Raw genomic sequence first — 52,584 nt, forward strand, 5'->3', positions numbered from 1 at the left:
CGGTCGGCTGCGCAGGGCGGTTCGGCGGCGCGCCGTCAGGCGTGGTCGCGCAGGTGCTCGGCCTGCGCGGTCAGCCAGGCCGGGCGGACCATCTCCACGTTGCTGCCGGCCCCCTGCGCCGCACGCTCCAGGGCATCGGCCGCCTTGCGCGCGGCGGGCATCATCCTGGCGCGGGCCGCTTCGCCGAGCGCCTGCGCGGCCGCGGCCTCGGCGGCCCCGGCGAGCTGCAGGGAGGCGGCCGACCGCTCGGCCGCCTCGGCCGCCCGCCCGTACCGGCCCAGGGTCCACTGCGCCCAGGCGGAGTTGTAGAGGCAGACGCCCTCGGTCCGCGGGTTCTCCATGGCCGACGCCGCGCGCAGCGCCTCCTCCAGGCAGGCCAGGGCCTCCTCGGGGCGGCCGAGGGCGAGCAGGGCCACGCCCTTGGCGTTCAGCGCGTAGTCCGTCGCCTCCTGGACGCCCGCGGCCGCGTAGGCGTCTACTGCCTGCTCGGCCGCCGCGATGGTCTCCTCCCAGCGGCCCAGGGTCAGCAGGGCCGTGAAGCGGGCGTTCAAGGAGCGGGCTTCGGTGAGCCGGTCCCCCGAGGCCGCGGCGAGTTCGCCCAGCCGGTCGGCGCCCGCCAGGGCCGCTTCCCCGTCGCCGAGGGTGCTGTGGGCGAGGCTGAGACTGAGGAGGGCGTGGGCCTCGGCTTCGGCATCGCCGTTCTCCCGTGCCAGCGTGCCGGCCCGGGCCAGCGGGCTCGTCGCGTCCTCCAGACGGCCCAGCTGCCGGTGCGCGTCACCGAGACCGAACATGGCTTCTTGGAGCGCGCGACGGTCTTCGACGCGCTCGGCCACCTCCGCGGCCTCGGTGAACAGCTCGACAGCGTGCGGCAGCGGGCCACCGCTCAGCCGGGCGTGGCCGAAGCCGATGAGGTGGGCGAGTCGTGCCCGGTCGTCGGTCAATTGTTCCTCCAGTGTCAGGTGCATAGATATCGCGGCGACCACGGAGCCGTGCCACACCATCCATTGCCCGATGGCGCCCAGGACCAGCGCTGCCTCGTCCATGTCTGCAGCCCGTACCCGGTGGTCGAACGCGCGCCGGTACGCCTGTACGTCGTCCAGCGTGCGCCAGTCCCGGCGGGGCGGGGCGGTGCGACGCTCGCGTACCACTCGGCCGCGCGTCGCTCCAACGCGGGGCGCCCGAGCGGGCCTTCGGCCGGCAGGGAACCGTACGCCAAGTCGGCGTCCATCGGGTGCAGGGCGTACGTACGCGTTCCCCGGTCCACCGTCAGCATGCGCATCCGCAGCAGGCCGGACAGGGCGGCGGTGACGTCGAGGCCGGGATCGAGGCCGCCGACGATCCACTCGACCGCCTCACGGGGCGCGGGGGTGCGCAGCACGGCCAGCACGTCCAGCACGCAGCGGCTGCCGGCGTGCAGGCGCTGGTAGCGGTCCTGTGCCAGGCCTGCGACCACGTCGCCGCGCAGGGTGAAGTCCTCCAGGACGTCCTCCAGTGTCGGCAGCGACAGGGTGTCGTCGGCCATGGCGCCCACCAGCAGCTCCAGTGCGCGCGGCACGCCGTGGACGCGGACCGCCGCCTGGAGCAACTCCGCATCCGAGAGCTGCGCGACACCAAGAGTGCCGTCCTGGTCGAGCTCGCGCAGCAGCGCGATGGATTCGGCGGGCGGCAGACCGTCGGACAGCTCGACCTCGGCGGCGAACCGGCGCAGCTCGGGCGGCAGGCGCAGCGGCAGCTGCGAGGTGACCAGCAGCCTCGGGGTGCCGCGAGCCCGGAAGAGGCAGTCGAAGAAGGTGTCGAGTTCCTCGTCGTCGAGCCGGCCGTCATCCAGGAGCCGGTCCTCCAGGTTGTCGACCAGGATGACGAAGAGTCGGTCGCCCATCGCGGTGAACAGTTCGTCGATCTTGTCCGGCACGGGTCGGTTGGCGGCCCAGACCTCCAGCAGGCGTGCTTCGTGCGCGGGGCCGAGGGCGCGGGCGCAGTCGAAGTAGAGGCGTTCGAGGGAGACCCCGGAGGTGCGGGTGCTCAGGTTGATCAAGCCCGCCGGCAGCGGCGCCTGGGCGTGGCCGGGCCACTCGCCGCGTTCCAGCAGCTCCATGACCTTCGCGGCGACCGCGCTCTTGCCGATGCCCCGGCGTCCGGTGACGGTGACCATACGGATGCCCGGGTCGGCGAGGTGGCGCCCGATCAGGTCCCGGGCCTCGGAACGGTCCTTGAACAGCTCCAGGCCGTGCGCGACGGGCAGCCCGATGACCTTGGCCGAGAGCGGCGGGGCCGGGGCGTCCGGTTCGACGCCCACGTCCGGCAGTGCCGTGTGACCGGGGATGCCCAGCAGCACAGCCAGTTCCGCCCGGGGGCCGTCGGCGACCCGCTGAAGGGTGCGGTCGATACGGACGGCAGTGAGCCGGCCGAGACCTTCTCCGCGATGGTGCTCGGCGACCACTCCGACGAGGAACGCCCCGGCCCACACGGCAGCCCCGGACATCCCCGACCACGGCGATACCGCGGGGTCGGGGTCGGCGGCCGCCGCCGGGACCGTGATCTCCAGGGTTCCGGTGCGCAGGTTGGACAGGGCGGCGACGGTTCCGTCAGCCTGGTGCAGTTCCCGGAACTGCCTGCCGTCGGCGCCGCGCCGGCGCTTCCACAAGGGGAAGCCCGCCGCGTGGACGTCGATGACGGCGTGGCGGTCGTCGCCGATGCGCCCGAACCGCGCCGGCGGGACGGGCGCCGTGCCCGGCGGGGCGGTGAAGGTCAGCACCGCGACGTCCGTCCCGGGATCCGACCAGGCGAGCGCCGCCGTCGCGACCCACTGGCCCGGCCGGTCGGCGTCGAAGCGCACCTGCACCGCTGCCGCCCCCGCCACCACGTGGAAGGCGGTCAGTATCGCCGTGTCGCCGACCCGGTATCCCGAGCCCCGCCGGCCGCCTCCGGCGGCGCTGGTGACGATGACTTCGGCGATGCGGTGCGGGTCGAGTCCGCCCCGCCCGGGGGTCGCCTCAGCGTTCACCGAGCAGCTCGTCACCGGAGATCAGGGCCACCTGCTCAGGTGCGTTCGCCTGTACGGGCTGGAGCGTGAGGGTCAGCTTCTGCGTGACGGTCGCCGAGCGCTTCGCCGAGGCGCCGGCGTCGAACACCCAGAACCGCACCTTCACACCCGGTTCGCTGGTCCGCTCCACTCCCACGGTCAGTTCCAGTTCCACGCGCTCCGCCTTGAACCTCAGATCGGAGTCCTCGCCGGCGGACATCGCCCGGCTCAGCTCCTGGCGCAGCTGTCCGATCATGTCCGCCAGTTCGACCGCATCATTCACAGGAGACCCCCCAGGCCGTATCCGCACGTCAACTACCCACGATAGTAGGCAACATCATCATGCACGGCGTGCGACGGCGACGCTCCCGCGACCCCTGCGCCCGCCGGTCGACCACACCCCCGCCTGCGCCGCGTCGGAGCGAGGGTTTTCGGCCTGGCGCCCGCTATATTCCGATCCGAACTTCCGACATGCGGAGATGGCATGCGCAAGATGGCTGAACTCGCCGGGGAGGCGGGGACGACCGCCGCAGTCGCTGCGCCGTCCGAGGGCGTCTCCTCTCGGGGGCCGATCCCCGGCTGGATGTACCTGTGGTGCATGGCGATGGCCGTCTGCGGTGTCGTCATCCTGGTCGGCGTGGGGTGGTTGGACGCGTCGGCGGTGCAGGCCTGGCGGACCGTCTGCCTCGCCGTGACGGTCCAGGCCCTGCCGTTCCTGCTGCTCGGCACGGCGCTGTCCGGTGCCATCAACGCGTTCGTGCCCGAACGCATGTTCAGCCGGGCGCTGCCGAAGCGGCCGGTGCTCGCCGTCCCGGTTGCCGGCCTCGCCGGAATGGTGCTGCCCGGCTGCGAATGCGCTTCGGTCCCGGTCGCCAACAGCCTGATCGGCCGTGGGGTCACCCCCGCCGCGGCGTTCGCCTTCCTGTTGTCCGCGCCCGCCGTCAACCCCGTCGTACTGACCGCCACGGCCATCGCCTTCCCCGGTAGTCCCGCCATGGTCCTGGCCAGGCTCCTCGCCTCGCTCGCCACTGCCGCGGCGATGGGATGGCTCTGGCTCTGGCTGGGCCGCGAGGAGTGGCTGCGTCCCGCGGTGCGGTACACCGGTCATCGGACGGGGCACAGCCGCTGGAACGAGTTCCGGCTCGGCTTCCAGCATGACTTCCTCCACGCCGGGGGATTCCTGGTCCTCGGAGCGATGGCGGCGGCCACCTTCAACGTGGCGGTCCCGCGCTCGGTCCTCGACGTCTTCTCCGGCTCCCCCTGGCTGTCCGTGCTCTTCCTGGCGGGGCTCGCCGTCGTCCTCGCGGTGTGTTCCGAGGCCGATGCCTTCGTGGCGGCCTCGCTCACCGGCTTCTCGCCCCTGGCGCGACTGGCGTTCATGGTGGTCGGTCCGATGGTCGACCTGAAACTCATCGCCCTGCAGGCGGGAACGTTCGGCCGCCCCTTCGCGATCCGCTTCTCCACCGCCACGACGGTCGTGGCGGTGCTGTGCAGCGCTCTGATCGGAGGAGCACTGCTGTGAAGCGGCCGACGCAGGCGTTCCTGCTCCTCCTCAGCGGCTCAGGCCTGCTGCACATCTCGCTGTTCACCGACCTGTGCCTGAGGTACGTCAAGCCGGGCATGAGGCCCCTGCTGATCGCCTCCGGTGTCCTGCTGCTCGTGCTGGCGGTGGCGGAAACGTGGTCCTCCATCAGGACCAACGCCCGGCGGGGGGCCGTGACGACCCACGGTCACGCGGACCGCACCGGCGACGGCGAACCGAACGAGACGGACGGCCTCCGGCATGCGCACGGGCAGGGGCACGAGCACAGGCACGTGCACGCGCATGGCCACGACCACTCCGGTGTGCCCAGGGTGGCGTGGCTGCTGTTCCTGCCCGCCCTGAGCCTCATCGTCTACGCCCCACCGGCCCTCGGCTCGTACACCGCCTCCCGCGACACCGCGAAGGTCGTCACCGAGCAGCGGCACTTCGAGGCGCTGCCCGCCACCTCACCGCTGCCCATGACCCTCACCCAGTTCACGCGGCGGGTGCAGCAGGACCGAACCCAGGCCATCAAGGGGCGAACGGTGCAGATGAGCGGCCTGGTCACGCTCGACGAAGGAGGCGACGGCTGGTACCTCACCCGGATCGTCATCTCGTGTTGCGCCGCCGACGCGCAGTCCGTCAAGGTCCGCGTCCACGGCGCGCCCTCCCTGCCCGCCGACACCTGGGTCTCGGTCACCGGCACCTGGCACCCCGGCGGAACGCTCGGCACGCAGTCCGCCCCGGCCGAGCTGGACGTCCGCACGGTCGAGGAGGTCGACCGGCCGGTGAACGGGTACAGCGACAGTCTGCCGCTCGTTCCCTCTCGTTGACAGGTGAAGGGTGGTCGTCACGGCGATCGGGGCACGGGCCGCCGGCTCTCGGCCCTTTTGGCCGCTCAGGGGCGGGGGTTCGGTGCAGGGCCCCGCGTGGTCACCGCCAGGTCTGCTGGCACAGGGCGGCGACGGCGGGACTGGTGACACCGCGCGCCGCCTGACACAGCCGCGCCATCTCCCCAGCGCGGGCTCCCGCTCCGGTGGCGGGACGCGCGGGGCGGTGCGGTGCGGGGGTGCGGGTGCTGGGCCGTCGCTTCGCCGTGAGCCCCGGGCGCGGAGCCCGCTCGGGGATGACCGTCCGGCGGGGCGCCGAGCCCGGATCCCGGCCCGCGCCGGTCTCGCGCACCGACGTCACGGGCCGGGCGGCAGAGCCCGGCGGGAGGTCCGGCTCCGCGGGCTCGGCCGGGGTGCCGGGGGTGGTCTCGGGCAACGGCGACAGGGGCAGCGCCGCTGCGGCACCGAGTCGGCCGGGCCGGGATTCGTCCGCGGGCTCGGGGTCCGCGAGCGCCGCAGCGGGGGAGTGGACGTGGGCGGCCGGGGTCGGAGCACGGTGGACGGTGACGCATCCGGAGGCCGCGAGCAGGGCGGCGAGGAGCAGAGGCAGAGACGAGCGACGCATACCGTCACCGTGCCGTACCCGCACTCGGGCGGACCCCCGACGGGCCGCCGCACCCCTCGGATGGGTGATCGCAGCCCGTCGTCCGCCGGTCCGGTCCGGGCGCCTTGTGGCCAGGGGGACTTGGAGACGGGGCGACTTCTCGGTCCGGTCCGCGGCGGTCTCGCGTGGCGCGGCTCTCGGCAGCTCGGCTGCGCTGAACGGGCCCGCCGCGCTCTGGTCCGGGTACCGGTACGCCGGGGCCGGGCCCGTGGGGCCCGGGGCCGGGACGGACGGACGGACACCATCCGCCTACACCCGAGGCGGACGAGGCACCCGAGGCACCCGAGGCGGACGACGCGTCGCCGATGTGACACGCGTCCGCACCAGGGCCTCGGGACCGGCGCGCCGAGCACAACCCGGAATCCACGGACGCCGCGTTCCGCGCCTTCCTTGTCCGGCGACCGGACGGTAACTTGTCGCCGCAGCCGCCCGGGAACGGGGCGGCCACGTCCGGCGGGAGCCGACATGAAGAGCCTCGTACGGGTGGTGCTGAGCGTGCTGCTCCTGGCTGGCGCCGCCTCACCGGCCACCACGGCCGCCGCCTCCGCCACCGCGGCCGCGTCGTCCCCGGCGCCGGCCGCCGCTCCGGTGGACGCGCCCTGGACACCCCCGCTCTCCACCCGGGGACGTTACGTCGTCGACGCCCAGGGCAACCGCTTCCGCCTGCGCTCCGGCAACTGGGACGGGGCACAGGGCTCCTGGAACGGCTCCGGCGACCAAGGCGACCCCGCCAACCACCACGCGGGCCAGGACTCCCACGGCATCCCCCTGGGCCTGGACCGGGCCTCCCTGCCCGCCCTGCTCGCCGACTTCCGGGCCCTGGGCCTCAACAGCATCCGGTTGCCCTTCTCCAACGAGATGCTCCACTCGACCACCCCCGTCCCCGACGCCGCGGTCGCCGCGAACCCGGACATGCGGGGCCGCACCCCGCTCCAGGTCTACGACGCCGTCGTACGCGCCCTGACCGACGCAGGGTTCGCCGTCATCCTGAACAACCACACCGGCACCACCCGCTGGTGCTGCGGCCTCGACGGCAACGAACGCTGGAACAGCAGCCGTTCCACCGCACAGTGGGCGGACGACTGGGTCTTCCTCGCCCGCCGCTACCGCGACAACCCGCGCGTGGTCGGCGCCGACCTCTACAACGAGGTCCGCCGCGACACCTGGGACGACCCCAACTGGGGCCTGGGCGACGCCCACGACTGGCAAGCCGCCGCCCAGGAGGCCGCCGACCGAATCCTCACCGAGGCCAACCCCGAGCTGCTCATCGTCATCGAGGGCATCAACTGGACCGGCATCCCCCTCGACGGCCTGCCCCACGGCCGGCCCGCCCTCACCCCCGTGCGCACCCTCTCCCACACCCTCGTCGTCTCGAACAAGCTGGTGTATTCGGCCCACTTCTACGGGTACACCGGCCCCCACCACAGCGGCGCGACGGGCCTCGGCGAGACCCATGACGCCCGCTACCAGGACATGACACCCGCCGAGCTCCGCCAGACGCTCTACGACCAGGCCTTCTTCGTCTCCGCCGAAACGGGGACGCACTTCACCGCCCCCGTCTGGATCAGCGAATTCGGCATCGGCGCCGACGAGAACGGGGCCGCGCCGCGCGCCTGGTTCCAGAACCTCACCGGTGATCTCGCGGCCTCGGACGCCGACTTCGCCTACTGGCCGCTCGTCGGCTGGAGCACCACCGCGCAGGGCGCCCCGGCCGGCGACACCTGGGCCCTCCTCCGCTACGACGCCACCGGCCGCCGCAGCGGCATCCTCGACCCCGCCGACTGGCGCACCGGCACCTGGACGACCCTCACCGCCGCCCCCGGCCGCACCGGGCCCGTCCCCGCCACCGTCGCCTGGTACCAGCTGAGTACCGACCACCGGGACCACAACGCCTCGCTGCGCACCCGAGCCACAGGGGACTGGGACTCCGGCGCCCGCAAAGCGGTCTGCCCCGACGGCGCCCGCCTGGCGGGTCTCAGCCACACCGGGGGCCGGGGCCTGTGCTCCACCTCCGACCTGCGGTCCGCGGCCGCCGGCCAGACGGTGGTCCGCGACGAGACGTACGTCCCGCCGGGCGGCGACTGGGCCGGCGGCTACACCAAACTCCAGTGTCCGCAAGGGCAGTTCCTCATCGGGTACAGCGTCCGCGGCGAGCGGGTCTCGGCGGCCCTGTGTGCCCCGGCGCGCACCGCGCTGCCCACGGGCGGCGGCCGTACGGTCTGGTTCGACCGGGGCGACAACCGCCCGGCGGACGCCGGGGGCGGCGATTTCGCCTCCGGCCACTACAAGGGCCAGTGCCTGCCGGCCGAGTACGCGGCCGGCATCGCCTTCACCACCCGCGTCGCCGCCCGTCCGACCCCGGCGGCGCTCCTGTGTCGGCCCCTGCCGGCCGGCTGAGACGACCGGCCCCGGAGTGGTGGGTGAGAAGGTGTCACGCAACATATTGCCTATCACGAAGATGAGTTATAGCCTCTCACCATCGCTTGATCCTCTGCCGCTCGGTACGTCCGTGCCGCGCGAAGCCGAAGGAGAATCCCATGACCGGCATCCGCCGCACCGGCATCCGCGCCGCCCTGTTCACCGTCCCGCTCGTCGTCGGCGTCCTCGGCGCCGCCGCGCTACCCGCCGGCGCCGCCGCGTTACCCGCCGGCGCCGCCGCGTCCCACCGCCCCGCCAAGTCCCTCACCTGCCGCGGCGCGGGCGTCGACCCGGACGCCGCCGTCCGGTACCGGGACGAGATCCTCATCGACGCACCGCTGAGCACGGTCTGGGAGTTACAGACCGACATCGGGCGCTGGCCGTCCTGGCAGGCCCCCGTGACCACCGCGGAACGCCTCGATCCCGGCCCGCTCCGCCGGGGTTCGGCCTTCCGGTGGACGACTCCGGTGCCCCCCAACCCGACTCCGGCCACCAGCCTGCAGATCACCTCGACGGTCGAACAGCTCGCGCACCACTCCTGCATCCGCTGGACGGGTCCGGCGATCGGCGACGGACTGCACATCGGCGGCGTCCACGTATGGAACTTCACCCGGACCCGGGGCGGCGTCAGGGTGAGCACGGAGGAGACCCATACCGGCCCTCAGGTCGACGCCGACGTCCCCACCGCGACCGCTCTCCTGCGCCGGGGACTCGAAGCATGGCTGAACGACCTGAAGGCCACCGCCGAGGCCCGGGCACACCACCGGCCGGAGTGACGCGGGCACACGAGAACGGTGCGCGGCCCCACCGCCTCCGCCTCCTCGAATTCGCATGCGTGCCGCTGGTTCGCGTTCGTATGCTCGTGCGAGTCCAAGGAGAGGGAGGTGGGGACAGTGAAGCTTGCCGAGGCACTGGCGGAACGCGCGGAGGCGACGCGCCGTGTGGAACAGCTGCGGGCGCGCGTCGTCGACAGTGCGCGGTACCAGGAAGGGGACGCACCGGCCGAGGACGCGGCTCAGCTGCTGGCCGAGGCCGGTGAGGTGCTGGACGCCCTGGAGACGTTGATCCGGCGGATCAACCGGACCAACGCCACCGTGGAGACGGGTGCGGACGGCACGCTCACCGATGCCCTCGCACGCCGGGACGTCCTGCGGTTGCGCCACTCCGTGGTCACCGCGGCGGCGGACGCGGCCGCCGGCAAGGGCGAGCGGGGATACGGCCGGCAGCTCCGGTCCGAGCTGCTGATGCTTTCCGCGCTTCCGGTAGCGGAACTGCGCGGTCAGGCCGATGCGCTCGCCCGGGAGATCCGCGAGGTCGACGTGCGGATCCAGCGGACGAACTGGGAGGTCGATCTGCTGGACTGAGCACTCCAGCGGGACGATGTGGAGCAGGTAGCAGTCTCGGAGGCGTGCACACACCGAGCGCCGGCGGTCTTCCGGCCCCCTCCTGGCGCGTGAAGGGCAACGCGGGGTTCGATTCCCCATCGACAGCGCAGCCCAGCACCGCGTACAGGTGAAGGTGCACCTCGCACAGCACATCACCACGTGCAGATCCGACGCTGCGAGGGCGGGTTCGGGGCTTTCCACATCGCAGCACCAGCTACAACGGCGATTCCCGGAGGACGCTCGGTCGGGTTACGCACGCCGATCCTGACCGGGGCCGGCGGGCGCGCACGCGGCGAGCGCCCGCTCGGCCGGCCCGGTCAGCGGTTTGACGGCCAGCACCTGAGGCATCGCCTCGGTGCCGCGCAGCAACTTCGCCTCGTCCGCGCTGATCCCGTACTCCATCGTCCGCAGGCCGGGTTCGGCGCAGGCGTACGCGATGGGGAGGTGGTAGCCGACCACCGCGTACATGGGAAGGCCCGCGCCCACCTCGTAGTCGAAGCCGGCGTGGAAGCCGTACAGCCGCTCCTCGTGCCGCAGCCACATCGACATGGCGAACAGCCGGCCGTCCAGCGCCGCGGTGAACACGGTCGCGTCCGTGTGGGCCGCGATGGCCGTGAACCACTCCGTCAACTGCTCCTGCGAACACAGCTGTTCGTACTTCTGCTCCAGGCTGTGGGCCAGGGCCGCGATCCGCTCCACGTTGGACCCGTCGAGCGGTGAGTGCGCCGTGACCACCCCGGCCTGCGCGAACCGCCGCAGCTCCTTGCGCAGCCGGACCTTGCGCCGCGAGGGCAGGGTCTCCACGTAGGCGGCCTGCCCGGGATGGTCGCAGTCGAAGACGTGCCGGGCGGGAGCCGGGAACTCCGTGAAGCCGGCCGCACGCAGATCGCGGCGCAGCCCCCGGTCGCCCGCGTCCACGTACGGGAGGAAGACGGCCGGGCAGTCCCAGGACCGCGCGGTGCCGATCGCGGCGCTGATCAGGGAGCGGCGCGTTGACGGCAGTTCCGGCTCCGGCAGGCCGGGGGAGGTCAGCACCCTGGAGTTGAACCATCCGCCGCACATCAGGGACGGCAGCAGCACGTCGGCCAGTTCCCGCGCGCTCGTTCCCGCCCCGGGGACCAGCATCTTGTCGAGCCGGACCGTGTCGTCGTCGACGGACCGGTCGAAGCGCTGCACCGTCATCCCCGCGAGCAGCCGCTCGTCGTCCACGGCGGCCCCCGGGGCAGCGCCGGACGCGGGCGCCGCAACGGCCAGGCACCGGGCCGCCGTCGGCACCCAGGGACCGACGGCCGCCTCCTCCACGGCCAGCCACCCCGGGGTGCAGAACAGGTCAGCGGATCCGCACAGGGCGGCCCAGGAGGAGAGCTTGCCGGCCTCGACGAGCGAGAGCGTGCGGACCTCGGGCTCGCGCGCGTCAGGCATCCGAACCGCCTTCTCCGTCGGCGACGGGCTCGGGTTCCATGTCCAGGGCGGCCGCGAACCACTGACCGACCTCGGCCAGCCGTTCCCGAACCACCGCCTCGGCGGGGGCTCGTACCAGTGCCTTCGCCACCAGCAGGTGGGAGCCCTCGCGCATGTCCCCGATCCGGTCGCCCTCCTTGGCCCACAGCTGGGCCTGGACCACCCCCGGACGGTTCTCGATGGACCTCTGCGAAGGCAGGACCCGGATCCGGCCCGGTGGCGCGGCCAGATTGACCCAGCCGAAGGAGTCCTTCTCCGGCTCCGGTTCCGGACCGGCACCCGGGGTTCCGCCGCCGCCCGCCGCCGGTGAGGGCAGACCGAGGGCCGCCGCGGCCCATTCCCGGTAGAGGTCCACTCCGTACTTCCCCCGCACCGCCTCCAGGATCATGCCGCCGCCGATGCGCCCGGCGCACTCCCCGAAGACCAGGGCGCCGTCGTCGTGGAAGGCCTCCAGGTGGAACACCCCGTCGGTGTGCCCGATCGCGCGGAGCGCACGCTCGGTCAGGGCGGCCAGCGCATCCGGCAGAGCCTGGTCGGAGCCGGCGTCCAAAGTGGCGGAGGCGACGAGTCGGCCCCGGTGCACCTCGACCACGTTGTGCAGGTACCGGCTCACCGACACGATGACCGTCCGACCGTCGCGGACGGCTCCGTCGACGTGCAGTTCCTCGCCGCGGACGAACGATTCGACCAGCCAGGGCCCGGGGGCGTCCCCCACGTCCCGGGCGAAGGCGGCGAGCGACGCCGCGTCGCGGACGACCCGGGTGTGGACCGAGCCCGCGCCGGCCGGCGGCTTCACGACGAGCGGCAGTGCGACCGATCCGGTCTCCACGGCCCCGGCCAGTTCGTCCAGGCCGCAGAAGCGCGCGCTGTCCGCCACCGGCAGCCCGGCGTCCCGTACCCGCTGCTTCTGCAGGCCCTTGTCGCGCAGGGCGAGCGCGACGGCGGGCGTGAGGAAGGCTTGCGCGCAGCCGAGCTCCGCGAGAACGGCGGCTGTCACGATGGCGAACTCGTCCTCGGTGCACACGGTCAGGAAGGCGGACGGCGCAAGACGCAGATCGGCCAGCGCGCCGAGCACCTCCTCCACCGACGTGTGGTCACGGGCGACGGCGACCACACCCGTGAATCCCTCTTCGGATGGCTTGAAGCGGTCAACGAAAGAAACCACGCACGTCACATCGGCCCCGAGATCCCGAAGCGCTTCAACAGCCTCGCGCTGCCATCCGAGATAGAGAACGTCCAGAGCACGGCGGTCCGGCGGTAGCGGTTCGTGTGCGGTCACAGTGGTCTTCTCCTTGTCCGTTCCGGGCGTGTGAAGACGGCCGACACCAGGTCGTCCACAAGTCGACGATAAAAAGATCGCCACCGGGTCGGATTCTCATTCCGTCCATGCGTGATTTCCGGCCACGTCCGACTCGTTCGCGGTTATCGGTGATCTCCGGGAGACTTCCACAGGGCGTCCGCGCGTGGCAACATGTCACGCTGTCCGGGATCTCTTCATTTCACCTTCGCCCTCAGGAGATGAGCAGCAGGTGATCGCGACACCATGACCCCACGACCCAGCGAGTTACAGGAAGCAGGCATTCCATCGGTCACGTACCGCAAGGTGCTGACGAGCCGTAACGTTCCCCAATTGCTATTGGCCGCCTGCCTGTCCCGGCTCGCGCACGGCATGCTGCTCTTCGTGGTCGTGCTGTACGCGATCGCCGAGTTCGGGTCGGCCGAGGTCGCCGGTCTCAGCGGCGCATTCCTGACGCTTCCCGGGTTCCTCGTGAGCCCCCTGGCCGGCGCCGTGCTCGACCGTTTCGGGGCCTTGCGGGCCGTGGCCATGGACACCACGGCCAGCGCCGCACTCGTCGGCGGGATCGCCGTCTTCTCCTTCCTCGACCAGCTCACCCCGGCCGTCCTCTACGTCATGCTGGGTCTCTTCTCGCTCACCAGTCCGCTCACCGACGGCGGCATCCGCACCCTGTTCCCGCAGTTCGTCCCGGACGCCGCCTACGACCGGGCCAACGCGCTGGACCTCAGCACGTATTCGGTGATCGAAGTCGGCGGCCCGCTCGTGGCGGGTGCCCTCTTCGCGCTGTCCGGTGCCAACCCGGCGCTGCTCACGGTCGCCGCCATGTACGGCCTCGCCGCGCTGAGCCTCTCGCTGCTGCGCGGGGGCACCGCCAAGACGGGCGCCGACCGGGGCGCGGCGCAGGATCCGCAGAAGCCCGGGCAGCACCTGCTGCGATCCGCTTGGGAGGGCATCACCTACCTGGTGCGCAACCCGACGCTGCGCGGCCTCGCGGCTTCGTACGCCGTCTTCCAGGTGGCGTACGGGATGCTCGTCATCATCGTTCCGGTCGCGGTCGCCGGCCAGGTGGCCGACGAGGCGTCCTCCAGCCGCTACGTCGGCTTGATCTGGGCCGTACTGGGCCTGGCGGGCGGTACGGGGGCGCTGCTGGCGGGCAAGTACGTGCGCGCCGGGCTGGAGCGGCGCTTCATGGTCGGCGCCCTCATCCTGTCCGCCCTCGCCGTCTACCCCGTCAGCGCCCTCGGCTCGCTCGTGGCGCTGGGCGCGGGGCTCGCCCTGTTCGGGGTGATGGAGGGCACGGTCAACGTCGGTCTGATGTCGTTGCGGCTGAGGCGCACCGAACCGGAGCGGCTGGGCCGGGTGATGACGGTGTCGATCAGCGTGAACCTCATCGGCTTCCCCGTCGGCACCTCCCTCGGGGGCGTCGTGGTCGACAGCGGCTCCCCGGCCCGGGCCCTGGCCATCGCCGCGGCGCTGGCGCTGGCGGCCGCGGTCTGCGCCCGGCTGCTCGTCCCGAAGGAGGGGTGATGGCTCCCGCACCGGCCCCCGCCCTTCCGCTCGCCACCACCTGGCGCGGCAGCGGCCCGCTGGTCGTGTGCCATCCGGGAGGGCCCGGCATGGACCCCCGGTACCTCGAACCGCTGGACGGTCTCGCGGACGGCCGCACGGTGGCGATCGTCCACCCGAGGGGAGCCGGGTCCAGTCCGCGCCCCGCGGCCGGGGACTACGCGCTGGAGTCCTACGCCGCCGACCTCGCGGCCTGGATCCGCCGCGAGGCGGGCGGCGGGCCGGTGGACCTGCTCGGACACTCCCACGGCGGCGCGGTGGCCTCGCTGACGGCCGCCCGGTACCCGGAACTCGTGCGGAAACTCGTACTGCTGGGCACCCCGGCGTACGGCGGGGACCGGGCGGAGGCGCAAGCGGAGGCATTCCACCAGGCCCGGCGCGAGGAAGCCGCCGTCGCGCGGGCCCTCGCCGCGCTGGAGGCGCAGGGCGATGCCTATCCGGCGGACGACGCGGGCCTCGGCCGGCTCATCGCCGAGGTGATCCCGCTGTGGGTCGGGCCGATGACGGACCGCGTCGCCGCCTGGCAGGCGAGACTGGCGGGGTGGTCCGCGAACGTGGACGCGCTGCGCTACTTCAACGAACTCGTCTTTCCGGTCCTGCACCGGGAGATGGAGCACCTCTCCGCCGTCAGATGCCCGACCCTGGCCCTCGCCGGGGACCTGGACGGATGGGCGGGTCCCGAGCACGTCGCCCTGCTGACCGGATCGGTCGCGCTCGGCACCGGCGAAGTCATCGCGGGCGCCGGCCACATGTGCCACGCGGACGCGACGGAACACGTGCTGAGATCCGTCCGCCGATTCCTCTAGGCATCCGGAAAGTCGGATACAATAATACCGGTGTGTGGGGATTACTCCCGCCACGGTGGTAGGTGCACAGTCGTCGGACGCCGACGATGTGACGAATTTTCATTTTCCATTCACGGTGCGTGCGCTTCGGCGCGCCATTCTGCCGACTTCGCTGTCGCGAGACGAACGGGAAAGGAACCACGTGAGCGTGCAACAGGACTGGGAAGAGACAGATTCGAGTGAATTCATCGAGCTCGGTGATTATTTCGTCCCCGAGCGCGGCGTCCAGATGGACGTCGTGGCCTCGATGATCCCCCCGATCGACGAACCGGCCGAGATCCTCGACCTGTGCTGCGGCCAGGGGCGGTTGAGCGACACGCTGTTGCGGGCGTTCCCCCTGGCCACCGTCGTCGGCATGGACCTCAGCTCCACGATGCTGGACGTGGCCGGCAAGGAACTCGCCGGACACGGCGCCCGCTTCCGCACCGAGCAGTTCGATCTGCCGGACCGGTCGTGGCGACGGCGCACCGTCGCGCCGGCCGCCGTCGTCTCCTCGCTGGCCGTCCACCACCTCGACGGTCCCGGCAAACAGGAGCTCTTCCGCGACGTGCACGCCCTGCTGCGGCCCGGCGGGGCCCTGGTCATCGCCGACCTCGTCCAGCCCGCCGGCGAGCGGGGCCTCGCACTGGCCCGCCGCATGTGGAACGAGTCCGTACGCGCTCAGGCCCTCGCCGGAACGGGCGGCACCGGGCCCTACGAGAAGTTCCACGCCCTCGAATGGAGCTGCTTCGAATACCCGGACGAACTCGACAAGCCGTCCCCGCTCTCCGAACAGCTCCAGTGGCTGAGCGCGGCGGGCTTCCGGGAAGTCGACGTGTACTGGATGAAGGCCGGCCACGCCGTCTACGGCGGCGTCAAGGCGGGGGAGTGAGGGACATGGACACCACCCGGACCATCGGCACGACGGACACCGCCGTGCCGAGCACCGCCTCGCGGCGCGACTACCCCCTGCTCGTCTTCGGCAACTTCGTCAACGAGCTCATGGTGACCGTCCCCGTACACCGGCACGCCGACGCCCTCGTCGCCGTGTCCCCGCGCAAGATCTGGCTCACCCGCCCCGGCGACGTACTCGTCACCCCGCGCGCGATGTCGAAGCCCCTGTGCGACTACGCCTGCGAACTGCTCGGCTTCGCCCCCTCGGACGTGACCCTGATCGACGCGCCCACCGAGGGCCTCGCCACCCTCACCGCCGCCGTCCGTGCGAACGCACTGGTGGGCCGGCTGCGCGAGGAGGTCCGGAGCCGGCCCGGCATCCGCTTCCAGGCGTTCGCCCAGGACCGCCCGGCCCTCGACCTCGCGGCCGAACTGGGCGTCCCCGTCGAGGGTTACGAGGAGTCCGGTGTCCCGGACGCCGCTGTCGAGGCCGTGTACGCCGTCAACACCAAGAGCGGCTTCCGGCGGATCGCCACCGAGCTCGGGATCCGCGTCGCCGAAGGCCACACCTGCGCCGGGCCCGAGGACCTCGCGGCCGCCCTGCGCAAGGTGCTCGACACCAAGGGCGCCGCCGTCGTCAAGCCGTTGCGCGGCTCCAACGGCTACGGGGTCCGCTTCTGGGAAGCCGGCGACCTCCCCCGTCTCGACGGCGACCTCGCCGGCTACCTCGACTCGGTCGCCGAGCAGCCGCCCGGCTGGGTCGTCGAGGAGCGCCTCGACTTCGCCCGGGTGGTCACCGTGGAGATGGAGGTGTACGCAGCCGGTCCGCAGGTCCTGCACGTCGGTGAGATGCGCACGCCGAACGGCAGTTTCAGCGGCCAGGTGACCCCGCTCGTGGCGAGTTCCGGCGCGACCGACGAACTGGTCAGGGGCGGCCTCGCGCTCGGCCGCCGCCTCCACGAGGCAGGCTACCGCGGCCCGTTCGACATCGACGGCGGCATCACCGCCGACGACACCCTCTACGCCACCGAGAGCAACGTCCGCAAGACCGGATGCACCTACCTGGACCTCCTCGTGCGCCGGCTGCTCGGCGAGGAGCGCGCGGCCGCCTCCGTGTGGATCGCCGACTCGCGGCCCGGCGGCGTCGAAGCCGACTTCGCATCCGGGCTGGCCCGGGTTCGGGCCGCCGGACTGGACTTCACCCCGGGAGCCGACGAGGGCGTCGTCCTCACCGCCGACACGCTGGCCTTCGACGGAAAGTGGCGCTACCTCGTCCTGGGCCGAACGCGGGAGCGGACCGAGGAGCTGGAGACCCGGCTCGCCGACACCCTCAAGCTGGCGTGATCCCGTGCTGACCGGTGGAATCGACATCCGCGCCAGCCGCACCCACAACGTGGGACTGTTCGCCACCCGGCCGATCCCGGCCGGTACGGCGGTGTGGTGCCCCTGCACCACGTGCTCCCGCTGGACCAAGGAACAGGTCGCGGTCCTGCCCCCGGACCGCTACGAACGGCTCGACACCTACGGCCACCTGCTCGCCGACGGGAGCCTGCTGCTGCCCTGCCTCGGCGCGTACCTGATGAACCACTCCTGCGAGGCCAACGTCCTGGATCTCGGACTGGACTTCGGCGTGGCCGTACGTGACATCGCGCCGGGGGAGGAAGTGACCTGCGACTACGCCACCTTCACGGAGGACACCGGCTGGAGCATGGAGTGCCGGTGCGCGTCCCCCGGCTGCCGGGGGACCGTCACCACCGGCCAGGGCGCCGACCCGCGCATCCGCGAGCGGTGGCGCACCCGGGTGGAGGCGGCCCTCGCCCGGCTGCCGCGGGTGCCACAGCCGCTGGACGACGTGCTGACGGAGCTGAGCGAGCCGTACCGCCGGGCCAGGGGCGGCGCACACACCCTGGAGGAGGCGTCGAACGGATCCACCGTCTGCGCACCGGACTTCGCCCTCGCCGGACCCGGCGGGGGCAAGACCTGACCGCGCCGGGCCCGCACCCCCACGGCGGGGGGGGGGGGGGGGGGGCCCCCCCCCCCCCGCCCGGGCCCCCCCCCCCCCGGGGGGGGGGGGCCGCCCCCCCCCCCCCCGCCCCGACAGCACAGCGCGTCCTGCCTGCCCGCACCGCGCGGGACCGATGGAGAGGACCCCCCATGCTCGACGGACTGCCGCAGCCCTACGCCTATGCCTACAGCCCCGCCGTGGAGCCCGACCACCGCCGATTACCCGGCTGGCGGCATGTCACCGCGCAGGAATGGGGCTCCGCGCAGTGGCAACGGGCCCACTGCGTCAAGAACCTCCGCCAGCTCCGCGAGGTGACCGGACCGGCGCTCGGCGACCGCTTCCTGGCCGACCTGGAACGCGACCAGCGCGAGCGGGCCACGATGTCCATGCTCGTCACCCCGTACATGATCAACACCATTGCCCCGGAGGTCGCGGCCACCGGCGCCGACAGCCTCACCGACGCCTACTACGCCGATCCGGTACGCCGCTACATGCTCCCGGTGTTCTCCGACCGCCGGACCGACTACCCCTCCCACCCCAAGGCGGAGCGGGACTCCCTGCACGAGCGCGACATGTGGGCCTCGGAGGGGCTGACGCACCGCTACCCCACCAAGGTCCTCGCCGAACTGGTCGCCACCTGCCCGCAGTACTGCGGGCACTGCACCCGCATGGACCTCGTCGGCAACTCCACCGTCCAGATCACCAAGGCGAGCTTCGCCCTCAAGCCCGGCGCCCGGCTCCAAGCCATGATCGACTACCTGCGCAAGACGCCCGCCGTCCGTGACGTGGTCGTCTCCGGCGGCGACGTCGCGAACGTCCCCTGGCCCCGCGTCGAATCCTTCGTCGAGGCCCTGCTCGACATCGAGTCGGTCCGGGACGTCCGGCTCGCCAGCAAGGCCCTCATCGGCCTGCCCCAGCACTGGACGGCCGAACCCGTGCTCGCCGGCATCGCGCGGCTGACCGCCACCGCTCGCGCCCGCGGGGTGCAGATCGCACTGCACACCCATGCCAACGCCGCCCAGCAGATCACCTGCGGCGTCTCGGAGGCCGCCCGGCTGCTGCTCGACGCGGGACTGCGCGACATCCGCAACCAGGCCGTGCTCCTGCGCACCGTCAACGACACGCCGGCGGCCCTGCTGGACCTGTGCTTCGCGCTGCTCGACCGGGCCGGGATCATGCCCTACTACTTCTACATGTGCGACATGATCCCGTTCAGTGAGCACTGGCGGACCTCGGTCGCCGAGGCCCAGGACCTCCAGCACGCGATCATGGGCTACCTGCCGGGCTTCGCCACCCCGCGGATCGTGTGCGACGTCCCGTTCGTCGGAAAACGATGGGTGCACCAGCTCTCGGACTACGACGTGGTGCGCGGGATCTCGTACTGGGCGAAGAACTACCGCACCGCCGCGGACAGCGGGAACGAGGACGACCTCGACCGGCTCCACGAGTACTACGACCCGCTCTACACCCTGCCCGAAGAGGGCCGCGCCTGGTGGCGGGCGCAGAGCGCCGGGACGCCGGACGGCGCGGCCTCCTCCCCGGCCGCCCGCTGATCGGCCCGCTGCGCCGGACCGCCCTCACCCCCGCCCCCGGACGGGGCGCCCCGTGCGGGCGCGCACGCCGGACCCGCCCCCGCCGAGCACGTCTAGGAGGACACTCGATGCCCGATGCCCTGCCCCATGCCGGCCGTCCTCTCTCGGCCGACCCCGAGCGCACCGTGCACTGGATCGGTACCGGCCTGTCCGTGGGCCGCAGCGGACTCGGCCTGCTGTGCGAGCGGGCCGGCCGGGTCCTCGTATGGGGCCGTACGCGGGCCAAGGCCGCGGCGCTGCTCGACCGGCTCGGGCTGACAGGCCGCGCCGAACCGCACGGTCTGGACGGCGGGGACCTGCCGGACCTGCTGGCGCCGGGCCACACCCTGGTGTCGATGCTGCCGGCCGCCGAGCACGCGGCACTGCTGCGGCTCGCGATCTCGCGCGGCGCGCACTTCGCCTGCACCAGCTACGCCACCGACGAACTGCGCGCTCTGGCGGCCGAAGCGGGCCGCTCCGGGCTCGTCGTACTGGCCGAAACGGGACTCGACCCCGGCATCGACCACCTCCTCGCACACGAACTGGTGTCCGCTGCCCGAAAAGCCGTCGGGGACAGCGCCGGGCCCGTCGACCTGACCTCCTACTGCGGCGGGCTGCCTGCCGTGCCGAACGCGTTCCGCTACCGGTTCAGCTGGGCCCCGTACGGTGTCCTGTCCGCCCTCGCCCAGCCCGCCCGGTACATCGAGGAGGGCGTGGTGCGCACCAGCGGACGCCCCTGGGAGGCCACGCGCACGCTGCGGATCGGCGACGAGGACTTCGAGGCGTACCCGAACCGCGACAGCGTCCCCTTCACCGCGCAGTACGCGATTGCGGACGGCTGGCGCCTGCGCACCTTCATCCGCGGCACGCTCCGCAGCAGCGGCTGGCAGGAGGCCTGGCAGCCGGTCTTCCGCACGGTGGAGACCGGGGACCCCGACCGGATCCGCGCCCTGGCCCGGGACCTCGCCCAGCGCTACCCGGCCACGGGGGAGGACCGCGACCGCGTCGTCCTCGCCGTCTCCCTGACCCTCGCCGCCGAGCGGGGCGGGCCGGGCTGGAGGGGCGAATGCCTGCTCGATGTCACGGGCACCGCCGAGGAGAGCGCGATGGCGCTCTGCGTCTCGCTGCCGCTCGCCCACGGCGTGACCCGGGTGCTCGACGGCGCGCTGCCGGCCGGCCTGCGGTGCGCGGCGGAGGGCCCGGAAGCGGCCCTCTGGCTGGACTTCCTGCGCGGGCACGGCATCGCGGCGCCCTTGCGGGAGCAGTCCGTGTGACGCCCGCCGACTGCTGCCGCCGTGCGGCGTGCAGAACCGTTGATCCACGCCCGTGACCGACCTGCTCCACCTGCTGACACCCACTCACGTTGTGAAGGAAGAGGTCCGATATGGGGAACGAGAGCCGCGGCCATCCGCCCGTGCACTACCGCTGCGTCGGTGTCGGCGTGGGGCCCGCGAACCTCAGCCTCGCGTCACTGCTCCACGACCACGCCGACGTGCCGAACCTCTTCCTCGACCGGAAAGAGGAGTTCGCCTGGCACGACGGCCAGCAGATGCCCGGAAGTACCCTCCAGGTCTCCCTGTTCAAGGACCTCGTGAGCCTCGCCGATCCGACGAATCGATTCTCTTTCCTGTCGTACCTTCACGAGCAAGGCCGCGTCCACCACTTCCTGAACGCCCAGTTCTCCGCCGTCCCACGTCAGGAGTTCCGCAACTACCTGGCCTGGGCCGCCGAACGCAACCCGCACGTCGTCTTCGGCGAGGAGGTCCACGAGGTCACCTTCGACCGGGTCTTCCGGGTCCGCACGAGCCGGCGCACGATCACCGCCGACAACGTCGTGGTCGGAGTCGGCAGCAGCCCCTACGTCCCGCCGCAGGCCCGCGAACTGCTCGGTCCCTCGCAGTTCCACGTCAGCGAGTTCATCACGAAGGCCGTGCGCCTGGCCGGCAAGCGCGTCACGGTCGTCGGCGGCGGACAGTCCGGCGCGGAGGCGTTCCTCGACCTCATAACCCGCCCCGCGGCGGACCGGCCGCGGCGGATCTCATGGCTCTCCCGACGCCGGACCTACCTGCCGATCGACGATTCGCCGTTCACCAACGACTTCTACACACCGTCCTTCTCGGACCACTTCTACCGTCTGCCCGCCGACGCCCGGCAGGCGGTCAACCGGGACACCCTGCTCAGCAGCGACGGGATCTCCGAAGACACGCTCCGCGCCATCTACCAGCAGCTGTACGTCCACCGGTTCGTCGAGGGGCTGCCCGACCTGGTCGGGCTCTACCCGAACCGTGAGGTCACCACCGTCACCCGGGGCGTCCGGGGCAACTGGGAGATCACCGCCCGGCACAACGACGAGCCGCACGCCGCCGAACAGCACGAGGCCGACCTCATCGTCTGGGCCACCGGCTTCCGGCCCGCGCCCGCCCCGTTCCTCGCCCCCATCGCGGGGCGTCTGGAGCGCGAGGGCGACGAGTTCCGCGTGGACGAGGACTTCGCCGTCCGCTGGGACGGTCCGCCGCAGCACGCCGTCTTCTTGCAGAACGCGGTCCGCGCCCAGCGCGGGCTCGCCGACGTGAACCTGAGCCTGAACGCATGGCGCAGCCGCCGGATAGCGGACCGCCTGCGTGGGGTGCGCAGCGACGATCAGCTGGCCTCCTTCATCGACTGGTCCTCGAAGCCCGACTCCAAGCAGACCTGGAACGACCGGTGAACGCCCGCGCGGGCGCCGCAGCCGCCGGCCTCGCCGCGCCCCGGGCCGCGGAGGCCGCCGGGGCCGCCGACGAGGCGCACCCGTACGTCGACGTGGCAGTCGTCGGTGCCGGGGTCGTCGGCTGCGTGACCGCCCGGGAGGTACTGCACCGCAGCCCCGGCACCAGTGTCATGGTCCTCGACCGCGACACCATCGCCTCTGGCGCCACCCGGCGCTCGGCCGGGCTGCACTTCCCCCGGGGCGCCACCGAGCAGGTCCGGCGGATGGCCGCGTACAGCCAGGACTGGTACGAGAAGCTGCGCGCGGCCCGGCCCGAAGTACCCGTTCACCCGCTCGGGATGACGGTGATCGCCGACGCCGGCGCGGACGCGCAGGCCGCTCTGCACACCGCCTACCTGCCCGCCGCCCGGCTGCGCCCCGTGCCGGGCCCGGTCGCCGCACGCCGGGTCACGGTGCCCGACGGCAAGGCGGCCTGGACGGCCGACGGCTGCCAGTACGCAGAGGTGGCCGCCTTCACCGCCCAGCTGGCCCGCGCGATGCGCCCGTACGCCGCTTTCCGGGAGGGCGTACGGGTGACCGCCGTCCGTCCCGGCCCGGACCACGTCACGCTCCGCCTCGGCACCGGCGACGAGGTCACCGCCGGCCGGGTGGTCCTGGCCCCCGGGCCCTGGCTCGACGACCCGGCGTGGGCCGGAGCCCTCGCACCGCTCGGGCTGCGGGTGAAGAAGATCGTGGCCCTGCACGTGGACATCCCGACGTACGCGGGGGACGGCGCGGTGGTGTTCCACGACGAGGACGCCTTCCTCCTGCCCCTGCACGACCGCGGGCACTGGCTGTTCAGCTACACCTGCCGGGAGTGGGACGTATCCCCGGACGGACTGGGCGGCGGGATATCGGCGCAGAACCTGCACGAGGCACGGGAGCTCCTGGCCGGGTACGCGCCGGAGTTCGCCGCACGCTGCGTCTCGGGGCGGGTCTTCTGCGACGCCTACAACCCCGGCGGCACCGGCCCGGTCGTCACGGCACTCGACGCCGCGGGGCGCCTGGTCTTCGCCGGTGCGGCCGGTGGCTCCGGCTACCGGCTCGCCCCCGCACTCGCGGCGGACGCCGCCGACCTCCTGCACCTGGGGTACTCCGCAGAAGACGAGACGAGGAACAGCGAATGATCATCAGCAGGTATGACCCGGATGCGCTCAGCGCGGCGTTCGGCATCGACATGAGCGCGATAGACGGCCTCGGAGTCGGTGCGGGCTGGGGCCGGGTGGCCCCCGGCGTCCGCTCCACCGGCCACCACCACGACGAGACCGAGTGCTTCGTCATCGTCGCGGGACGGGGTGAGTTCGACGTCGACGGAACCCGCCACCCCGTGGCGCCCGGCACCGTCATCCTCTTCGAACCCTTCGAGTCGCACGTCCTGGAGAACACCGGGGACAGCGACCTGGTCTTCGTCACCCAGTACTGGCGCGACCCCGGCCGGGCCCTCGCATCGGCGGCCGACCGCCGGCGGGACTCCTTCGGTGACCGCCCGGTCTTCGTCTTCTCCACCCCGCCCACCCCCAACGGGGACCTGCACCTGGGCCACCTCTCCGGCCCCTACCTCGGCGCCGACGCCTACGTCCGCTTCCAGCGCATGACCGGCGCCGAGGCCTACCACCTCACCGGCAGCGACGACTACCAGAGCTACGTGGCCGCCGCCGGCCTCGCCGACGGGCGCACCCCTGCCGAGACCGCCGCGCACTACAGCGCCGAGATCGCCGCGACCCTGCGGCTGATGGACATCCCGCTCGACCAGTACACGGTGACCAGCACCGATCCCGAGTACGCGCAGAAGCTGCGGGAATTCTTCGCCCGGGTCACCGCCTCGGGTGCCGTCCGCGTGAGCGAAGCCGAAGCCCTCGTCGACGCGGAGGACGGCCGCTACCTGTACGAGGCCGACGTCAGCGGCGGCTGCCCGCACTGCACGGCCTCGACCGGCGGCAACATCTGCGAGGAGTGCGGAGAGCCGAACCTGGTGCACGACCTCACCGCCCCGGTGTCGGCGCGGTCCGGCGCGGCGCCCCGCCGGGAGCGGGTCAGCCGCTACTCCCTGCCCGTGCACGCGTTCCGCGACACCGTCCGCGAACACCACCGGCTCGGCCGGGTGCCGGCCCGTCTCGCCGACCTCGCCCGACGGGTCTTCGACCGCCCACGATTCGACCTGCCCGTCACCCACCCCGCCACCTGGGGTGTCACGCCGGCCGGAGGGGAGGTGCCCGGCCAGGTCATCTGGGTGTGGCCGGAGATGAGCTACGGCTTCCTGCACGGCATCCAGTCGCTCGGCGCCCGGCTCGGCCGCGACTGGCGGGCCGCGGAACCCCGGCGGGAGTGGAAGATCGTCCACTTCTTCGGCTACGACAACAGCTTCTACCACTCACTGCTCTACCCCATCCTCTACAAGCTGGCCCACCCGGACTGGGAACCCGACATCGACTACCACGTCAACGAGTTCTACCTGCTGGAGGGCAGCAAGTTCTCCACCAGCCGCCGCCATGCCGTCTGGGGCAAGGACGTCCTGAGCCCCGACACGGTCGACTCGGTCCGCTACTTCCTCGCCTCCACCCGCCCCGAAGGCCTGCGCACCGACTTCCGGCGCGCCGCCTACGAGGCCACCCTCGACGAGACCCTCATCGGCACCTGGCAGCAGTGGCTGAACGACCTCGGCGCCCGCGTCGCCAAGCACCACGGCGGCCGCGCCCCCGACGCCGGTAACTGGACACCCGAACACTCCGCGTTCCTCGCCCGGCTCGGCACCCGCCTCGCCGCCGTCACCGGGGCGCTCGGCCCCCAGGGCTTCTCCCTGCGGGACGCGGCGGCCGGGCTCACCGGGCTGGTCGAGGACACCGTCCGCTTCTCCGCCGCGCAGCGACTGCAGGCCGACGACCCGGCGTGGGCGGACGAGAACCGCACCGCCGTCGCCCTCGAACTGGCCGCCGCCCGCCTCCTCGCGCACACCGCCGCCCCCGTCATGCCCCGGTTCGCCGCTCGCCTCGCCGGGTGCCTGGACCTCCCGGATCCGTCGGTCTGGCCCGACACCGTCGAACTGCTGCGCCCCGACAGCCGGATCACCCTGGCAACGGCGGTCTTCTTCCGCCCACCCCCGCCGGCGGGGCTCCCGGCCTGACCGCGCCCGCCCCGAGCCGACAGAAAAACACTTGGTCCTGGTGGCGCGCGATCTGGTAGCTTCCGGTTGCCCGTGACACCACCCGAGGAGGTGAGACCCATGAACGCTGTACCCATGTGGGTGCTCCCCCTTGCCGTCACGGCCGGGCGACCGACGTAAGCGTCGCCGGGAGCGCCTGGACACCAAGGCACTCCCGAAAGGCAACACCATGCACTCTCTTCGGTTCACAGCCGAGTCGTCGTCCCACGGCATGCGCGAACGCGACTTCACCGTGGGCGGCGTTCCCGGCGTCCTCTGGTCGCCGGCTTCCGACGCGGCCGGTCGCGCACCCCTGGTCCTGATGGCCCACGGCGGCGGCAACCACAAGAAGCATCCGGCGATGGCCGGCCGGGCCCGTCTCCTCGTGAGCGGCTGCGGCTTCCACGTCGCCGTCATCGACGCGCCCGGCCACGGCGACCGGCCGCGCACGGCGCACGACGAAGCGGAAATCGCCGAGCTGTTCCGGGCGCGGGCGGCGGGCGAGCCGGAAGGCCCGATCGTCGTGCGCTACAACGCGCACCTGGCGGACCTCGCCGTGCCCGAGTACCGGGCGGCGCTGGACGCCCTCCAGGAACTCCCGGGGATCGGCACCGAAGGGCCGGTCGGCTTCTGGGGCATCAACATGGGCACCGCGATCGGGATACCGTTCGTGGCGGTCGAACCCAGGATCACCGCTGCGGTGTTCGGCCAGCACTGGCCCGACGTACTGGCCGAGAAGGCGAAGCAGATCACCGTCCCGATCGAGTTCGACCTGCAGTGGGACGACGAGCACATCCCGCGCGACGAGGGTCTGGCCCTGTTCGACGCCTTCGCCTCGAAGGAGAAGTCGCTGCACGTGAACGCGGGCAAGCACAAGGAGCTGCCCCGGTACGAGGCCGACAGCGCGGTTCGGTTCTTCGCCCGGCATTTCGGTGGGGCGATCACCTCGCCGGCCTGACGGGCGCGGCCGCTCGGCGGCGGGCGGCGCGTCAGCGCGTCCACGGCTTCCACACCGCCTCGTGGCGCTCCACCCACGTGCGGGCGGCCTGCTCCGGAGACAGCTTGTCCTCGGCGATCATCAGCGCCACCTCGTTCTGGTCCGCGACGCTCCAGTGGAACTTCCTCAGGAACGAGGCCGCCTTCCCGCCGTTCTCCGCGAAGCGCGTGTTCAGGTACTTCTGCAACGGCGTCCGCGGGTAGGCGCAGTCCACCTTCTCGGGATCGGCGTCGCAGCCCTCCCGGTGCTCGGGCAGCTTCACCTCCGTCATGGGAACCCGCTCGAACAGCCACTGCGGCTCGTACCAGTAGGTCAGGAACGGCTTGTGTTCCTTGGCGAACTGCCTGATCTGGGTGATCTGCGCGGCCTCCGACCCGGCGAAGACGACCTCGAAGTCGAGGCCGAGGTTTTTCACCAGCGCCTTGTCGTTCGTGACGTACGAGGGCGAGCCGTCCATCAGCTGGCCCTTGCCGCGGCTCTCGGCGGTCCGCAACTGGTCGGCGTACTTGCCCAGGTTCTTCCAGTCGGTGACGTCCGGATGCTCCTGGGCGAAGTACGTCGGGACGAACCAGCCGATATGGCCGGTCACCCCGAGGTCGCCGCCCGGCGTGATGGTCTTCTTGCCCTCGACGTACCGCTTCTCCTGCTCCGGGTGCCCCCAGTCCTCCAGGATCGCGTCGACCCTGCCCTGGCTGAGCGCGTCCCACGCGGGCACCTCGTCCACCTGGACGGTGTCGACGCGGTAGCCCAGCTCGTGTTCGAGCAGATAGGCGGCGACGGCGGTGTTCGCCTGCGCACCGACCCACGACTGGACGGAGAGGGTCACGGTCTTCGCGCCCCGCGCGGCGGCGTAGGGGGAGGACTGGCGGGTCATGTCGGCCGCCCCGCAGGCGGTGAGCGCGACGAGGGACGACGCGGCCGCGAGCGCAGCGACCGCGCGCCGGCCGCGGACCGGTCCTCGGCGCTGGTGGGGGAAGATCCGCATGTCAGGCCTCCTTCGCGGGCTGGGTGACGCGGTCGAGCACCAGACCCAGGCAGACGATCGCGGCGCCTGCCACCAGGCCGGTCGCCAGATCGCCCTGGGCCAGGCCGAGGACGACGTCATAACCCAGCGCGCCACCGCCGACCAGACCGCCGATGATGACGACGGCGAGGACCAGTACCACCGCCTGGTTTACGGCGAGCAGCAACGCGGGCCGCGCCAGCGGGAGTTGGACATGACGTAGCTGCTGGGTGCCGGTCGCGCCGAGCGAGCGGGTCGATTCGAGGGCGGCGGGGTCCACCCCGCGCAGGCCCTCGGTGGTGATGCGCACCACGGCGGGAAGCGCGTACACCACCGCGGCTGCCGCGGCAGGCGCCCGCCCGACACCGAACAGCGCGACCACCGGGATCAGGTAGACGAACTGGGGCATGGTCTGGCACACGTCGAGCACCGGGCGCAGCAGGCGCTGCGCCCGCGCACTGCGGGCGGCGCCGATGGCGACGGCGAAACCGAGTACGAGGGTCACGGCCACGGCGGCCAGCACCTGGGAGAGGGTGTCGAGGGACGGCTCCCACACGCCGAGGACTCCGATGGCGGCCAGCGCGAGGACGGCGGTCAGAGCGGTGCGCCAGGTGCCGACCAGGAGAGCGAGGGCGCCGACCAGGGCCAGGAGCAACCACCAGGGAGTGGCCTGCAGCCCGGAGCGCAACGGGTCGAGTACCCAGCCGGTGAAGCGGGCCGCCCAGTCGGCGGTGCCGCCGACCACGGGCACTCCGGAGTAGAGGTGGTCGGTCATCCAGGCGACCGCGCGGTTCACGGGCTCCGCGATCGGCACGGCCCAGGAACCGGGCCACAGGGAGGAGCCCGCCATACGGCCCACGGCGGCCACGGCGACCGCCGCGAGGAGGGTGAGCAGCCACCCGTACCAGCCCGTGAACACGCGCCCCAGGGGATGCCGCTCCGACGCCGGGACGGGGGCCGCGCCCAGGCGGTCGCCGGCCGCGTCGGCGGTCCGGTCGAGCACCACCGCGAGCAGCACGATGGGGATGCCGGCGGCGAGCGCCGCACCGACGTCGACCGAGGCGAGCGCCTGGTAGACCCGGTCGCCGAGGCCGCCGGCGCCGATCACGGAGGCGATGACGGCCATCGACAGGGCCATCATGACGGCCTGGTTGACCCCCAGCATGAGCTGCCGGCGGGCCAGCGGGATGCGCGCCGTGAGGAGACGCTGCCGCCCCGTCGCGCCGAGCGAGGCCGCGGCCTCCAGCACCCCGGCGTCGGCCTCGCGCAGACCGAGCGCGGTCAAGCGCGCCATCGGCGGGGCCGCGTACACCACGGTCGCCAGGACGGCGGCGGGCACGCCGATGCCGAAGACCAGCACCATGGGCAGCAGGTACGCGAAGGCGGGCAGCACCTGCATGGTGTCGAGTACGGGGCGCAGCGCCCGGTCGGCCCGGTCCGACATCCCGGCGGCGAGGCCGAGCAGGGCGCCGAACACGACCGAGGCGGCGACTGCCACGACCATCAGGGCCAGCGTCTGCATCGTCGGCACCCACATGCCGAGCAGCCCGCACGCGGCGAACGCCGCGACGCAGGTCAGGGCCAGCCGGACGCCCGCCAGGCGCAGGGCCACCAGGCCGGCCAGCGCGGTGACGCCCGCCCAGCCGGCGGCGAGCAGCACGACGTACACCGCGCGGACCGACACCACCACGGCATTGCTGACGTGTCCGAAGAAGTACAGGAAGAGCGGATGGTGGTCGCGGTTGTCGATGATCCAGTCACCGGCCCGGCCGAGCGGCCCGGACAGGTCGACGGCCAGCGAACCGGGCCAGCGGGCGGCTCCGGGCAGGAGGATCGCAATGGGCACGAGGACCACGGCGACGACGGCGAGGGGCAGAACCCTGCGGCCGGCGCGGTGGGCCGGCAGCAGGGCCCGCAGCCGGGCGCCGGGCGAGGCGGCGGGGGGCCTGCGGTCCGGCCGTCTGCTCCTGTCGGGTCCGGTGGCTTCGTCGGACGCGAGGGGCGGGGGCGGGGGGCCCTGGTCGCGCACGGGTGTGGTGGTCGCGGTCATCCGCACCACCGCCCGTCCTCGGGGGCGGGGGCAGCGCAACGGGCACGGGGCGTCATGCCGCCACCCCCCGACCGTCGGACGTCGCAAGGCCCGCCACCACGGCGAGCAGCCCGGCGTCATCGACGACGCCGAGACAGCGGCCGTGGTCGACGACCCGTGCCGGGCCGCCGCTGCGCGCGACGGCCTCGATCGCTTCCACCACGGTGGCGGCGGGTGCGAGCGCGGGCCCGTGGTCGGCCTCGTCGGCCACCGCGGGGCGCATCGCGCTGCGTACGGTGATCACCTGCTCGCGCGGTACGTCGCGGACGAAGTCCCGTACGTAGTCGTCGGCGGGCGAGCCCACGATCTCCTCGGGCGTGCCCAGCTGCACGATCTCGCCGTCGCGCATCAGCGCGATCCGGTCGCCCAGGCGCAGCGCCTCGGTCAGGTCGTGGGTGATGAAGACCATCGTGCGGCCCTCCTCGTGGTGGAGCCGCGCGACCTCGTCCTGCATCTCCCGGCGGATCAGCGGGTCGAGCGCGCTGAACGGCTCGTCGAAGAGCAGGACTTCCGGGTCGGCGGCCAGGGCGCGCGCGAGACCGACGCGCTGCTGCTGGCCGCCGGACAGCTGTCCGGGCCGGCGTTCCTCAAGGCCTTCGAGACCCACCTTGGCCACCATCTCGGCTGCCTTGGCCCGCCGGTCGATGCGGCTCACGCCCTGGATCTCCAGGCCGTAGGCAACGTTGTCGAGCACGGTGCGGTGCGGTAGCAGGCCGAAGTGCTGGAAGACCATGGCGGCGCGGTGCCGGCGCAGTTCGCGCAGGCGGGCGGAGTCCATGGCGAGGACGTCCTCGCCGTCGATGGAGAGGGATCCGGCGGTGGGCTCGATCAGCCGGGTCAAGCAGCGCACGAGGGTGGACTTGCCGGAGCCGGACAGGCCCATGACGACGAACACCTCGCCCTTGCGGACGTCGAAGGAGACGTCGCGGACGGCGGCGGTACAGCCCGTGCGCTCGCGGAGTTCGGCCGCGGGCAGCGAGGCGTACTCGGAGCCCGGGACCCGGACGGCCTTGCGCCGGGGTCCGAAGACCTTCCACAGTCCGTCGACCGAGAAGACGGGGGAGTCGGTGCCGTAAACGGCGGCACCGGACGAGGGTGCGTTCACCGGGTCTCACCGCCCCGCAGCAGATCAGCGGCTTTCTCGCCCACCATGAGTACTCCGATCATCGGGTTGACGGCGGGCATCGTCGGGAAGACCGAGGCGTCCGCGATGCGCAGGCCGTCGAGGCCGCGTACCTTCAAGTCAGGTTCCACAACCGCCTGTTCGTCGTCGGCGGCGCCCATCTTGCAGGTGCCGGCCGGGTGGTAGACGGTATGGGCCACGGAGCGGGCGTACGCGCTCAGGGCCTCGTCATCGGTGATCCCGGGGCCCGGGCAGACCTCGCGCCGCAGCCAACCGGCCAGCGGCTCGGTCGCGGCTATCTCGCGGGCCAGCTTGATCCCGTCCACCAGGGTGCGGGCGTCGTAGTCCTCCTCGTCCGTGAAGTAGCGGAAGTCCAGGGCCGGTTTGACCTCGGGGTCCGCACTCGTGAGGTAGAGGCGTCCGCGACTGCGCGGCTTGGGGATGTTGGGGGTCAACGACACTCCGTGCGCGGGGCGTTCGTAGCCGATCCGCTCCGGATTGTCCGTGAAGGGGATCTGGTAGAAGTGGAACATCAGGTCGGGACCGGGGGAGTCGGGGTCGCGCCGGACGAACAGACCCGCGTCGCTGTCCATCGCAGAGTTCTCGGGGATGGGGCCCTCGGTCTCCCAGACGATCACCGACTCGGGGTGGTCGAGGAGGTTCTCGCCGACGCCGGGCAGGTCGTGGACGACGGGAATGCCGAGCGCCTCCAGGTCGCGGCGCGGACCGATGCCGGAGTGGAGCAGCAGCCGAGGGGTGTCGACCGCGCCCGCGCACACCAGCACCTCCCTACGGGCCGTGATCAACGAGCGTCGGCCGTCCTTGGCGCGGACGTGGACGCCGCGCGCCCGGGTGCCGTCCAGCTCCAGCCGGTACGCCCAGGTCTCCAGCAGCAGCCGCAGGTTCGGCCGGTCGTCCATGACGGGGTGCAGGTAGGCCACCGACGCCGACGAGCGCTTGTTGTCCTCCGGGTGGTAGGCGAGGTCGAAGAAGCCCACGCCCTCGTGGAACGGTTTGCGGTTGAAGCCCTCGACGCGCGGCACCGCCAGCGCGTCCTGGGCGGCGTCGACGAAGTCGCGGGCGATGGCGTTCCGGTCCGCCTCGGCGACCGGAACGATGTTGTTCAGGAGCCGGTCGAAGTACGGGTCCATGGCGTCCGCGTGCCACCCCTCGGCGCCGGCCCGGGCCCACTCGTCCCAGTCGGACGGCAGCGGCTTGAAGGCGATGAGGGTGTTGTGCGAGGAGCAGCCGCCCAGGACCCGGGCCCGGCTGTGCCTGATGTGCGAGTTGCCGCGCGGCTGCTCGGTGGTCGGGTAGTCGTAGTCGAGTTCCCCACCGAGCAGCCCCATCCAGCGGCGCAGGGTCAGGACGTCGGGGCGGTCGACGTCGCTCGGCCCGCCCTCGATGACGGCGACGGTGACGCCCGGGTCCTCGGTGAGCCGGGAGGCGATCACCGAACCGGCGGTGCCGCCGCCGACCACGACGTAGTCGAACTCGTGTTCGCCTTCGTGATCGTGGTGGTCATGGTGGTGCGTGGTGCTGGTCATGTCTCTCCTGCCCCCGTCAGCCGGCGAACCAGCGCACGGGGCGCGGCGCGAGGTTCTGGTACACGTGCTTGGTCTCGCGGTACTCGGCCAGTCCCGACGGGCCGAGCTCGCGCCCGATCCCGGACTTCCCGAATCCGCCCCACTCCGCCTGCGGAAGGTAGGGGTGGAAGTCGTTGATCCACACGGTGCCGTGGCGCAGCCGCCCGGCCATCCGGCGGGCGCGGCCCTGGTCCGACGTCCAGACCCCGCCGGCGAGTCCGTACTCGGTGTCGTTGGCGAGCGCGACGGCCTCGTCCTCGGTGCGGAACGTCTCGACGGTCAGGACCGGCCCGAACACCTCTTCGCGCACGACGCGCATGCGCCGGTTGCAGCGGTCGAGGACGGTCGGGCGGTAGAAGTACCCCGGCCCCTCAGGCTGTTCACCCCCGGCGCGCAGGACCGCCCCCTCGGCGAGCGCGGAGGCGACGTACGACCGGGTCCGCTCCAACTGCGCGGCCGAGACGAGCGGGCCGCACTCGACCCCCGGGTCCGTGCCGCGGCCGAGACGGATCTTCTCGGCCCTGCGCGCGAGTTCCGCGACGAACCGCTCCCGCAGCGGCTCCTCGACGATCAGCCGGGAGCCGGCCGAGCACACCTGGCCGCTGTGTATGAAGGCGGCGTTGAGAGCCTGGTCGACGGCGGTGTCGAAACCCTCCTCCGTTGCGCAGGCATCGGCGAACACCACGTTGGGGTTCTTGCCGCCCAGTTCGAGCGCGACCTTCTTGAGGGTGTCGGCGGCCGCCCGCATGACTTTCGTACCGCTGGTGAGACCGCCGGTGAAGGAGATCAGGTCGACGTCGGGGTGGGCCGCGAGGCGAGCGCCCACCGGGTCGCCGGGCCCGGTGACCAGATTGGCGACCCCGGCGGGCAGGCCCGCCTCCACCAGCAGCTCGATCAGGGCCACCGTGGTCAGCGGGGTCAGCTCGCTCGGCTTGACGACGAAGGTGTTGCCTGCCGCGAGGGCCGGGGCGATCTTCCAGCTCGCCTGGAGCAGCGGATAGTTCCACGGCGTGATCAGGGCGCACACCCCGACCGGCTCGTGGACGACCACGCTGTGGACGTCGGGCGATCCGGCGTCGACCACCCGGCCGGCGCCCTCCCCGAGCACGAGGTCCGCGAAGTAACGGAACGCGTCAGTGACGCAGTCGACGTCCACGCGGCCCTCTTCGAGCGTCTTGCCCGCGTCCCGGCTCTCCAGGAGGGCGATCCGCTCGCGGTCGCGCTGGAGCAGGTCGGCTGTGCGGCGCAGCAGCGCCGCACGCTCGGCTACCGGGGTGCCCGGCCACTGTCCGCCGTCGAAGGCGGCCCGGGCGGCGCTGACGGCCGCGTCCGTGTCGGCGGCGTCACCCTCGGCGACCACGGCGAGGACGGTGGCGTCCGCCGGGTCCAGGACCTCCCTGGTCGCTCCTGAAGCCGCTGAACGCCACGTCCCGGCCGTATGAATCGTCTGCTGCTCCGACACTGCGCGCTGTACCTCCGGTTCCGGCACCGCGGCGGGCCCGCGGTGACCTGGAGTAGGCGCGCCTGCCCGATGCCCGGGGTGACATGTCCCATCCGTCACTCAAGTGACGGGAGTCACGCCCGAAACGGTGACGGACGGTGTGCACTGGCCCGCCGACCCCCGTCGGAGCGGCGCACCCGTCGTCGGCCGGCCTGGACGGGCGGACCAACCGAACAGCCGGAACCGGGCCGGTGGACGCAGAAACGCCCCCGCGCCCCGCAACGGTGACCCTTTCGGCGCTGCGTCAGCTGTCCCGGACGCCGCGCGCCTCGTGCGGCGTCGACGCCGACGTCGACGTCGACGAACGCGACCTCGTCCGCCGCGTCCCGGTCGTCGGCGACCTGCGGCACAATGTGAGGGAAGATCAGATCCTGCGCCGGGTCGAGCGCGGAGACCTCCCGAGGGGGCCGGAGGAGAGCCTTGGCCCGGCCCCCCGATGCCCCTCGAAGACCGGATGGAACTGCTGGGCAGTCGTTGCGGACTGCGACCCCAGGACCTCGACATCGACCTTCTCGGCCCTTTGGGAGGAGTTCCCGGGAACGACGCCCGTGATTTCCCCGGCACGGAGGGTTTACCGTACGGACTTCCGGTCACACGCTGGGCATGACCGAATCGGAAAACTCCACCAACAGCACTTCCACGGCCGGGAGTTCCTCCAACGGGACCAAGGCCCGCTCCTGGGCCGCCGACGCGGCGCGCGAGGGCGCGAAGGCGGCCTCCGACGCCGTGAGCGGTACCGCGGGAGCCTTCACGGCCCTCCCCGCCCCCCTGGCGGAGAAGACCGCCGCCGCGGCCCAGGCGCTACGCGGCAGCGTCGGCCGGGCCGGCTGGGTCTGGCCCGCGATCCGGGATCGCAAGGGCGTCGTGGCCGGGGTCGTTACCGTCGGCGCAGCCGCCGTGACCACCGCCTACAGCCTGGGCCGCCGGTCCGGCCTGCGCCGCCGGGGCCCGCTCTCACGGCTCACCGGCGGCCGTATCTGACCCCTGCGCGGACGCCCGTTGCCGGGGCGCGGTCCGTTTCGACGGGCCGCGCCCCGGCCCGTCCGGGATCATCGGCCAGCCCGTGATCCCGTCCCACGCCGTGACACCACGGATGACCGCCCGGGCACGCCCGGGCAGATCGCCCCCGGGACGACAGTCGGTCACTCCGCCATCGCTTGGTCGGGCGAACTGCTCCGCACCCCGCCGGTGTCCGTCGCAGGAACGGCGGCTCGAAGTGCGCACCCTTGCCCGTGGTCACGGCCCGGCCGGTCAGACACCCCGCAAGCCGCTTCCCCTACCACGCGCCCCGCGACCAGCCCGCACGGCCTGCCCCCGCCGCACGGCATCCTGCGGCAGCAGCCCGACGGCCACCGCCGGCACGACCTGCCGGCCACTACGGACCCTGACACCGCTGCGCCGAACGTTCGCACCGGTGGAGCACCAGGCCCCGGGCCACTCACCTGCGTGGTCCTCACCGACAGGCGCATTCTGCCCGCGTGAACGTAGCGTCGGCGGAGGCTGCTGTTCCGGATGCAAACAGAAGGGTTCGACCGTGAAGCAGATGGGCCGTCTGTGGTGAATGGCGTGGTCAGGGGTCTACTCAGGGGAGCTGCCGCCGGTGCGGCGGGGACTACCGCGCTCAACGTGGTCACCTATCTCGACATGGTGGTCCGTGGGCGCGGTGCCAGCAGTGTGCCCGAGCACAGCGTCGAGGTCCTGGCCGCCAGAGCGGGAGTGCCCATTCCCGGCGACGAGGACCAACGCGCGAACCGGCTCGCGGGCCTCGGGGCGCTGAGCGGCTTGTTGGTCGGGGTCGGGATCGGCGCTGCCGTAGGGGTGGCTCGGGGCCTCGGCTGGCGGCCCGGAATGCTGCCGGCCACAGTCATCGTGGGCTTCGGGGCCATGGCCGCTGTCGACGGACCGGTCGCTGCACTGGGCATCTCCGACCCCCGCACCTGGGCGGCGGTGGATTGGGCGGCCGACGTCGTTCCCCACCTCGTCTACGGGGCCGTCATCGCGGCCGTCGGCCGGGGACTGGACCGGAACGAAGTCTGCGACTGAGGAGCGACGGGCCGGGTTCGGCCAGGCCAAGGCCGGTGACATCGCTCAGGGCGAGGCCGTGACGAGCGGTGCCCGATCGCCTTCGCGTGGGCGTCGACGGCCAGGGTGTCGTGTCCGTCGACACTGTGCCGATGGCGAGCGCCCCGGTGGCGGACGCGGCACTCCACCGCGGCGTGGTCATTCCCCCCCGTCCCGGACTCGTCTCGGGTTACCCGGCCCAGGCGCCCCGGCGGGGCGGACGGGGGAGGGCGCCGCCGACGCGGCGGCGAGCTGCTGAGGCAAGACTGCCGCCGGCGGCACGGGAGCGGCACGGGAGCGGCACGGGAGCGGCACGGGAGCGGCACAGGGGCGGCCCGGCGTGCCCTGCCCGACGGCCGTCGACCGCGGTCTCGATCCCGGGCCGCATGAGCCACAGCCGAAAGAAGCGACGCACCGGCGTAGAACACGGCAGAGGTTCGCTGCCGCGTCCGCGGCGAAATCCCTGGTGCCGACGCAGCAGTTCGGACAAGCTGCGGCACATGGATTGGATGCCCTTGCTCTCAACCCTCACAGGCGCCGTCATCGGTATCGCAGCCACTCTGATCGCCGATCGCAACCGCTGGCGGCGGGAGGAAGCCCGGCACGCGCTGGAAGTACGCCGCGAGGTGTACACGGAGTACGTTTCCGCCCTCAAGGCCGCAGGCGAGGAGATACGCGCCGTCGCCCTGGGCGACCACATGTCCGAGTCGGCGCGCGACGCGGCGGTACGGGAGGCTGTGCGCGGCACCGGGATCTACACCGCGAGCGAACGCCTCTGGCTCGTGGGACCGCCGCAGGTGGTGGAGACGGGGAACGAGGCGTTCCACTGCATGCGCGCGATCCGCGATGCCTACGCCCGTGGCGTGGCCGTCGGCTCGGCCGACGACGCGCCTCTGATAGAGCGGCGGCGCAAGGCCATGGCGCAGATGCGTCGCGTCATGCGTGAGGACCTGGGCATCGGACCGCTGGGGATCGAGTGAGCGGCCCCCAGCCCTGAGGCGTCCCAGCCGTTCCCGCCACCACCCCGACGTGGTACCGGCCACCTTCACACCTCGTACCCGAGCGGCGGCAGGGCGGGCAGCGTCCTCACCGCCCGGACCGGTGGCCTCTCACCGCGCCGCGAGCCCCTTCGAGAAGGGTTCCCGCCGACGTCCCTGCGCCTCACCTCATCCGGCGGCACGCTGATCTTCAACGGATCCCGTCGGCGCGAAGCGCACACCGCGCTCGCGGCGCCAACGGGTCCAGCCGGGTGGTGAAGTGCGCCCTCTCCTGCGCAACGAGATCGGCCGGGCCGTGTCTCGTGGATCATTGCAGGAGGTGAGCCGGGCCTCACAGCCACCGAGGGTGCCCGCTCCTCCGAACGGGGGCCGGTTCATGCTCCGTACGAGTCGAAGGTCATCGGGCTGCTCAGAGGATCGGTATGCCGCGACACCGCCTGAACCCGCGGAAGACGTTCGTGCTCATCCACGGCGCCGGCGACGTCGGCTGGTACTGGCACCTGGTCGCAGCGGAGCTTAAGGCGCGCGGGCAGGACGTGGTCGCTCCGGACCTTCCGGGCGGCGACGACTCGTTGACGCTCGACGACTACGCCGACGCCGTGGTCGAGGCGGTCGCCGACCGCCAGGACCTCGTGGTCGTGGGGCAGTCGTTCGGCGCATTCACCGCACCGTTGGTCGCCGTGCGCCGCCCGGTCGCCTCGCTGATCCTGGTTGCCGGAATGATCCCCGCGCCGGGCGAATCACCGGCCGAGTGGTGGAGCAACACCGGCTACTCGGAGGCCGTGCGGCGCCAGGCGGCCAGGGACGGCGGCCTTACCGGAAGCAAGGACCCCTTCGTCGCGTTCTACCACGACGTGCCCCGCGAAGTCACCGAGGAAGCGATGAGCAAGGAACGGGCCCACCCGTCGCCCGCCGCGTCGGCTCGGCCGTGGCCGCTCGACGCCTGGCCGGACGTACCGACCAGGTTCGTGCTGTGCACCGAGGACCGCTTCCTTCCTCCCGACTTCCTGCGCCGGCTCGCGCTGGAGCGTCTCGGAGTGGTTCCCGAGGAGATCACCGCGAGTCACTGCGTGGCACTCAGCCGCCCTGTCGAACTGGCCGACATCCTGGCCGGCCCGGGCAAGAACTGACGCCATGTCCCCTAGCGCCTTGATGAAGATGATGTGGCCGCCGGTGAAGCGGGCGCCGCGGAAGTCCGCCTCGTCGATCACGGCGCCGGTGAAGTCGAGATCGTACCCCTGCCAGGATTCGGGTGAGCCGTCCCGCAGATGGGCGGCGATGAGCCGGAGTACGGTCTTGCGTATCTCACGTTCGCGTTGGCGGCGAGGGCCGGCTCGTCGGCCGGAGGATCCGGCGCATGGGGCATCCTCAGGTAGCCGCACAGCACGTCGATGCAGGTCTGGCGCTCGTGTCGCCACTCGTCCGCGAGCCGGGCCATCGCGTACGCACCCGCCATCCGAGCCGCTGGTTGATCCGCCCCGAGCTGATCGGCCGCGGCCCCGAAACGGTCGGTGAAAGCCCTGCCGTGTTCGCGCTCCTCGCTCACCTCGTTGAGGTGCTGGCGCCGGTAGCCGACGACCAGAGCCACCACACCGCCGGCTCCGGCGACGATGGCCAGTGCGATCTTGATGCCGTCGTAAACATCCCCGAGCCGCAGCGGTTCGGCCACCTGCTGCCGAGGCCTGCCGAGCAGCAGCCAGAGCACCGCCGTGACAATGCCGACCGAGAAGGCGGACAGCAGCAACGCAACAGCGACATGCAGGCCAAGCGACCACCGCATCACGCTGCGAGGGTCTGCACCTGAACGCTCACCCCTGGCCGCCACGCCATCTGCGTAGAACCGACACCGAGATCACGGAACGGCGTCCGAAGCGATTTCCCGCTGGAGCGACCGGTCCGCGGGCAGGACATCGGCGAGTCCGGTGACGGACCAGCCGCTACCGCGAAGACGCCGAAAAGCCTGGCGAACGCGGCCGGTCGCGGAACTCCGCGCCGCGCGCCCGGCCGCCCTTGGACTTCGTCTCCCCAGGTGAGGCAGGGGTGGTGGACGAGGCGGCACCGCGGGCGATCGCCTCCGTCCCTGGAACCCCGACCAGCCCGGTCACATCTCGGCACACCGCTCCGTCAGGGAGACGAAGCCGCCGAACAGGCCGACACGAGGGAGCGCAACCATGACCGACACCTTCGGCACCCCGAACTCCCGGACACCGGAGCCGGAGGTGAACACCGCGTTCCCGCGCAAGGCCGGAGCGACCGAGGGCGAGGACCGTTTCATCCTGCTGGAACCCGGTGCCGTCCGGCCGGGCCGGGTACCGCTGCCACCCGCCTTCGCAGTGAAGGCCGCCACGGCCGACACCGAGGGGCGGCTGTCGATCCTCGAGGTGACGCTGGTGAAGGACATTCCGCCCCACGTCCACCACCGCGCCGACGAGTGCGTCTACGTCCTTGAGGGAGTGCTCGCCATCGAGTTCGACGACCGGACCCACTTCGCGCCGCAAGGGACGTTCGCCCTGCTGCCCCGTGGCGTCCCGCACGCCCTGCGCCGCGCCTGCGACCCGCCGCCGCGCGTCCTGCAGATCTCGTCCCCGGGCGGTTGGGAGTGCTACGTCGAGGACCTGGTCGAGGCCGGCCCGGCCGTCCTCACCGATGGGGAACTGGATCCGGAGAAGATCAACCCCATCGCCGCCCGGCACCACATCCACTACGAGGAGCGGCGCCCCTGAGGAGCCCGCCGGGCCTGCCGGCAGTGAAGGGGGCCGGCGACCAGAGGGTTCCGCACTCACCAGGCGGGGCGGATCGGCCCCGGCGGCGTGAGCCGGGTCAGGTCAGCGACGAGTTCGCCGAAGCGCGCTTCGCCGAGTGTCTCCCTCCAGGGGGCGACGGCGGCCCTGGCGGCCCGGTCCGCGGCGCGGGTGGCGGCCCAGCCGGCCTCGGTCAACCCCAGTAGGCGGGCGCGGGCGTCGCGCGGGTGCGGCAACCGCACCACGTACCCCTTGCGGACCAGTTCCTCGACCAACTGGGCGGCAGCCTGCTTGGTCACCCCCATGTGTTCTGCGAGGTCGGTCGTCGTGGCGTCACCCACGGAGATACGGGCGAAGGCGTAGCCGTGTGCGGGCCGGAGGTCTTCGAACCCCTGCTCGGCCACGCGGGCATGGATCGTCTGCACCAACTGTCCGGAGAGTGCGAGAACGAGAGCGGAGAAGGCCAGGGCGTCATCCATGGGCTTGACTATAACTCGTCAAGCTGCTTGTCTTTACAGACAAGCAGCTTGTCTATAAGGAGTCGGTATGCCCTTCATTCGCAAGAACGAGGCCGTCGAGTACGAGATCCACGGCGGTCGCTTCGTCTCCTACCTCCGCCCCGCCACCGGAAGCCGTGACCTCGCCGCCTGGCGGGCGGAGATCCCGGCCGGGATGGTGGGCCCCGCCCATGTGATCAGTCACGAGGAGACGTTCTACGTCCTATCGGGCCGTCTCCTGCTCACCATCGACGGCGAGTCGGCCGAACTCGCCGTCGGGGACGCGGCGGTGGCCCCGGCGGGCTCCGAGCTGGGGGTCGCCAACACCACCGGGCAGCCGGCGCACATGTGGGTCACCACCCGCGCCGGGCTCACCGCCGAGTTGTCCGACGGCACCACCGTCACGCCGCCCTGGACCCACTAGCCGGGCCACGACGGGTGGAGCCTGGCACTGTCGCTGGGAGCTACCGGAGACGTGTCGCAGTCCGGATGAGGTCCGCGACGGCTCTGGAGCGGCTGTGCGGTGGCCAGGCGATCACGGTGGTGACGGTCGGCGCGTCCAGCACGGGCACGGCGGCGAGGTCACCGGGCAGTTGGGCCCGGCACGACTCCGGGGAGACCGCGCAGGTACGGCCGAGCGCGACGAGCTGCAACAACTGCGCATGGTCGCGGACCTGCGGGCCGGGGCCGGGCGGGTACGTGCCGTCGGGGTCGGGCCAGCGGGGGAGGGGCAGGCCCGGCAGCCCGGTGATGTCGGCCATGTGCACATGGGCCCGGGCGGTGAGCGGATGCCCGGCCGGCAGGATCGCGACCTGACTCTCCGAGCTGAGCTCCTCGGTGTGGAATCCGGCCGTCGAGTCGAACGGCCGGTGCAGCAGCGCCACGTCGGCCCGGCCGTCGCGCAGGAATCCTTCCTGCTCGGCCGGACCGCACAGGATGACGTCGACGGGGACTGCTCCGGGTTCGGCGGCGTACGCGTCGAGCAGTCTCGCCAGCAGTTCCCTGGACGCGCTGGCCTTCGTGACCAGGACCAGGCCGGGGCGGCCGGTCACGGGACGGGCGGCGCGGCGGGTCCGACGCTCGGCGGCCTCGACCGCGTCGAGAGCCGCCCGGCCCTCGACCAACAGCACCGCGCCGGCCTCCGTCAGCGTGACGGTGCGACTGGTCCGGTCCAACAGCGCCGCCCCCAGCCGGCGTTCGAGCCGCTGGATCGCCCGTGACAACGGTGGCTGCGCGATCCCGAGCCGCTGCGCGGCACGTCCGAAGTGCAGTTCTTCGGCGACAGCGACGAAATACCGCAGTTCACGGGTCTCCATCCGGCCACGCTATCCCGGATCAATACCCTGACGGTATCGTCGCGTACTCGATCGGTCTTGGACTGCCGCCGAGGCTCGAAGGCAGCATCGTCCCCATGACTGAACGAACGATCGCGCTGGTCACCGGCGCGAACAAGGGAATCGGCTTCGAGATCGCCGCAGGCCTGGGCGCCCTCGGCTGGAGCGTCGGCGTCGGCGCCCGCGACGACCGGCGCCGAACCGCCGCGGTGGAGAAACTGCGCGCCGCCGGCGTCGACGCGTTCGCCGTACCGCTGGACGTGACCGACGACGTGAGCGCGAGCGCCGCCGCACGGCTCATCGACGAGCAGGCCGGACGCCTCGACGTGCTCGTCAACAACGCCGCCATCACGGGCGACATGCCACAGGAGCCCACCCGGATCGACCCCGCCACCATCCGCACGGTCGTGGACACCAACGTGATCGGCGTCATCCGCGTCACCAACGCGATGCTGCCGCTGCTGCGCCGCTCCGCCGCACCACGGATCGTGAACATGTCCAGCAGCGTCGGCTCCCTCACGCGGCAGTCAGGACCCGCCGACGAGCAGACGGCAGGTCCGGTGTCCGCGGCGTACGCGCCGTCGAAGACGTTCCTGAACGCCGTCACCCTCCAATACGTCCGGGAGCTGAGGGGCACGAACATCCTGATCAACGTCGGCTGCCCCGGCTACGTCGGCACCGACCTCAACGGCTTCCGCGGCGTACGCACCCCCGAACAGGGCGCGGCGATCGCCATCAGGCTCGCGACTTTGCCCGACCACGGCCCCACCGGACAGTTCTTCGACGACGCCGGCGCAGTGCCCTGGTGATGTGCCCGGGGCCCCTCACCCGCCAGGCATGACCAGGCGGGGGGCGGCCCGGGAGCCCGGCCCGCCCCCCGCCGCGTCAGGCCGCCAGCGCTGCGCGGAGCGTTGAAGGCCGGAGACCGAAGGTGTCGCGGGCGTCGCTGTCGTCCACGACGAACGGACGCTCGGACATGTAGCCCACCTCGGCGAACTCTCGCCACAGCGGATCGGTGAACGACAGCAGTGCCAAGTCCCGTTCGGTGAGCGGCTCCAACCGCGGCTCGGGCGCTCCGTGCAGTTCGGCGAGGACGGATGCCGCATGACGCACCGTCGTGGTGATGACCGGGGCGTGCCAGGCCCGCCCCCAGGCCCGCTCGTCGTGGCCGACCGCCACCAGCGCCGCTGCGACGTCCTCGGTGTAGGAAAACGAGTGCGCCGCATCGGGGTTGCCGTGGACGAGAGCCAGTTCACCCTCGCGGACCCGGGGAGCGACCAGCAGTGTGAACGCGGAGACCGCGCCTGGGCCCAGGTACTGGCCGGCTCGTACTTCGGTGGCCCGCAGCCGCCCTTCGTCGTGCGCGTCCTTGGCCCGCTGCCACAGTTCGGCCCTCACCCGGCCCTTTCGCGTGTGCGGGGCCATCGGGGTGCGCTCGGTGACCGGCCCGGCGGTCCGCTGGTAGCCGTAGTGATTGCCGAGCATCACGTAGTCGGCGCCGGCCCGCTCGGTCGCGGCGAGAATCGAGTCGAACAACGGTGGCATGGTCTGCGGCCAGGTCTGGTAGGCGGTCATGGCCGCGTTGAAGACCGTGGACGCTCCGGCCAGAGCCTCGGCCAGCTCGTCGGTGCGGCCCGCGTCCAGGGCGACCCGTTCGATGGCGGGGTGGTCAGGACCACTGCCGCTGCGGGTGATGAGGCGGACCCGCCTGCCGCTTTCAGCCAGTTGCCTGGCGGTCGCGACCCCGGTCGCACCTGCCCCGATGACGACTGCTCCACCCATGGTCTTGTCTCCGTTCACCTTCACCATTGGAAACGCTTCCCTGAAAGGGGAAACGCGGTTCACGGAGGGCCCGTCCGCACGCCCAACTCTGCTGTGCGGACGGAGGGTAGGTTAGTGGCCTGAAAGCCATGACCTCCAAGGATCAAGCCATGCACCGTGTCGCCGTCCTGGCCGTTCCCGCGGTCAAACCCTTCGACCTGTCCATGCCGTCCGCGCTGCTCGGCGCCGCCGAACTCGCAGGACGCCCCGGCTACGAGGTGACGGTGTGCACCGCCACGCCCGGCGTGATCGCCGCCTCCGGCGGCATCGATGTGGTGGTCCGGCACGGCCTCCAGGCAGTCGCGGCGGCGGACACGGTGATCGTCCCCTCGACCGCCAGTCGGCACGACGCCGAGCCGGCCGCACTGGACGCCTTGCGCGCGGCCGCCGCCGCGGGCAAGCGCGTGGCCTCGATCTGCAGCGGCGCCTTCGTCCTCGCCCAAGCCGGCCTCCTCGACGGCCGCGTCGCCACCACCCACTGGGCCCTGGCCGAGGAAATGCAGCGCGCCTTCCCCTCGGTGCACGTGGACGCCGACCGGTTGTTCGCCGAGGACGGACCGGTCATCACCGGTGCGGGCTCGGCCGCCGGCATCGATCTGTGCCTGCACCTGATCAGTTCCGACTACGGTGCGGCCGTGGCCAACGCGGCGGCCCGTGCCGCGGTCGTCACCCCCGTGCGCCACGGCGGGCAGGCTCAGTTCGTACGGACCCCGCTCCCCGCCGAGACCGACTCCCCATTGGATGCGGCCCGCATCTGGGCACTGCGGCACCTGGACCGGCCGATCTCCCTGCGCGACCTGGCCGGTCAAGCCAAGGTCAGTGTGCGGACCCTGACCCGCCGCTTCACGGCCGAGACCGGTGTGACCCCGTTCCAATGGCTGCTCCAGCAGCGGCTGCTGCGCGCTCGCGAACTGCTGGAGACCACCGATCTCACCGTCGACCAGGTGGCCGATCGCAGCGGTCTCGGCTCCGGCGAATCGCTCCGCCAGCACCTGAACCGCCAGATCGGCATGACCCCAGCCGCCTACCGGGGCGCCTTCCACCGCCGGAGCGTGAAGAGCGGTCAGTGACCACGCGACTCGGTCCGGACCCGGCTCCGCCTTCCCCTCGCCCGCAGGTCTTCCAACCGAACGGGGAAGACCTGTCAGACCTCAGCGATCGCCCTCCACCGTGCGGAAATGGACGACGGTGATCTCATCCTCGGACGCGATGTCGGGATAGTGATACCGCAGTCTGCCGAGCAGCTCGGGGAGATCGGCGAAGCCGTCGGCGACGGCGTCCTCCTCGCTCAGCTCTCCGACCGTCTTGGTGGCGAGCCGCGTGACGGTTCCCGGCAGGACCAGGTCCTCGTCCAGCTCGAACACCATGCCGACCGGCCCCACGGTCACCGGGTCCCGGAAGCGCACGGTCGTCGTCTTGCGGCCCGTGCGGACGGCGTCGAGATAGTCCCGGTGAAAGTACAGGCACTGCTGCGCCGATGCCTGCCCGCCCGGCACCGGTTCGGGTCGCCCGTCTCCTTCTGGCGACATGTAAGCGTTGTTATGCATGTATGGAACTTTACGACGGGCTTCGAACGAAGACGCACAGAGCCTGAGCATGCCCCTCCAGACGAAGGCACGGACGGACCATGCCTGTTGGGTAGCCCTGGACCGCGGGGGCGTAGGACCCGCGCGCCCGGACGTCGACCGCAGCCCGCGCCTTTCTGGAGGCCGCCGCCGAAGCGGACCCGGTCCCCGGCTTCTCCGGCCCCGACTTCGCCCGCATGGTCGCCGACAGCCCCGCCCTCACCGCCTGACCGCACTTGCGGTGATCACCCGACAAAGGCGGTGCGGACAATGTCGGGTGACCGGGACCGGCGTCGCCGCACCATGAGGGCATGGACGACACGACCTTGGTATCCCGTTTCCTCCGCGACGGCTTCGTGAAAATGGAGGGCGCTGTCGCGCCGCGCGTGGCTTCGGACTGCGCGCGGCTGCTGTGGCGAGAGACGGGCTGCACCCCGGACGACCCGACGACGTGGACGAAGCCCGTGCACTGGGTGGGCGGCATGGCGCAGGGGCCGTTCGCCGCCGCGCCCAACTCCCCGTCGCTGCAGCGCGCGTACGACCTGCTCGTCGGCGCTGGACGCTGGGAGCCGCGCTACTCGCTGGGCACGTTCCCGCTGCGCTTCCCGCACGAGGAGGAACCGGACGACGCGGGCTGGCACATCGAGGGGAGCTACCTGCCGGAGGGCGAGAGCTGGTACTTCACGAATCTGCGCTCCCGAGGCCGGGCGCTGCTGATGCTGTTCCTGTTCAGCGAGGTCGGTGAGGAGGACGCCCCGACCCGGATCCGGGTCGGCTCGCACCTCGACGTGCCACGCGTGTTGGAGAAGTACGGGGAAGACGGGGCGAGCGGGCTGATCCTCGCCCCCGATCTGGTGGCGGCGTCCGAGCGCCGGCCGGTCGCCCTTGCCACGGGGTCCCCGGGCGACGTCTTCCTGTGCCATCCGTTCCTGGTGCACGCGGCTCAACCGCACCATGGCGTGCGGCCGCGCTTCATGGCGCAGCCGCCGCTGATGCAGGCAGCGCCGTACGAACTGGAGCGGCCCGACGGCGCGTACTCGCCCGTCGAGATCGCGATCCGCCGGGGCCTGGGACAGGACACCCCCTGTCCGGACGCACGCGGCACCGACCACAGTGTCCGGTAGCAGTACGCAGCGAGCCTCGCCGGCAAGGTGGTGGGGAAATGGGAAAGAGGAAGGGGGCCGGGCATGCTGGAGCGGCTGAACCAGGCCATGGAGCACATCGAGTCCCATCTCGACCAGGACCTCGACGTGCAGGAAATGGCACGCATCGCGGCCACCTCCGAGCACCACCTGCGCCGGATGTTCTCCGCGCTCGCGGGAATGCCGCTGTCGGAGTACGTCCGGCGTCGCCGGCTCACCCTCGCGGGCGCCGACGTACTCGCGGGGCATGAGACGTTGCTGGAGATAGCGGTGCGTTATGGCTACGGCTCCGGCGAGGCGTTCGCGCGGGCGTTCCGCGCCATGCACGGCATCGGACCGGGGGAGGCCCGGCGCACCGGCGCCGCACTCGCCTCACAGTCCCGGATGGCCTTCCGCCTCACCATCGAGGGGAGCAGCACCATGCGGTACCGCGTCGTGGACAAAGCCGACTTCACCGTCGTCGGGCTCAAGGCCCGGGTACCGCTGGTGCATGCGGGGCCGAACCGGGCGATCATGGACTTCGTCCGTGGGATCGATCCGCAGACCTTGGAGCACCTGGAGAAGCTGTCGGACCAGGAGCCCCACGGCGTAGTCGCGGTCTGCGACGGCATGGACCCCAGCCGCGCCGAGGGCACCTTCCTCGACTACCACCACGGCGTGATCACCTCCGCGGCCGCTCCTGAGGGCGCGAGCGTTGTGCCGGTCCCGACCGGCACCTGGGCGGTCTTCACCACCTCCGGGCCGGCGCCGCAGGCCATCCAGGAGCTGTGGCGGGACGTGTTCACCGAGTGGTTCCCGTCGAACCCGTACCGCACCCGCACCGGCCCCGAGATCCTGCGCATCCGCCTGTCGCCGGACAAGACCGAGGCCGACGCCGAACTGTGGCTGCCCGTGGAGCCCGAGCGCTGCTGAGCGCAGTGGCAGACCCCGCCAGGGCGTGTGCGTCCGATGCGTCTGCTTCTCGCGCCAACCGAACCGGTGGGAACCCGGCACAACCGATCGCAGCGCGCCCGGCCGCAGCAGGCGGCTCGTTGGCCCGGGGCAGCCGGCGGCGGAGCGTCCCGACACCGCCTCCCCGTCCCGGGCACCGGCCGAAGCCGAGGGGGCCGCGGCGATTCTCCGGCCGACCGCCCCGTCGCCGAACGGGCCGTCCGGAGAAGATAGCGTCGTGAACACTGCACTGGCGGAGTCCCTCTCCGCCGTTCTCCTCGTCGTCGTGCTGGCATGCGCGGTCATCCGCCCGTTCGGCTGGCCGGAGGCGGTCGTCGCCGTCCCGGCTGCCGGCCTCGTCATCGCCACCGGGGCGATCTCGCCGACCCATGCGGTGGACGAGGCCGCCCGGCTGGGTCCGGTGATCGGGTTCCTCGCAGCCGTACTGGTCCTGGCCCAGCTGTGCGACGACGAGGGACTGTTCCAGGCCTGCGGCGCGTGGATGGCGCGCACCGCGGCGGGACGGCCACGCCGCCTGCTGGTGCAGGTGTTCGCCCTCGCCTCGGCGATCACCGCGGTGCTCAGCCTGGACGCCACCATCGTGCTGCTGACCCCGGTGGTGTTCGCGACCGCCGCCCGGCTCGGGGCCCGGTCCAGGCCCCACGTGTACGCCTGCACCCACCTGTCGAACACCGCCTCCCTGCTGCTACCGGTCTCCAACCTGACCAACCTGCTGGCGTTCGCCGCGAGCGGGCTGAGCTTCACCCGCTTCGCCGCCCTGATGCTGCTGCCCTGGCTGGTGGCCATCGCGGTCGAGTACGTCGTCTTCCGCCGGTTCTTCGCCACCGACCTGGACGCCGGCGCCTCCGCCCCGGCCACCTCCGAGCCGCACGAGGTGCCGGTGTTCGCCCTGGCCACCGTGGCGTGCACGCTGGCCGGGTTCGTCCTCACCTCCGCGCTCGGCGTCGATCCCGCCTGGGCGGCGTTCGCGGGCGCGGGCGTCCTCGCCGTCCGCGCCCTGGCCCGGCGCCGCACCACTCCCACCGCCATCCTGCGCGCGAGTGCGGTGCCCTTCCTCTCCTTCGTCCTGGCCCTGGGCATCGTGGTCCGCGCCGTCGTCGACAACGGTCTCGACACGGCCCTGGGCCACCTGATCCCCGGCGGCACCGGCCTGGCCGCGCTGCTGGGCATCGCGGCGCTGGCCGCCGTCCTGGCCAATGTGATCAACAACCTGCCCGCGGTGCTGGTGCTCCTGCCGCTGACCGCCCCGTCCGGACCCGGCGCCGTCCTCGCGGTACTGCTCGGGGTGAACATCGGGCCGAACCTCACCTACGCCGGTTCACTGGCCACCCTGCTGTGGCGGCGTATCGTGCACGCCCACGACGCCGAGGTGGAGCTGAAGGAGTTCACCCGGCTCGGCCTGTATGCCGTACCGGCGGCCCTGGGCGCCGCGGTACTGGCACTGTGGGTATCGCTGACCGCGATCGGAGGAGGCTGACCGGATGGCAGTGGTGGTCTGGATCGTCGAGGGCACCTGGCCCGCCTGCGTGGACGCCGCCCGCGCCCACGTGCCCGAGGGCGGGGACGTCGTCCTGCTCCACGTCACCCCGGCCGACGTCCCGGGCGCGGCACACGGTGCGTTCGCCGGGCTGCTCGGCCGCGGCCACCCCGAACGCGACCCCGGCACCCGTGTCGAACAGCTGGCGGCCGCCTCCGCCGGCCGGCTCCTGACCGACGCCGCGCAGCGCCTGGGCCGCGAGTGCACCCGGATCGAGCGCACCGGCCGCATCGAGCGGGAAGTCGTCGCAGCCGCCGAAGGCGCCGAGCTGCTCATCCTCGCCCGCGACGGCGACCGCACCCACCTCGGCCCCCGCAGCCTCGGCCCCGCCAGCCGCTTCATCGTCGACCACGCCCCCTGCCCCGTCCTGCTGGTATGGCCCGAGACCGCACCCGGCATCGCCACCATCCCGCCCCCGCCACCCCACCCGCCCCACCGCTAGCGGACGCCGCCGGCACCCGGTCGGAGAGCCGGCACCCGGCCGGTGCTGACGCCCGGTCAAGGCCGCGGCGACCGCCCGACACCTCACCGGGGTGGCTGCTTGCGCTACTCGGCGGGTGTGATCCGCCAGGCGCCGCGGTGTACATCGAGCGTCGCGATGAGGTCGGCCTGGGACGGGAACGAAATGCCCGGATGCCAGGGGTCCGGCAGGGCAGCCAGCCCGATGGTGACCAGATCCTCGGTGACGCTGCCGAGCCCCCCGATCCAGTGGGGTGCGGCGGCGATGAGCTGCTCGGGCAGCCATGGCCCGGGTCGGGGACGCGCGCGAGAGGCTCCTCGGCGAGTCCGGCGAGTCCGGCGAGTCCGGAGAGGGCCGCGCCGGCCAGCAGGGTCAGCAGCCGCGCCAGGACCGCGCCCGGCAGCCGGGGTCGCGCGTTTCCAGCAGCACGTAGCAGTCGTCGTGGCCCGAGAACCAGACCCGTGAGCCACCCAGGTGGCTCAGGAGCGGCTCATCGACGCCGGTCGTGCCGAGCACGAGGGCGAGCTCGTCGAGTTGCTCCGCAGTCACGTCGGCGGGTACGTCGATCAGAGTCAGCTCGTACGGCGAGCAGGTGTCGTCCAGGAGACGGGGCAGGAACTCGCGGTCCATCACCAGGAACTCCTCCGCGAGGCCGTTCGTGCCGGACGCCCAGGAGCCGAGAGGGTGGACCGTACACGGCACGCCGAGCTCGGCCGCGATCAGCGAGGGCCGTAGCGGATTCCAGTCCTCATCCAGGTGGGAGTTGGTGTACAGCGACACCACCGCGACCGCGTCGTTCGCCACGTCCACGAACAGATCGGCAGCTCGCGCGCCTGAGCCGCACCCGCGCTCACCTTCCAGAGACCCTCGATCTCGCCGATGCTGAAACTCAGTGGAAACGGCCGGCGCTCCATACCGACGCAGTCCACGCTGAACGCGCCCCACTGCCCGACCTCGATCATCGCCCCACCCCCGAGACCCCGCCGGCCGCCACCTCCCGGCCCACACGCACCAATCATCGCCGGTCAGCGTGGGTGAGCCAGCGGGCGTTTGTGGGCTGCGGGCAGGGGACGCCCACAGCCGTCCAGGCGTTCGGGATCGGCCGGCGGCGCCGGGGGATCCGGCCGGCACTGCGGTGGCGCCCAGGGCTGCGCCTGGCCGGTCGCAGGGGCCGGCCGTCCGTCAGCGCCCAGGCTCCGGCGGGCGAGTACCGTCGACCAGGGCCAGGCCACACCCCTTGCCGAGACCAACCGACCACGGCCACCGCTCCGGTCCGGGGCGGCTGAGGGGCCGCGCAAGCCGACGCCCCCGGGCCCCTTCCGGGGCGATCTGGGACACACCGCGATGATCTCTGTGGCGGCGGACGCGGCTGAGCGGAACAATCCACCACGGAATGGATAACGCAACCAAGGAAGAGGAACGCCCCATGATGGAGCAGGACGAGCGCTTCGATGTCGTCGTACTCGGCGCCGGCCCGGGCGGCTATGTCGCCGCAGTGCGCGCCGCCCAGCTGGGAAAGCGCGTCGCCGTCGTGGAGGAGAAGTACTGGGGCGGCGTCTGCCTGAACGTGGGCTGCATCCCGACCAAGGCCCTCCTGCGCAACGCCGAACTCGCCCACATCTTCACCCGTGAGGCGAAGACGTTCGGGATCAAGGTCGACGGACAGGTCTCCTTCGACTACGGAGAGGCCTACCGTCGCAGCCGCAAGGTCGCCGACGGCCGCGTCAAGGGAGTCCACTTCCTGATGAAGAAGAACAAGATCACCGAGTACGACGGCCGCGGAACCTTCCTCGACCCGCACACGCTCCAGGTGACCGGTTACGACGGGGAGACCCGCACCATCGGTTTCGAGCACTGCATCATCGCCACCGGCGCCACGCCCCGGCTGCTGCCCGGCACCAAGCGCAGCGCCCGGGTGGTGACGTACGAGGAGCAGATCCTCGCCGAGGAGCTGCCGCAGTCCATCGTCATCGCGGGAGCCGGCGCGATCGGCATCGAGTTCGCCTACGTCCTGCACAACTACGGGGTGAAGGTCACCATCGTCGAGTTCCTGGACCGGATGGCGCCCCTGGAGGACGCCGAGGTCTCCGCCGAACTGGCCAAGCAGTACCGGCGGCTGGGCATCGACGTGCTCACCTCGACTCGTGTCGAGGCCATCGACGAATCAGGCCCGCAGGTCCGGGTCACGGTCACCGGCAAGGACGGCTCCCAGCAGGTCCTGGAGGCCGACAAGGTCCTCCAGGCCATCGGCTTCGCCCCGAACGTCACCGGGTACGGCCTGGAGAACACCGGCGTGACGGTCACCGAGCGCGGCGCCATCGACGTGGACGGCCGCTGCCGCACCTCCGTCCCGCACATCTACGCCATCGGCGACGTCACCGCCAAGCTGATGCTCGCGCACGCGGCCGAGTCCATGGGAATCATCGCTGCCGAGACCCTCGCCGGCGCGGAGACCATGGAACTCGACTACGCGATGATTCCGCGCGCCACCTTCTGCCAGCCCCAGGTCGCCAGCTTCGGCTACACCGAGGCCCAGGCCCGCGACCTCGGATACGACGTGCGGGTCGCCAAGTTCCCCTTCACCGCCAACGGCAAGTCGCACGGTCTCGGTGACACCACCGGGTTCGTCAAGCTGATCAGCGACGCCCGCTACGGCGAGTTGCTCGGCGGCCACCTCATCGGCCCCGATGTCACCGAGCTGCTGCCCGAGCTGACCCTGGCCCAGCAGTGGGACCTCACCGTTCACGAGGTCGCCCGCAACGTCCACGCCCACCCCACGCTGAGCGAGGCCGTCAAGGAGGCCGTGCACGGCCTGGCCGGACACATGATCAACATGTGAGGCGTCGGCGGCGGCACCGTTCACCCGGACGGCCGGCAGAAGCCGAGGGCTGTTCGGGCATCGTGCAGCGCGCACGGATCCGCATGGATTTCCGGATGGATTAAGGACACCAGACTGCCGCAACCGGCCGCGGTTCCCCGTACGGGAACTGCGGCCGGGCGCGGTGTGCTGCTCGGAGACGGTGTACGGCTTCGCGTCCGCGGCTGTTGACGGCGCGCGCCCCGCCTCCCTACCGGTCCTCGGAGAGCACCGGGTCCTGGGACTTGCGACGGCGTCCCCAGCGCTTGCCCGCCATCTGGAGGTCGGCCTGCGCCGACGACGACTCGTCCACGGCTGTGAGCGTGAGGACCTCCGTCTTGGCGGGCGGCTCCGGGGACGAGGAGACAGTGGTAGGCGCGGGCGACGATACGGCCGAGGATCCCGAGGGGAAGTCCACGATGAGCGGTACCAGACGTTCGGGGCGGACCTTGGCGTCGCTACCGGCATCGCTCCTGGGGTCGCTCTGACCCTTGGCCTCGCTCTGGCTCTTGCCCTTGCGTACCCGCCACAGTCCCCGGGACTGGAGGGCGGTACCGAGGTTGTTCAGGACCCGGCCCTCGTCGTCGCTCATCTCGGCGAACCGGGCGGCGGCCTGTTGGTGTGCGTCGATGGCCTCGTCGAATCGCCGCACCTGCTGCAAAGCCATGCCCAGGTTGTTCAGGGCCCGGCCTTCGCCTTCGTGGTCGCCGAGTTCCGTGAACCGGGCGGCGGCCTGCTGGTGTGCGTCGATGGCTTCATCGAACCGTCGCACCTGTTGCAGGGCCGTGCCGAGGTTGTTCAGGGCCCGGCCCTCGCCGTCGTGGTCACCCAGCTCGGCGAAGCGGGCGGCGGCCTGCTGGTGTGCGTCGATGGCCTCGTTGAACCGTCGCACCTGTTGCAGGGCCGTGCCGAGGTTGTTCAGGGCCCGGCCCTCGCCGTCGTGGTCACCCAGCTCGGCGAAGCGGGCAGCGGCCTGC

The 52,584-nt window shown here is 72.2% G+C and carries 47 protein-coding genes; 29 read left to right on the plus strand and 18 right to left on the minus strand.

The features are described from left to right. Positions 1-35 precede the first annotated feature (35 nt). Genes ACIA6C_RS13860 through ACIA6C_RS13870 form a run of 3 tightly spaced genes read right to left on the minus strand, consistent with a single transcriptional unit; the run spans position 36 to position 3,305 of the window. Entirely contained in the window at positions 36-1,043 is a 1,008-nt protein-coding gene (locus tag ACIA6C_RS13860) for a tetratricopeptide repeat protein (protein WP_399275450.1), read from the minus strand. Continuing rightward, a complete protein-coding gene (locus ACIA6C_RS13865) occupies positions 956-3,004 on the minus strand; it encodes a trypsin-like peptidase domain-containing protein (RefSeq protein WP_399275451.1) in 2,049 nt (682 codons plus the stop codon). The genes ACIA6C_RS13860 and ACIA6C_RS13865 overlap by 88 nt, the downstream gene beginning before the upstream one ends. Beyond that, a complete protein-coding gene (locus ACIA6C_RS13870; protein ID WP_399275452.1) occupies positions 2,994-3,305 on the minus strand; it encodes a trypco2 family protein in 312 nt (103 codons plus the stop codon). Before ACIA6C_RS13870 ends, ACIA6C_RS13865 begins: the two co-directional genes overlap by 11 nt. A 315-nt stretch (positions 3,306-3,620) precedes the next feature. On the opposite strand from ACIA6C_RS13870, the gene ACIA6C_RS13875 reads away from it, so the two are divergent. Both ACIA6C_RS13875 and ACIA6C_RS13880 read left to right on the plus strand, forming a co-directional pair. Continuing rightward, positions 3,621-4,544 carry a permease gene (locus tag ACIA6C_RS13875; RefSeq protein ID WP_399276224.1) on the plus strand — a complete coding sequence of 308 codons (924 nt, stop codon included), beginning with the start codon at positions 3,621-3,623 and terminating at the stop codon, positions 4,542-4,544. Further along, positions 4,541-5,377: a TIGR03943 family putative permease subunit gene (locus ACIA6C_RS13880; RefSeq protein WP_399275453.1), complete on the plus strand. Its 837-nt coding sequence runs from the start codon at positions 4,541-4,543 to the stop codon at positions 5,375-5,377. The genes ACIA6C_RS13875 and ACIA6C_RS13880 overlap by 4 nt, the downstream gene beginning before the upstream one ends. Before the next feature lie 100 nt (positions 5,378-5,477). On the opposite strand, the gene ACIA6C_RS13885 is transcribed toward ACIA6C_RS13880, so the two are convergent. After that, complete coding sequence (locus ACIA6C_RS13885; RefSeq protein ID WP_399275454.1) at positions 5,478-5,999, minus strand: hypothetical protein; 522 nt, start codon at positions 5,997-5,999, stop codon at positions 5,478-5,480. 504 nt (positions 6,000-6,503) lie between these two features. On the opposite strand from ACIA6C_RS13885, the gene ACIA6C_RS13890 reads away from it, so the two are divergent. From ACIA6C_RS13890 to ACIA6C_RS13900, 3 genes are all read left to right on the plus strand, one after another. Continuing rightward, the gene (locus ACIA6C_RS13890) at positions 6,504-8,435 is read left to right on the plus strand and encodes a glycoside hydrolase family 5 protein (protein ID WP_399275456.1); all 1,932 of its coding nucleotides are present in this window, start codon (positions 6,504-6,506) and stop codon (positions 8,433-8,435) included. Positions 8,436-8,575: 140 nt separating this feature from the next. Beyond that, positions 8,576-9,232, plus strand: a complete 657-nt coding sequence (locus ACIA6C_RS13895) for an SRPBCC family protein (protein WP_399275458.1) — start codon at positions 8,576-8,578, stop codon at positions 9,230-9,232. 117 nt (positions 9,233-9,349) lie between these two features. Then, positions 9,350-9,820: a DIP1984 family protein gene (locus tag ACIA6C_RS13900; RefSeq protein ID WP_361139065.1), complete on the plus strand. Its 471-nt coding sequence runs from the start codon at positions 9,350-9,352 to the stop codon at positions 9,818-9,820. A gap of 270 nt (positions 9,821-10,090) precedes the next feature. Here ACIA6C_RS13900 and ACIA6C_RS13905 read toward each other — a convergent pair whose 3' ends face one another. Beyond that, a complete protein-coding gene (locus ACIA6C_RS13905) occupies positions 10,091-11,263 on the minus strand; it encodes a GNAT family N-acetyltransferase (RefSeq protein ID WP_399275460.1) in 1,173 nt (390 codons plus the stop codon). Next, positions 11,256-12,467 (minus strand): acetyl-CoA carboxylase biotin carboxylase subunit family protein, encoded by a 1,212-nt coding sequence (locus ACIA6C_RS13910; RefSeq protein WP_399275462.1) that lies wholly within the window; start codon positions 12,465-12,467, stop codon positions 11,256-11,258. The genes ACIA6C_RS13905 and ACIA6C_RS13910 overlap by 8 nt, the downstream gene beginning before the upstream one ends. Positions 12,468-12,845: 378 nt before the next feature. Between ACIA6C_RS13910 and ACIA6C_RS13915 the strand changes: the two genes are divergently transcribed. The 11 genes from ACIA6C_RS13915 (at position 12,846) to ACIA6C_RS13965 (ending at position 26,302) form a co-directional block, all read left to right on the plus strand. Next, complete coding sequence (locus ACIA6C_RS13915; RefSeq protein ID WP_399275464.1) at positions 12,846-14,126, plus strand: MFS transporter; 1,281 nt, start codon at positions 12,846-12,848, stop codon at positions 14,124-14,126. Next, positions 14,126-14,971, plus strand: a complete 846-nt coding sequence (locus ACIA6C_RS13920) for an alpha/beta fold hydrolase (RefSeq protein ID WP_399275466.1) — start codon at positions 14,126-14,128, stop codon at positions 14,969-14,971. Before ACIA6C_RS13915 ends, ACIA6C_RS13920 begins: the two co-directional genes overlap by 1 nt. A 181-nt stretch (positions 14,972-15,152) precedes the next feature. After that, positions 15,153-15,881: a class I SAM-dependent methyltransferase gene (locus tag ACIA6C_RS13925; RefSeq protein ID WP_399275468.1), complete on the plus strand. Its 729-nt coding sequence runs from the start codon at positions 15,153-15,155 to the stop codon at positions 15,879-15,881. 5 nt (positions 15,882-15,886) lie between these two features. Further along, on the plus strand, positions 15,887-17,227 hold the full coding sequence (locus tag ACIA6C_RS13930; RefSeq protein ID WP_399275470.1) for a peptide ligase PGM1-related protein: 1,341 nt from the start codon (positions 15,887-15,889) through the stop codon (positions 17,225-17,227). Between the two features lie 4 nt (positions 17,228-17,231). After that, positions 17,232-17,867, plus strand: a complete 636-nt coding sequence (locus ACIA6C_RS13935; RefSeq protein ID WP_399275472.1) for an SET domain-containing protein — start codon at positions 17,232-17,234, stop codon at positions 17,865-17,867. Between the two features lie 170 nt (positions 17,868-18,037). After that, a complete protein-coding gene (locus ACIA6C_RS13940; protein ID WP_399275474.1) occupies positions 18,038-19,441 on the plus strand; it encodes a KamA family radical SAM protein in 1,404 nt (467 codons plus the stop codon). 107 nt (positions 19,442-19,548) lie between these two features. Continuing rightward, positions 19,549-20,733, plus strand: coding sequence for a saccharopine dehydrogenase family protein (locus ACIA6C_RS13945; RefSeq protein ID WP_399275476.1), 1,185 nt, complete (start codon positions 19,549-19,551; stop codon positions 20,731-20,733). A 110-nt stretch (positions 20,734-20,843) separates the two neighbouring features. Further along, positions 20,844-22,166, plus strand: a complete 1,323-nt coding sequence (locus ACIA6C_RS13950; protein WP_399275478.1) for a lysine N(6)-hydroxylase/L-ornithine N(5)-oxygenase family protein — start codon at positions 20,844-20,846, stop codon at positions 22,164-22,166. Next, positions 22,163-23,332 (plus strand): NAD(P)/FAD-dependent oxidoreductase, encoded by a 1,170-nt coding sequence (locus tag ACIA6C_RS13955; protein WP_399275480.1) that lies wholly within the window; start codon positions 22,163-22,165, stop codon positions 23,330-23,332. The genes ACIA6C_RS13950 and ACIA6C_RS13955 overlap by 4 nt, the downstream gene beginning before the upstream one ends. Then, positions 23,329-25,326, plus strand: coding sequence for a class I tRNA ligase family protein (locus ACIA6C_RS13960; protein ID WP_399275482.1), 1,998 nt, complete (start codon positions 23,329-23,331; stop codon positions 25,324-25,326). The genes ACIA6C_RS13955 and ACIA6C_RS13960 overlap by 4 nt, the downstream gene beginning before the upstream one ends. 208 nt (positions 25,327-25,534) lie before the next feature. Then, entirely contained in the window at positions 25,535-26,302 is a 768-nt protein-coding gene (locus ACIA6C_RS13965; protein ID WP_399275484.1) for an alpha/beta hydrolase, read from the plus strand. A 31-nt stretch (positions 26,303-26,333) separates the two neighbouring features. Here the strand turns inward: ACIA6C_RS13965 and ACIA6C_RS13970 are convergent, their stop codons facing one another. From ACIA6C_RS13970 to ACIA6C_RS13990, 5 genes are read right to left on the minus strand one after another with little or no spacing between them, the layout of a single operon-like run. Then, entirely contained in the window at positions 26,334-27,326 is a 993-nt protein-coding gene (locus ACIA6C_RS13970) for an ABC transporter substrate-binding protein (RefSeq protein ID WP_399275486.1), read from the minus strand. A gap of 1 nt (position 27,327) precedes the next feature. After that, entirely contained in the window at positions 27,328-29,394 is a 2,067-nt protein-coding gene (locus ACIA6C_RS13975) for an ABC transporter permease subunit (RefSeq protein ID WP_399275488.1), read from the minus strand. A gap of 52 nt (positions 29,395-29,446) precedes the next feature. Then, entirely contained in the window at positions 29,447-30,538 is a 1,092-nt protein-coding gene (locus tag ACIA6C_RS13980) for a glycine betaine/L-proline ABC transporter ATP-binding protein (protein WP_366079306.1), read from the minus strand. Further along, entirely contained in the window at positions 30,535-32,103 is a 1,569-nt protein-coding gene (locus ACIA6C_RS13985; protein WP_399275490.1) for a GMC family oxidoreductase, read from the minus strand. The genes ACIA6C_RS13980 and ACIA6C_RS13985 overlap by 4 nt, the downstream gene beginning before the upstream one ends. A 16-nt stretch (positions 32,104-32,119) precedes the next feature. Next, complete coding sequence (locus ACIA6C_RS13990) at positions 32,120-33,604, minus strand: aldehyde dehydrogenase family protein (protein ID WP_399275492.1); 1,485 nt, start codon at positions 33,602-33,604, stop codon at positions 32,120-32,122. A gap of 642 nt (positions 33,605-34,246) precedes the next feature. On the opposite strand from ACIA6C_RS13990, the gene ACIA6C_RS13995 reads away from it, so the two are divergent. From ACIA6C_RS13995 to ACIA6C_RS14010, 4 genes are all read left to right on the plus strand, one after another. Next, the gene (locus tag ACIA6C_RS13995) at positions 34,247-34,624 is read left to right on the plus strand and encodes a hypothetical protein (protein WP_399275494.1); all 378 of its coding nucleotides are present in this window, start codon (positions 34,247-34,249) and stop codon (positions 34,622-34,624) included. Positions 34,625-35,269: 645 nt separating this feature from the next. Further along, on the plus strand, positions 35,270-35,686 hold the full coding sequence (locus tag ACIA6C_RS14000; RefSeq protein WP_399275496.1) for a hypothetical protein: 417 nt from the start codon (positions 35,270-35,272) through the stop codon (positions 35,684-35,686). Between the two features lie 527 nt (positions 35,687-36,213). After that, positions 36,214-36,684 (plus strand): hypothetical protein, encoded by a 471-nt coding sequence (locus tag ACIA6C_RS14005; RefSeq protein ID WP_399275498.1) that lies wholly within the window; start codon positions 36,214-36,216, stop codon positions 36,682-36,684. Between the two features lie 440 nt (positions 36,685-37,124). Beyond that, the gene (locus ACIA6C_RS14010) at positions 37,125-37,832 is read left to right on the plus strand and encodes an alpha/beta fold hydrolase (protein ID WP_399275501.1); all 708 of its coding nucleotides are present in this window, start codon (positions 37,125-37,127) and stop codon (positions 37,830-37,832) included. Positions 37,833-37,909: 77 nt separating this feature from the next. Here the strand turns inward: ACIA6C_RS14010 and ACIA6C_RS14015 are convergent, their stop codons facing one another. Then, on the minus strand, positions 37,910-38,485 hold the full coding sequence (locus tag ACIA6C_RS14015) for a hypothetical protein (protein WP_399275503.1): 576 nt from the start codon (positions 38,483-38,485) through the stop codon (positions 37,910-37,912). 388 nt (positions 38,486-38,873) lie between these two features. On the opposite strand from ACIA6C_RS14015, the gene ACIA6C_RS14020 reads away from it, so the two are divergent. Next, entirely contained in the window at positions 38,874-39,425 is a 552-nt protein-coding gene (locus ACIA6C_RS14020) for a cupin domain-containing protein (RefSeq protein WP_399275505.1), read from the plus strand. 56 nt (positions 39,426-39,481) lie between these two features. Here the strand turns inward: ACIA6C_RS14020 and ACIA6C_RS14025 are convergent, their stop codons facing one another. Next, on the minus strand, positions 39,482-39,922 hold the full coding sequence (locus ACIA6C_RS14025) for a MarR family winged helix-turn-helix transcriptional regulator (protein WP_399275507.1): 441 nt from the start codon (positions 39,920-39,922) through the stop codon (positions 39,482-39,484). A gap of 67 nt (positions 39,923-39,989) precedes the next feature. On the opposite strand from ACIA6C_RS14025, the gene ACIA6C_RS14030 reads away from it, so the two are divergent. After that, a complete protein-coding gene (locus tag ACIA6C_RS14030; protein WP_399275509.1) occupies positions 39,990-40,364 on the plus strand; it encodes a cupin domain-containing protein in 375 nt (124 codons plus the stop codon). A gap of 40 nt (positions 40,365-40,404) precedes the next feature. On the opposite strand, the gene ACIA6C_RS14035 is transcribed toward ACIA6C_RS14030, so the two are convergent. Then, positions 40,405-41,256, minus strand: a complete 852-nt coding sequence (locus ACIA6C_RS14035) for a LysR family transcriptional regulator (protein ID WP_399275511.1) — start codon at positions 41,254-41,256, stop codon at positions 40,405-40,407. A 95-nt stretch (positions 41,257-41,351) separates the two neighbouring features. On the opposite strand from ACIA6C_RS14035, the gene ACIA6C_RS14040 reads away from it, so the two are divergent. After that, on the plus strand, positions 41,352-42,083 hold the full coding sequence (locus tag ACIA6C_RS14040; protein ID WP_399275513.1) for an SDR family oxidoreductase: 732 nt from the start codon (positions 41,352-41,354) through the stop codon (positions 42,081-42,083). A 76-nt stretch (positions 42,084-42,159) separates the two neighbouring features. On the opposite strand, the gene ACIA6C_RS14045 is transcribed toward ACIA6C_RS14040, so the two are convergent. After that, positions 42,160-43,056, minus strand: a complete 897-nt coding sequence (locus tag ACIA6C_RS14045) for an NAD-dependent epimerase/dehydratase family protein (RefSeq protein ID WP_399275515.1) — start codon at positions 43,054-43,056, stop codon at positions 42,160-42,162. Positions 43,057-43,205: 149 nt separating this feature from the next. On the opposite strand from ACIA6C_RS14045, the gene ACIA6C_RS14050 reads away from it, so the two are divergent. Beyond that, positions 43,206-44,165, plus strand: coding sequence for a helix-turn-helix domain-containing protein (locus tag ACIA6C_RS14050; RefSeq protein ID WP_361138788.1), 960 nt, complete (start codon positions 43,206-43,208; stop codon positions 44,163-44,165). An 81-nt stretch (positions 44,166-44,246) separates the two neighbouring features. Here ACIA6C_RS14050 and ACIA6C_RS14055 read toward each other — a convergent pair whose 3' ends face one another. After that, positions 44,247-44,624, minus strand: coding sequence for an ASCH domain-containing protein (locus ACIA6C_RS14055; protein WP_399275517.1), 378 nt, complete (start codon positions 44,622-44,624; stop codon positions 44,247-44,249). 347 nt (positions 44,625-44,971) lie between these two features. Here ACIA6C_RS14055 and ACIA6C_RS14060 point away from each other — a divergent pair, with 347 nt between their 5' ends. From ACIA6C_RS14060 to ACIA6C_RS14075, 4 genes are all read left to right on the plus strand, one after another. After that, entirely contained in the window at positions 44,972-45,784 is an 813-nt protein-coding gene (locus ACIA6C_RS14060) for a phytanoyl-CoA dioxygenase family protein (RefSeq protein ID WP_399275519.1), read from the plus strand. A 63-nt stretch (positions 45,785-45,847) separates the two neighbouring features. Beyond that, a complete protein-coding gene (locus ACIA6C_RS14065) occupies positions 45,848-46,714 on the plus strand; it encodes a GyrI-like domain-containing protein (protein ID WP_399275521.1) in 867 nt (288 codons plus the stop codon). 256 nt (positions 46,715-46,970) lie between these two features. Next, complete coding sequence (locus ACIA6C_RS14070) at positions 46,971-48,230, plus strand: arsenic transporter (protein WP_399275523.1); 1,260 nt, start codon at positions 46,971-46,973, stop codon at positions 48,228-48,230. A 4-nt stretch (positions 48,231-48,234) separates the two neighbouring features. Beyond that, complete coding sequence (locus tag ACIA6C_RS14075; protein ID WP_399275525.1) at positions 48,235-48,732, plus strand: universal stress protein; 498 nt, start codon at positions 48,235-48,237, stop codon at positions 48,730-48,732. Positions 48,733-49,122: 390 nt separating this feature from the next. Here the strand turns inward: ACIA6C_RS14075 and ACIA6C_RS14080 are convergent, their stop codons facing one another. Further along, entirely contained in the window at positions 49,123-49,560 is a 438-nt protein-coding gene (locus tag ACIA6C_RS14080; protein WP_399275527.1) for a hypothetical protein, read from the minus strand. 616 nt (positions 49,561-50,176) lie between these two features. On the opposite strand from ACIA6C_RS14080, the gene lpdA reads away from it, so the two are divergent. Then, positions 50,177-51,589, plus strand: a complete 1,413-nt coding sequence (gene lpdA / locus ACIA6C_RS14085; RefSeq protein ID WP_399276226.1) for a dihydrolipoyl dehydrogenase — start codon at positions 50,177-50,179, stop codon at positions 51,587-51,589. Positions 51,590-51,818: 229 nt separating this feature from the next. Here lpdA and ACIA6C_RS14090 read toward each other — a convergent pair. Continuing rightward, positions 51,819-52,584 (minus strand): tetratricopeptide repeat protein (locus tag ACIA6C_RS14090; protein ID WP_399275529.1); only part of this gene is annotated, 766 nt, incomplete at its 5' end.

It is taken from the genome of Streptomyces sp. NPDC051578 (genome assembly GCF_044454045.1).
In the GTDB taxonomy this organism is placed as follows: Bacteria; Actinomycetota; Actinomycetes; order Streptomycetales; family Streptomycetaceae; genus Streptomyces.

Excerpts from the sequence above, each read along its gene's own strand:
- ACIA6C_RS13860 (WP_399275450.1), bottom strand. The coding sequence starts at position 1,043 with ATGGACGAGGCAGCGCTGGTCCTGGGCGCCATCGGGCAATGGATGGTG.
- ACIA6C_RS13875 (WP_399276224.1), top strand. The coding sequence starts at position 3,621 with ATGGCGATGGCCGTCTGCGGTGTCGTCATCCTGGTCGGCGTGGGGTGG.
- ACIA6C_RS13885 (WP_399275454.1), bottom strand. The coding sequence starts at position 5,999 with ATGCGTCGCTCGTCTCTGCCTCTGCTCCTCGCCGCCCTGCTCGCGGCC.
- ACIA6C_RS13890 (WP_399275456.1), top strand. The coding sequence starts at position 6,504 with ATGAAGAGCCTCGTACGGGTGGTGCTGAGCGTGCTGCTCCTGGCTGGC.
- ACIA6C_RS13895 (WP_399275458.1), top strand. The coding sequence starts at position 8,576 with ATGACCGGCATCCGCCGCACCGGCATCCGCGCCGCCCTGTTCACCGTC.
- ACIA6C_RS13905 (WP_399275460.1), bottom strand. The coding sequence starts at position 11,263 with ATGCCTGACGCGCGCGAGCCCGAGGTCCGCACGCTCTCGCTCGTCGAG.
- ACIA6C_RS13915 (WP_399275464.1), top strand. The coding sequence starts at position 12,846 with ATGACCCCACGACCCAGCGAGTTACAGGAAGCAGGCATTCCATCGGTC.
- ACIA6C_RS13920 (WP_399275466.1), top strand. The coding sequence starts at position 14,126 with ATGGCTCCCGCACCGGCCCCCGCCCTTCCGCTCGCCACCACCTGGCGC.
- ACIA6C_RS13930 (WP_399275470.1), top strand. The coding sequence starts at position 15,887 with ATGGACACCACCCGGACCATCGGCACGACGGACACCGCCGTGCCGAGC.
- ACIA6C_RS13940 (WP_399275474.1), top strand. The coding sequence starts at position 18,038 with ATGCTCGACGGACTGCCGCAGCCCTACGCCTATGCCTACAGCCCCGCC.
- ACIA6C_RS13945 (WP_399275476.1), top strand. The coding sequence starts at position 19,549 with ATGCCCGATGCCCTGCCCCATGCCGGCCGTCCTCTCTCGGCCGACCCC.
- ACIA6C_RS13950 (WP_399275478.1), top strand. The coding sequence starts at position 20,844 with ATGGGGAACGAGAGCCGCGGCCATCCGCCCGTGCACTACCGCTGCGTC.
- ACIA6C_RS13960 (WP_399275482.1), top strand. The coding sequence starts at position 23,329 with ATGATCATCAGCAGGTATGACCCGGATGCGCTCAGCGCGGCGTTCGGC.
- ACIA6C_RS13965 (WP_399275484.1), top strand. The coding sequence starts at position 25,535 with ATGCACTCTCTTCGGTTCACAGCCGAGTCGTCGTCCCACGGCATGCGC.
- ACIA6C_RS13970 (WP_399275486.1), bottom strand. The coding sequence starts at position 27,326 with ATGCGGATCTTCCCCCACCAGCGCCGAGGACCGGTCCGCGGCCGGCGC.
- ACIA6C_RS13975 (WP_399275488.1), bottom strand. The coding sequence starts at position 29,394 with ATGACCGCGACCACCACACCCGTGCGCGACCAGGGCCCCCCGCCCCCG.
- ACIA6C_RS13985 (WP_399275490.1), bottom strand. The coding sequence starts at position 32,103 with ATGACCAGCACCACGCACCACCATGACCACCACGATCACGAAGGCGAA.
- ACIA6C_RS13995 (WP_399275494.1), top strand. The coding sequence starts at position 34,247 with ATGACCGAATCGGAAAACTCCACCAACAGCACTTCCACGGCCGGGAGT.
- ACIA6C_RS14005 (WP_399275498.1), top strand. The coding sequence starts at position 36,214 with ATGCCCTTGCTCTCAACCCTCACAGGCGCCGTCATCGGTATCGCAGCC.
- ACIA6C_RS14010 (WP_399275501.1), top strand. The coding sequence starts at position 37,125 with ATGCCGCGACACCGCCTGAACCCGCGGAAGACGTTCGTGCTCATCCAC.
- ACIA6C_RS14020 (WP_399275505.1), top strand. The coding sequence starts at position 38,874 with ATGACCGACACCTTCGGCACCCCGAACTCCCGGACACCGGAGCCGGAG.
- ACIA6C_RS14025 (WP_399275507.1), bottom strand. The coding sequence starts at position 39,922 with ATGGATGACGCCCTGGCCTTCTCCGCTCTCGTTCTCGCACTCTCCGGA.
- ACIA6C_RS14030 (WP_399275509.1), top strand. The coding sequence starts at position 39,990 with ATGCCCTTCATTCGCAAGAACGAGGCCGTCGAGTACGAGATCCACGGC.
- ACIA6C_RS14035 (WP_399275511.1), bottom strand. The coding sequence starts at position 41,256 with ATGGAGACCCGTGAACTGCGGTATTTCGTCGCTGTCGCCGAAGAACTG.
- ACIA6C_RS14040 (WP_399275513.1), top strand. The coding sequence starts at position 41,352 with ATGACTGAACGAACGATCGCGCTGGTCACCGGCGCGAACAAGGGAATC.
- ACIA6C_RS14045 (WP_399275515.1), bottom strand. The coding sequence starts at position 43,056 with ATGGGTGGAGCAGTCGTCATCGGGGCAGGTGCGACCGGGGTCGCGACC.
- ACIA6C_RS14050 (WP_361138788.1), top strand. The coding sequence starts at position 43,206 with ATGCACCGTGTCGCCGTCCTGGCCGTTCCCGCGGTCAAACCCTTCGAC.
- ACIA6C_RS14055 (WP_399275517.1), bottom strand. The coding sequence starts at position 44,624 with ATGTCGCCAGAAGGAGACGGGCGACCCGAACCGGTGCCGGGCGGGCAG.
- ACIA6C_RS14060 (WP_399275519.1), top strand. The coding sequence starts at position 44,972 with ATGGACGACACGACCTTGGTATCCCGTTTCCTCCGCGACGGCTTCGTG.
- ACIA6C_RS14065 (WP_399275521.1), top strand. The coding sequence starts at position 45,848 with ATGCTGGAGCGGCTGAACCAGGCCATGGAGCACATCGAGTCCCATCTC.
- ACIA6C_RS14075 (WP_399275525.1), top strand. The coding sequence starts at position 48,235 with ATGGCAGTGGTGGTCTGGATCGTCGAGGGCACCTGGCCCGCCTGCGTG.
- lpdA (WP_399276226.1), top strand. The coding sequence starts at position 50,177 with ATGATGGAGCAGGACGAGCGCTTCGATGTCGTCGTACTCGGCGCCGGC.